The organism is Helicobacter cinaedi CCUG 18818 = ATCC BAA-847, assembly GCF_000155475.1.
Taxonomy (GTDB): domain Bacteria; phylum Campylobacterota; class Campylobacteria; order Campylobacterales; family Helicobacteraceae; genus Helicobacter_C; species Helicobacter_C cinaedi.
Window position 1 is genome coordinate 736381 of the sequence record NZ_DS990391.1, and the last position, 57671, is coordinate 794051.

Here is a 57671-nt window from a genome sequence, read left to right on the forward strand (position 1 = left end):
AAAAGATAGAAGTAAAAGTCTATAAATACGGCTTTTTGCTACCATAAGGTTGTGTCATTGATATACCTTGTCATATGTCTTACTCAAAAAGACAGATAAGGCATATTGGAATCTAAGTATCAAACCCTAAATGCTTCCATACACCGCTAAGACTGTGAGAATAAAGCCTCCACCCAAAACACTAAAAGCAATTTTGCGTTTGCCCTTACAAAATGAAGTAATAATAAGCCCTGATAGATAAAATAGAAGCATTGAAAGTCCAAAGCCAATGGCGATGAAGTCAAAATATGAGAGTTTGAATCCAGCTATTTCGTGTTTGCTTCCACTGCTTTTGTGCATAAGCATTAAGATTCCATATAATCCCCTATCTATCGTGCGGAGCATAGGTTTGCCCTCTTTATCTTTGCTTAAGCTTACGCTGTATTTGATATTCCCCATTGAGAGATTACCTTTCATCATACGCACCTGCGTGTCTTTGGGGATTTGGAGATTGTTCTTTGTAAGAATGGTTATGATAAACTCCTCTTCCTGCCCCTTTTGTGGCATAGAATCTAGTGGAATATCAATGATAGTCGCACCGGAATTTTGACGAATTTCAAAGATATAAAGCACACCCGTTATCGCATATATCAACGCTGCTGGGAGAAAAAACAAGCTCAAGTAAAGGTGCATTTGCATCCAAAATTTACGATGAAGTTTCATAATGTGAAAGTCCTTAAGTAATGATATAAATTCTCACAATCCTATCTAAAGATTGTGAGTTAAATGTGAAGTGTATTGTGCTTAGATTCTATCCTCCAAAGCCTAGAAGTCCGCTCTAAAGCTTATCCAATAGTTTCGGCTTGGCAAGATTCTTTGGTATTTGTTTTGTGCGTTTGTGGTGCTGCCCTGCCCACCACTGCCACCATTTGTAGTATAACTTGCATAATCCATAAAATACACATCAAAGAGATTATTAACCGCTAGAGTTAGGGCATAGTGTTTGCCGATTTTGTAGCTTGCTGCAACATCTACAAGCTGATAGTCTTTGTAATACTGCCCTACAATCTCTCGCACATTTGTTCGTGCATTAGATCCTGCATAAGGTGTGGGCGTTTTGTATTTCCCACTCCATCGCACATACATATCAAAATTACCATATTGATATTTTGGGGTAATAGTAAAGCTGTGTCGCGGGATAGAATTTATCGGCTCTCCTTTGCCCGAGCCACTTAGAGCTTTTGTGTAGGTGTAGCCATATCCTGCATCAAGGGAAAATCCACCAATAGGCTTAATCTTTGCACTTAGTTCTGCTCCGCTTACAAGACTTTTTTCTACATTGCGATAAGTGGAGCAGGTGCTAGAATCGGGGCAGATTTGGTTTGTCCCGGGGATTTGTGCGTTACCTGTTATGCCTTGTAATGTTTCAATTTGATTATTAAAATCTGTGTAATAGCCTGTAAGAATAAACATCGCTGGATCTGTATCTACAATCGCACTAAGCTCGTAGTTCCAGCTTTGCTCGGGCTTTAGGTTTGGATTCCCATAAGATTCTGTTGTAGATGTAGAGCTACCGCTGCTAGTGCTTGTGGTAATAACACCATCAGTGGTTTGCAAAAGTGTAGGGATAAGCATACCATTTGCCACACCTGCTTTAAATGTCAGCCAATCTGTGGGATTATAATTTACATAGAATCTAGGATTTGGCACGGTGGCGAAGCGATCGCTATAATTATAGCGTAAGCCAAGTGTGGTGCTTATGCTCTCACTTATGAGATATTCCCCTTCAGCAAAGATAGCAGCTTGATTTTGGTGCATATTTCTGTGTTTGCTAGAGATTGTGCCTATAAGATTCTCAAATTGATAATACACCCCACCATTAAAAATAATCGCCCCATAATTGTTTAAATCAAAGTCATTTGTATAAGTGCTTTGGAAGATAGCATTTTGGGAGGTGCGTTTGTTTGCATATTTGATATAATCCCCTTTATCCGCTCCAATGCCAACATTTGCGTGTGGGGCAATGAGATTGTAAGAGTGCTGCACATAGCTAGAGAGTTTCCCCCACTCATAGTTTCCATCGTGGCTAAGCACGGAATTAACCTTAAAAAGCTCTTGTATGGAAGTAATGCTACTGCTAGAGGTATTGAGCGTTCCAAGCCGTCCATTATAGACTTCAGAATCTAGATAGATATAATCGCTACTTGTTGGCGTGTAGTTGAGCCTAAAGCCACCGCTAAAATTGCGAGAGCCTGTGGAGGAGTGTGCCGCATAAGGATTGCCATTGTTACTTGGGCTTACCCACGAGGGCTTTAAAAATTCATTTGCATCATTGTATCTTGCAGAGCCACGGAGATTCAGCGAGAGCTTATCTTTGAGAAGAGGGATATTCATATAGGCATTTGTGCCATAGACATTCCCCCATTCACTATTTGGCTCAAAAAGCTTTGTTTCCATTTGGATTCCGCTTGTGAATGTATTTGTATGTTTTTTAGTGATAATATTGATAACCCCCCCCATAGCATCAGAACCATAAATTGTGGAGGCAGGACCACGAATAACTTCAATCCTTTCTATCATTGAAGGTGGCGGCATAAAGGAAGTTTGATTCCCAAGCCCATTTTGCACAAAGCCACGCGTGGTATTTTGGCGTTTGCCATCAATAAGGATAAGCGTGTATGTCGAGCTAAGCCCACGCATAGAGATTGAGTTTTGCCCTGTTTTGTCCTGCTCCACATACACGCCCGGGACATCTTGCACCGCATCACCTATATCGCGAATGGGGCGGGTTAAGATCTCTTCTTTGGGGATTATGGAGATGGACGCTGGAGCGGTTTTCATATCCTGCTCATAGCCCGAAGCGGTAACGACAGATCGTCCAAGATTCACTTTTCTTGTCTCATTGTCAGGGCGAGTTGCGTTAGATTCTAAGGTATTAAGAGAATCAGCAAAGCTCCCACTAAACAAGAAACTAAGGATAAGTGCGATATTAAAGCAGTTTTTTTGAGTAATGCAGTGAGAAGTTGAAGGCTTCATTATAAATCCTTTTATTAAAATTACAAACAATTCTTATTATCTAAAAAAGTTTGTGTGCGGATTTATAGCAATAAAAACTTTAAATAAATCTTAACAAAAACTCTCATTTTTAATATCTTGTAATCTACACAATGTAATAAAAAATATGGTGAAAATGTGAAGCTTTTTATACAAATCACACCGAGTTTAGCCAACTTTAACTTCGCTAAAACTCAAACAAGCTATAATCAGGGATTTTATTTGATAGGCGGATATTATGGCAAAGAAACTTCACACCTTTATGGGCGACACTCCAGCCCAAGCTCTTAAAAAAGCACAAGAAACCTTTGGGAGCGATATTTTGCTTGTTGAAAACAAGGAGATTCGCAAAAAGTCTCTTACGCAACCGGGCTTATATGAGATTGTTATCGCCGTTGATGAGATTGAGGGCAAGGAAACGCACAGCACAATAGAGCCAAAAGCAGAATCTAGCACAGACTTAGCCCAGCAGATTCCACAAAATAGTGTGCAAAAAAAGCTTGATGAAATAGCAGAAAAGAAAATGGCAAAAAAACGCCAAGAAGCAAACAAGCCTAGAATCTACGATGAAGTAACCTTGCAGCTTTCAAACGCCGTCAAAGAAATCTCACAGATTGCTAATGTGCCAAGTAATATGCCAGAATCTCCAAGCATTATTCCCCAAACCCCGCCACCTTCAACACCATCTTTGTCATCATCTTCACCTGCTCTAAGCCCCAACGCCGCACGACCATACCCCACAAGCACAACTACAACTAATAAGCCCAGCAAAGCCCAGATTATGCAAAAGCTTGATGAAAGGGCAAATGAAAGGATTCAGGATTTACAACAAACGCGTTTAGAGCAGCATATCAATGAAAGGCTAGAGCTTAAAGAGATAAAAAGTGAGCTTGATGATTTAAATGATAGGCTAAAAATCATTCAAAATATGCTATGGGAGGAGAAAAGCCCAAAAAATGAAGGTATAAATATCCCGCAGGAATTTGCTGAAATTTATAGAATTGCTAAAAGTAGCGGAATGAGTAGAGAGCATTTAGACACGATTATGCAGCTATCCTTAGAGCTTATGCCTTTAAAAATGCGTTCAAGCTCAACGACTATCAAGCGGTATTTTCGTGAAGTTTTGCGAAAGATGATTTATTGTAGGAGTGAGAATCTCAATAATAATGATAAAAAAATTATGATGCTTGTTGGTCCAACAGGCGTGGGGAAAACAACCACTCTAGCCAAACTTGCTGCGAGATATTCACTTATGCTCAATAAACGCTATCGCGTGGGGGTGATTACCCTTGATACTTATCGTTTAGCAGCGGTAGATCAGCTTATGGCGTATGCGCGTATGATGAAGCTAAGTATTGATACTGTTGTAGAGCCAGAGGAGCTGCCAAAAGCCATAGATTCACTCAAACATTGCGATTATATTTTGATTGACACGGCGGGGCATTCACAGCACGATAGGGGTAAATTGCAAAATATCAAGTCTTATTTGAATACGGATTATAAAATTGACATTAGCCTAGTGCTTGCACTCAATGCCAAGTATGAGGACTTGAAAGATACTTATAATGCCTTTAGTGAGCTTAATATTGACACTTTGATTTTTAGCAAACTTGATGAAAGTCGCAATTTTGGGAATATGTTTTCACTCGTATATGACACAAAAAAGCCCATTTCATATCTCTCAATCGGGCAAGGTGTGCCTAATGACTTGATTTTGGCAAGTAATGATTATTTGGTAGATTGTTTGCTTGATGGATTTAAGCGTCCAGAATCTAAGTAGAATCTCAATAGGAAAGCGTATGATACAAAATCAAGCCCACGAGCTACAATCCCTCATACAAAGCAAGGATAAACGCAACTTTAGCAACACAAAGTTTATTGCTATCACTTCAGGCAAAGGTGGAGTGGGGAAATCAAGCATAAGTGCCAACCTTGCTTATTGCTTATGGAAGCTTAAAAAACGCGTAGCCATCTTTGATGCGGATATTGGACTAGCCAACCTTGATTTAATCTTTGGCGTTAAGACACAAAAAAATATTCTTCACGCATTGCGTGGAGAAGTGAGTTTTCAGGAGATTATTTATCCCATTGAAGAAGGTTTGTATCTAATCCCGGGTGATAATGGAGAGGAGATTCTAAAATATGCTCATAGCGGTATTTTTGAGCGATTTTTACAAGAGAGCGATATTTTAGATTCTATTGATTATATGATTATTGATACTGGAGCTGGGATTGGCGGGATAACGCAGGGTTTTTTGAATGCTAGTGATATGCTCATTGTCGTTACTATGCCCGATCCTTCAGCGCTCACTGATGCGTATGCGACTATCAAGCTTAATGCCAAAATGCGTAATGAGATTTTTATGATTCTTAATATGGTAAAAAGCCAGAGAGAATCTCAAATGGTGTTTGATAGAATTGTAACTTTGGCTAAGAAAAATATCCCCGCACTTACATTACAGAATCTTGGATTCATCGAGCAAAGTCAAGTGGTGGCAAAAGCGGTGCGTTCGCGTGAGCTATTTGTCAAAGCCGAGCCATTAAGTGCGGTAAGCGGAGAGATACAACATATCGCACAAGGGGTTGTTATGAAGTTGGAACAAAATATGCTTAACTCACCACAAAAGCAACGATTTGCGGATTTTTGGCGGCGGGTGCTTGGCTATATTTGATAGCTTGAATCTTTAAAGAGTTTATCTTTTTGGGGCGGAAATGAAACCAGATAATTATATGAGCTTTAGCGTTGTTGCAGGATTCTTCGTTGGACTTGCGTTTTCTATTACGAAGTTTGATGAGCCGGAATTTATGGTGCTATGGACGATTATCACAACAATGGGCGTATATTTGATTGTGGCGGTATGTGTGGCGTTGTATTTTTGGTTTTTGGATTTTGAAAGCTCAAAATTAAAGAAAAGTAAGCTTGAAAGTAATCTTGAATACTATCGCCTTGAATTTGATAAGCGTGAAAAAGAATCTACCAAGATTCGCAATTTCATTAAGAGTATAGAATCTGATGATGAAGAAATGGCAGCCCAGCAGAATGCGAACTAAGGGTAGAGAATAAAGGGATAAGGTATGAAAAGTATGAAAAGTAATAACGGCTACAATCAAACGCTCAAATACGCGCAAGATGAACTCGCCCTGCAGTATCTTCCCGCAGTCAAAGCAATGGCATTCCGTCTAAAAGAGCGTTTGCCTAGCTCCATTGAAATGGCGGATTTAGTATCCATTGGCACAGAGGAGCTTATCAAACTTGCTAGGCGGTATGATAGCAGTCTCAATGATTCCTTTTGGGGCTATGCTAAGACGCGTGTAAATGGAGCGATGCTTGATTATTTGCGTAGCCTTGATGTGCTATCTCGTGCTAGTCGCAAACTTGTTAAAGCCATTGATTATGAGATTTCAAAGTATTTTAATGACTACCAAGAAGAGCCAAGTGATGAGTATTTGGCAAAGATTCTAAACGAAGATGTTGCCAAGATAAAAGAAGCTAGAGTGGCGTCTGATGTGTATGCGCTTGTGCCTATTGATGAGCAGTATAATGCGATATGTGGGGAAAATATCTTAGAAGATGTGCAAAAAGATGAGCTAATGGAGATTGTCCACAATGTCCTAAAAAAGCTTGGCAAAAGGGAGCAGATGATTATCCAGCTGTATTATTTTGAGGAGCTAAATCTTAAAGAGATTAGCGAGATTCTAGAAATTACCGAATCTAGAATCTCACAGATCACAAAAGAAGTCATCAAAAAAATACGACAAGCACTAGGAGATATAAATGGCTGATATACTAAGTCAAGAAGAAATTGATGCGTTATTAGAGGTTGTTGATGATGATGGCGATACCACCGAGATAGAAAAGCAGGGCATTACACATCAAAAGCAAGTTACACTCTATGACTTTAAACGCCCAAATCGTGTGAGTAAAGAGCAGCTCCGTGCGTTTAAGTCAATCCACGACAAAATGGCAAGAAGTCTCTCTTCTCAAGTGTCTGCGGTGATGAGAAGTATTGTTGAGATTCAGCTCCATAGTGTGGATCAAATGACTTATGGGGAGTTTTTGATGAGCTTACCCTCCCCCACAAGCTTTAATATTTTTTCAATGAAGCCCTTAGAGGGTGCTGCGATTTTAGAGATAAATCCAAGCATTGCCTTTCCTATGATTGATAGGCTTTTAGGCGGTAAGGGCGACCCGTATGAGAATTCACGCGAATTTAGCGATATTGAGCTAAATCTACTTGATACGCTTTTGCGACAGATTATGCAGAATCTCAAAGAGGCGTGGAGCTCTATCACAGAGATTTTCCCAAGCGTAGATGCCAAAGAATCTAGCCCAAATGTCGTGCAAATCGTGGCACAAAATGAAATTGTTATTATGGTGGTAATGGAGATTATTATCGGGCATAGTAGTGGAATGATGAGTATTTGCTATCCTGTTATATCCCTTGAAACCGTGCTATCCCGCCTAGCAAGTAGGGATTTAATGTTAAGTGATACAAGCTCAAAAAAGAGTAGAAATAAAGAGCTTCAAGCCCTTATTGCCGGAGCGAATGTCGTTGTCTCTGGCTATTTGGGTAATGCCACACTTTCACTCAAAGAAGTGCTTGACTTGCAGGTTGGCGATATTGTGCGGCTTGATAGGGCAGCTGATGATACGATTTTAGTCTCTGTTGATGGGCGAGAAAAGTATATAGCAAGTATCGGTTTGCAAAGGTATCGCAAGACATTGCAGATAAAAGAAGTGATTAAAACAGAAAAAGATCAAGTCAAAGAAGTGCTTGAAATGCTAGAATCTCAACGCAAAAACAGAATCGCAAATATTGAAGAGGAGGGAGAATGAAGCCTTTTATAGATTTAATTGTTCAAGAAGCCACTGCTACCATTGAAGGACTTATGGGTAAAACACCAAGTGTAACCCACACAAGCGATAGTAATGTAAGCCTTGAAAATCTCTCAATCCCCTATTCAATCAGCTATATTCAGGCAAGTGGTGATGGTAGTGGCGAGCTTGCTATGATTATCCCTGTGGCAATGGCAACAGCCCTAGCAGATATGATGTTAGGCGGTGAGGGTGAGAGCAAGCCAGAAATGAGCGAAGATGATTTAGATGCGATAAAAGAGATAAGTGCGAATATTTTTGGGGCAATCTCTACATCTTTGAACTCACAAAAAGAGCTGCCAAAGCTTAATTTTTCGTGTAGCAATATTGAGTTTGTTACACAGAGCATAGAGTTATCGCGTTTTGATAAAGCATATATTTTTAATTTTTCACTAGATTCTATCCAGTCAAATTTTACGATTTTAGCTAATGCAAGTTTTGTGGGACTTTTTGAGGGTGGAGCTGCTACTCCTGTAGCTCACGCAGAATCTGGATCTACTCCTGTGGCTCACGCACTTAGCCCGACAGAATTTAAAAATATCAATATGATTTTAGATGTGCGGCTCAATGTCAAGGTGCGTATCGGGCAGAAAAGAATGCTTTTAAAAGATGTCATTGCTATGGATATAGGCAGTGTCATAGAGCTTAATCAACTTGCTAATGATCCTTTGGATATACTCGTAGATGATAAGGTCATTGCTAAAGGCGAAGTGGTGATTGTAGATGGGAACTTTGGGATTCAAATCACTGATATTGGCACAAAACGCGATAGGCTAGAGCAACTGCGTGGGTAGATTCCCTAAATCCACATAGCGTTTGCCTTTGTTGTGTGTGGGTGTTTTGTAAATGTGACTAAGGCAGAAACCTATCACAAGAAAATAAAGTAGATTTACTTAGTGTAGAATCCGATTGAGATTCTAAAATCTCACGCTTTATCGCACCATTGCCATTTTGAGTATTATGAAAAGGCGAAAATCTTTTTTAGATTGTATATAATTTTTGTATGAGATATTTCGCTCCAATCACACAAACTCCCTTGAAAGTGCTAAAAAGCCGACGCAGCCCTTTTAGCGATGGTGTTGATAATATCATAACTATGCTTGATAGCCAAAGCGATTGAGCCACCGCTCTTTAGGGCAATATCCCCTGCAATAAAGAGATTTTTAACATTGCTTTCTAAATCTTGTGAGATAAGCGGCACACCTTTTTCATCAGTCTCAATCCCACATTTTTTGAGAAAATCCACCGGCGTTGCCCCACCGATAGCATAAATCACGCGATCAAACACTTCTTTACTTTCATCACTAAATTTCACACCTACCTTACTACTTTCATCGCTTAACTCCACAATATCAATGCCAAATCGCCCCAAAAGTCGCCCACTACCTAAAGCAGATTCTAACTCTTTTGCGTTTATGTCATTAATGCGTGTAAATTCTTTGCGGCGGTAATTGAGCGTTACACTTCCGCCTTGCCCACTTTGCGTATTTTGAGCTAAGTCAATGGCGTATTCCACAGCGGAGTTTCCTCCACCTACAACGAGAATCTTTTCACTACTCTTAGCCTCATTAGCATTAAAATTAACAAGCTTGCGGATTGTAGGAGGGATAGCATAGCTTGGCTTATTTGGCTGTCCCATTTTACCGATAGCGATGATGACAAATTTCGCATTAAAACTGCGATTATCACTTGTATTGACACTAAAGATTCCATTATTTTGACTTACAGATTCTACATCGCTTTGATACTCCACATTTATAGGCTCTAAAAGCGTGTCAAAATACTCTAAAGTGCTTTCTCTATTGCCATCTTGAAAGTCAAAATTGCCCTGAAGTTCCACAACCTGCCCTTTGTAGTCTCTATCTACGCGTTTGCCCTCTTTGTAGAATTTGCGGATACTCATATTATGAGATTCACCTTTTTCAAGCACAAGCACGCTAAGATTATTTGCCCTTGCTTCTATGGTGGCACTCATTCCCGCTGGTCCGCACCCAATAACCACAACATCATATATCGTATTCATTTTTGCTCCTTATCTTTATGTTTATTGTTATGTTTTTTTTCAGCCTTTGCTGCAAGATTCAAATCTTCAACAGAATCAAAAAGCACACCTTGCATCATTTTATTTGCATCATCAAATTGTCCATTTTTTAGCCCCCAAATAAAAGCAAGGAGCCCAAATAGCCCAAGCACAAGCGATACACCAAGCATAACAGCAATCATTTCCGTATTCATATTAAGCCTTTATTTGTGGGAAAAATGGTGGGGATTCTAGACATAGTTTGTAAATTGAAGTCAAATAAGGCAGTTTTCGCGTTGGTTGCGTTGGTGTTATGGATAAATATTTATTAAAAAGTTATACAATCCACGATTAAATTTATATGCAGAATCTTACATAAGGAGATAAAAATGTCAAATGATTCACAAAAAACAAAACCAGAGAAAAAGGTGAGTGTTGGCGTTATGCTGGGCTTTGGCTTTGGGGTGCTTATCTTATTTTCGTGTATTATGGTATTTATCGCACTTAATCGTGTGAGTGAGATAAACGCTTCGCTTAGTCAAATTAATGACATCAACGCCCTAGCTCAACGCTATGCGATTAATTTTCGTGGAAGTGTGCATGATAGAGCGATTGCTGTGCGTGATGTGGTGCTGATTGATAGTGAGAATACAAAAGGTTTGCAACAGCTTTTGGAACAAATAGCCACATTGGAAAAATTCTACAAAGAAGCAGAAGATGATATGAAAGAGAAATTCATCAATACAAATCTGCTTAATGAAAAGGAGCTTAGTATTTTACAAGCTATTGAGGCTACTCAAGCTAAGTCCATTCCACTTATCGTGCAGATTAGCCAAGCTAAACTTGCTGGAGATTCACAAAAAGCTTATAATCTCTTAAAAACGCTATCCCCATATTTTACGCAATGGCTTGCCGAGATTAACCAGTTTATTGACTATCAAGAAGATGCGAATTCTGCTTTGACTGCGGAGCTAAGAAGCGGTGTGAATGAGTTTAGAATCGTGCTTTTGGTGCTTTTGGCTTTGAGCGTTATTTTTGGCATAGTTGTGGCTATTGTGATTATACGCTCATTGTTGCGTTTGCTCGGTGGAGAGCCATATATCGCTTCACAAATTATCAGCAAAATCGCCAATGGCAACCTTTCTGAATCTGTAGCATACAAGGGTGAATATTCTATGCTCTCTTCCATTGCGACAATGCAGGAAAAACTCAAAGAAATTGTGGAGTTTATCACACGCTCTTCAAACCAAATCAACGAAGTTGCATTAAAAGTCTCTCAAACTTCAAATCAAGCTCAAGACGCTGCTAGGACACAAATGCAAAGCTCAACGCAAGTAGCAGGTAAAATAGAGCAGATGAACAAAGCAGTGATTGAAGTCTCAAACATCGCTCAACAAACTGAAGAAAATTCCACAAAAAGTGTGGAGATTTCAACAAAAGGTGTGGAGATTATTAATATTACCGCTGAAGAGATTGGCAAGATTACAGAGATGATTAGTTCTTCTGCGGAAAATATCCGTGGCTTACAGCAGCAGTCTGTGGAGATTAGCGGAAGTGCAAGCTTGATTGCTGAAATTGCTGATCAAACTAACCTTTTAGCTCTTAATGCCGCTATTGAAGCAGCTCGTGCTGGAGAACACGGACGGGGCTTTGCGGTTGTTGCCGATGAGGTAAGGAAACTTGCTGAACGCACCGCCTCAACGACAGCGGAAATTGCCAATATGATAAAGCTTATCCAAGATGGCATAGGCACTTCTGTTGATGCCATTGAAGCCATTGTGCCTCAAATTGACAAAGGGCAAAAGCTGATTATGGATTCAGTCCAAACACTTGAAGAGATTCAAAATCAGGCTCAAGATTCACTCCAAAAGGCTAAAGCCGTGGCAAGCTCATCAAGTCAGCAAGAAAACACAATGCAAAGCATTTCAAATGATATGCAGGGCATTTCCACACTCTCACAAGAGACAAGCCTATCACTTGAAAATGCCAACAAAACAATCAATGAGCTAAAAAACATTTCAGATTCACTGAAAAACTATATGGCGTATTTTAAAATCTAAAATCGCCACTTGCTGTGAAAGGAATGAATACAATGAGATTTTTAGCAGTATTTGCCATTGTGGGCTTTTTTGGCTTTATTAATGCAAAAGAATGGAGAGAAACGCCTTCAGTTGAAAAAAGGCTTGAGACACAAATAAACATCGCTCAAAAAATCGCAGAGATAAAGGCAGAGCCTGTGGAAGTGATACCTGCGAATTTGGGCGAGATGAAGTTTAAGATTCTAGCTGATGAAGATGGCTTTTATGCCCTGTATTTGGGCGATGACAAGACAAATGTGAGTATCAATAGCCCCGCAGATTTTTTCTCCGCCTCGTTTGCAAGTATGGAAGCTTTCAATAAAGCTTATGAGATATTCACACAGCACAATGCGTCTATGCGAGAATCTAAGATTCTAAAGATATTTAAAACATATCCGCAATATGTGCTAGACTTTAAAGCAACAAGTAAGACACAAACAACACTCTATATGTTGCTTACCCCATTTTGTGAGCCTTGTAATGAAAAGATAAGAGAGCTCGCAAGGCTCACAGAACAAGCACATATAAAAATCATCTTTGTGGCAGCAAATAATGAAGCTTATCATAAAGTGATGTCCTTATATGCGGCAATGCAAGGCTATAAACATAAAAACCAAGAGGATAAAATCGCTAAGCTTCAAACACTTATAGATGATATAGCATTTTTGCCCCCGGTCAAAGATGATGACAAAAACGCTATGGATATGTATAAAGAATTAGCCAAAGCTAGAATCTCCTATCTACCCTATATTATTGAGACTAGCAAATAAGCTTAAAGTGCCACTTTATTCCTGCGATTCTTGCTCTTGCGAATAGGATTTAAGCGTGGCTATAAGGCTTTGAAACTGCTTAAGATGATGGGCGTATTTTTCCGCATATTGCGTGAGTAGCTCACCTTGAGTTTTGCAAAGCTCGGTATATTCTCGCTCAAAATGCCAAATACTCTTTTTATGCAGAGGCTGGGTTAGGAGATTTTCCTGTAAGAAATGAAAATGAAAGCCTAGACTTAGCTCATCGCGGATATTTTCTAAGCTTGGGTTAAAAAGGGGCAGTGTATCTGGGCTTTTACTATGCTTTGCCTTTGCCTCTTCAATCTTTAAGCCTATGTGGCTAAGACACAACGCTATGCTTAAAGGATAATTAAGACTTAGAATCTTGTGAAAGAGCATAAGATGAGCTTTCAATTCGGCGGTGTGTTTTAAGGCAAGGGTGTGAAAAGATTGTGCCATTTCATCAATGGTTTTTTCCAAAGGTGGGCTTTGCAAGGGCGGGAGAAAGGCAGCATACCATTGTATGAATAAGTCCTGTATTAGCTTTGTTTGCGTATCTAGCAAGGATTCAAACTCTTTCCCACTCTCCATAATGTCAAATCCAAGCTTTGTAAAATCCCTAGCAAAAGTAGAATCTGCGTTATTTAAGCTTAAAGATAACCGCTCTTTAGGCAAAAACGCCACTTCCTTGCTTTGCTTTATCTCTTTTGTGAAACCAAAGCTTTTTTCTATGCGGGTAAATTCCTGTGAGGTTCTTTCAATAGCATTATAGATATGTTGGCTAAGGGATTCTAAATGAGAAGAAAAAGTATCAAAAAGCTTAGGAAAATCCTTGTAAAATGGACTTTGTATGGCGTTGTTATTCAAAATTTGGACTGAATCTTGAAGTAAAGATTCAAGGTGAGAAAATCGCAATTTAGCGTGCAAACTCAAACGAGCATAGCGGAGTAAAAGTGTGCGGAGCTGTGTGCATATTGTGCGTGTCTTGGCAGATTCAGCTAAAGGCGTGATATGTGTTTGTAAAAATGCCACGACAGATTGAATATTAGAATCTAAAAGCAATTCCCCTGCTTTCTCTGCATTTAGCTCATTATTGTGGCTATAAGATTGCAGGGCGTTTTTTGCCGAGATAGCAATAATATCCCCAAACAGCCCACTAAAAGCCTTTTTAGCATATTCTAGGCTTGTGTTTATCTCATCTTCATTTTTAAGCCTATCTTTTTGATTAAGCACACATAGGCTTTTACTCACATAGCGTCTAATATGTGCGTTGATGATTTCTTTCTCACTTTGTTTGCCGACATTATCAATAAGGGTTAGCCAAATGATTCCATCTACACTCTCTAGCACCGCATTTGTCGTGTCTGTATCGCTTTGATTTTGTGAGTTAAAGCCCGGCGTGTCTAAAAAGCTCATAGTTTTAAGCAGCTCTAGTGGTGCATAAAGCTTGTAAAAGGCGATTTTAGCATTCTCAGCAACGCTTACTTCATTCATATAATACAATGGCTTTGTGGCGATATTGCCATTTTTGTAATGCAATTCAAGGGCGTAATCGTTGCCATAGACGATATGGCAGATTTTAGCCGTAATGGGTGTGATGCCACTAGGGAGAATCTCCTGTCCTAAAAGGGCGTTTAAAAATGTAGATTTTCCGCTACTAAACTGCCCGATAATGGCAATTTTCATCGGCTCTTGTATGCTTTGGGTGAGATTTTTGAGTATTGTGGAGATGCGAGAGCTTAGGGGCATCATTTGCTGAATCATATAACGCGTCTTGTCAATCAACGCATACAGCGGATTGCTCCCTTGCAGTGCTTTGTTTTTTGCTTCTAAATATTCATTGATAAAAGTTTCAAGCAAAGTGTTGCTTAAATCTTGTGAATCTTGTGCTGTTTGCTTCAAGGCTTCCATTAGCTTAGCTCCTCTAAAGTATGTGTGATTTGCTTTGCAATATCTTGAATCTGGCTTTGTTTAGATTGAATCCTATCTTTTTGGACTTCAGCATTGCCATTATTTTTTGTAGCTAGGGCAGATTCTAAACTCTCTTGCTTATTCTTAATCTCTTCTTCAATCTCTTGCTTTTTGTGTTGTGCTATTTGCTCAAAATGCGTCATAAAAAGCGTTTTAATTGCTGTGTTTTTTTCTTTTATCAGCCCATCAAAGCTTTCAAAAATATCTTTAAATAAAGAATCTAAATTTGCTTTTAAACGCTCCGGCTTAGGGCTTAAGGCTTGTGGCAAAGATTCCAAAATTTGCAAAATATGTGTAATTTCACTGCTTTTAAGCTGAAAATGTACGCTTGGTAGGGTATCGCTCTGTGAAGATTCCATAGCATTTATGGAATCTTGTGGGGCAATATCACTTTTAAGCTGTGTAATCTTGCGACTAAGCTTATACTTATACTCACGCAAAATATCGGCAAAGCAGTCCTTTAGCCCCTGCTCTATCATCACGCAAAAGGCTTGAGCTTGGGGCTTTGCCCCTCGTTCAAAATCATAGAGAATATCATTTAGCACCTTGTCTTTTATAAGTGTGGCGGATTTTGATAGGGTATTGTGGCTTAGAATCCCAAGTGAGTTAAGAAAGTCCGCTAAATCCGTATTCAGCACGGATAGATGAGATTCAAAGTTTTGAAGTGTATCTAAAAGGGCTTGGTTTTGAGCGGTATATTTGCTAATAAGAGAATCTAGCTCTTCCCCACTCGCACAAAGCAAGGCAGATTCTATTTCTATCAGTTCTTTCTCATCTTGGGCGATTTTTAGCATTGCTTTAAAGGCAAGATAAAGCTTGTCTTTTGCCTTAAGGCTATCCTGCCCTAAAAGCATTGTTTGGAGATAAGATTCAATCTCTAAAATCCCGCTTTCTTCAAGGCTCATTGTGGGCTTATCTTTAGAATCTGCTTTTTGTATGCGATGAAGCAATGCCGCATACCCTGCTAGTGGGATAAAATCAATCCTTTGGATAAGGGATTGTATATCGCCTTTGTATTTGGCATTTTTAAGCTGGGATATAAGGCTTGATTTGGTGTATTCAAGGCTAGATTCTAGCTCCTTTTGTGTCAGCAAATCAATGCGTGTAAGCACCACAAGCAGACGAGAGATATTCTGCTCTAAAAGGGCTTCTAAAATAAAATCAATATCTTTTTGTGTCGCCGCACAGCTAACATTCATAATATGTATAAGCATATCACAATGCTCAATATATTCCCGCGTAATATCCTCTCTTTTTGTGATAGGATCATCAAGCCCGGGCGTATCTACAATCTCTACGCCATTTTCCAAAAATGCTAAGGGCATAAAAAGCTCCACCTTTTCTACGAGATTACAAAACTTGCTTGTGTGATTAGCCGAAGTATAGGCACTAAGATCATTTAGCTCAATGTCTTTGCTGTATTTTGGTGAAGTGATAAAATCTTGTAATGTATCCTTAAAATGCTCTTTACTCTCTTTTACAAATGCTTTAAGATTAGAATCATACGCACTTTGGGATTCTAAATCCTCCCATTGCTCCTTACTCCAAAAATGCACCCTTGCCCTTGGAGTTTCTCCATAACGCAACACACTAAGATTTGCTGTCTCTGGCACGCTTGAAGTCCCTAAAACTTCCTGCCCTAAAAGAGCGTTTAAAAATGTAGATTTCCCCGCACTTAAAACCCCCGTAATGCCTATGCAAAACCGCTGCTCTTCTAATTTAGTAAGATTCTTATCCATTGCCTGAAGCAAGGAATCTTTACTTAAAAGTGGTGTGAGAAGCTCAAAAAGGGCGTGGAATTGCGTGTGAAATGTTTTTAAATACTTTGTTTTGCTTGACTTATTTGTGCTTATGCTTATGTGTGAGGGGGTGGTGTGTTTGAGCAAACTAAAAAGCCGCAGTTGCTCATCATCAATCACCCCTGCGAGATTAAGATTAGCAAAATAAGGCATAAGCTCTTCAAAAATGTGTGGATTTTGCGTAATGATACTTGTCTGCATAGCAAGGATATAATCAAGCGGATTAGAAGTATAACCAAGAGCTAGATTTGATGGAATCTGCCTTGAATCTGGCAGGAGATTCACAAAACTTGGACATTGCATAAAAAGCTCAATATTATTGGCATTGACGCATAAAACAATGCTTAGAGCATTGTTTGAAGAATCTACGATAAAGGGGAGATTTCTCTGCATTGGCGGGGGCAAATGATGAAAGCTATTAAAAAAATGTTGCAAAACAGACATTTGAAAAACTCCATAGAGAATGAATAGAAATTTGATTTGGGAATTTTACCCCAAAATGTAAAAAGTAAAATAAAAGCATAATTATCTTAGAAAATGCAGGGAGTTTTTTGCAAAAAACGCACATTTTACCATTTTCAAAGCCGTATAAAATTTGATACAATCACTCTTGCATTTTGTGCTATGGGGTTACAAAGGCATAAAAAAATGAAGTGTGAAATCTGGAGGTTTGTGTGGGGTTTTTCAAAAAGGCTTTGCTGCTCTATGTCGATGGATTTAAAAATCTAAAAGTCGGCAAGATTCTATGGAAAGTCATTTTTATTAAACTCATTGTGATTTTTGCCGTGCTAAAGGTTTTTGTATATGATAAGAATCTTTCACAAATGGGCGATTTTGAAGAAAAAAGTGCCTTTGTTTTGGATAATCTCACGCAATCACAGAGACCTATACAGAATCTTGCACCTTCACATAACTTCACACAATCCCCCACAAAACCTTAAGGAGTTGTTATGGATATGGTAAATGAACTTGCAAGTGTGGATTGGGCGAGAGCACAGTTTGCTTTGACGGCGTTATATCATTTTTTGTTTGTGCCTTTGACTTTGGGACTTTCTTTTATTGTGGCGATAATGGAGACTATCTATGTCAAAACAGATAATCCACAATGGCGTAAAATCACGCGTTTTTGGCTTACACTTTTTGCGATAAATTTTGCCATTGGCGTGGCTACGGGTATCATTATGGAGTTTGAGTTTGGCACGAATTGGGCGAATTACAGCTGGTTTGTGGGCGATATTTTTGGCGCACCTTTAGCGGTTGAAGGCATTATGGCATTTTTCTTGGAGGCTACTTTCTTTGCCGTAATGTTTTTTGGCTGGGATAAAGTCTCTAAAAAATTCCATTTACTCTCTACTTGGTTTGTAGCTATTGGCAGCAATCTTTCAGCCTTTTGGATTCTTGTGGCAAATGGCTGGATGCAATACCCCATTGGCACGATTTTTAATCCTGATACTGCACGAAATGAAATGAGTAGCTTTGCTGAAGTAGCACTTTCACCCGTGGCTGTTTCAAAGTTTTTACACACTGTGGCAAGTGGCTATGTTATCTCTGCTCTTTTTGTAATGGGGATTTCTGCCTTGTATCTTTTAAGGGGGAGATTTATAAGTGAGGCGAAAAAGAGCTTAATTGTGGGGGCGAGTTTTGGGCTTATCACTTCAATGTTTTTATTCTTTAGTGGTGATGAGAGTGCTTATCGTGTAACACAACATCAGCCGATGAAACTTGCCGCAATGGAGGGCATTTACCAAGGAGAGCATAGAGCAGGAATCACCGCATTTGGAATCTTAAACCCCGATAAAAAACCCGGCGATGAAAAGGAAGTATTCCTATTTGATATTACTATTCCTTATGCGCTTTCAATCCTTGGCAATCGCAGTCCAAATAGCTTTGTGCCGGGTATTGAAGACTTATTGCACGGCAATGAAAAGCAAGGCATAACCGGCATAGATTCTAGAATCCAAAGTGGCAAACTAGCCCTTTCAGCTCTCAAAGACTACAAGGAAGCAAAAGCACAAAATGATACCGAAGCGATGAATTTTAATCGTGGGATTTTAGAATCTAATATGCCAAACTTTGGCTATGGGTATTTAGAAAAGCCCGAAGATGCTATTCCGCCGATTGCTTTGACATTTTATAGTTTTCACATAATGGTGGCTTTGGGAAGTGCATTTTTTGTGCTATTTATCGTTGTGCTTTACTTGGCAATGGCAAATAATGTCGTGCAGTTTCGCAAGATTCTGTGGCTTTGTGTTATTGCTATACCTTTTGGCTATATCGCCGCAGAAGCGGGGTGGATTATCGCCGAAGTTGGGCGGCAGCCTTGGGCGATACAAGACTTGCTCCCTGTGGGTATTGCCGCTACGCACCTTTCAAGTGTGCATATTCAAGTCTCATTCTTTATTTTTGCGTTTCTTTTTACGACTTTGCTTTGTGCGGAGATTGGCATTATGATTAAAAGCATTAAAAAAGGCTTTGTGGAAGAGCATAGCGTGGATTCTACGCATAAAGGGGGCAAGTGATGTTTTTTGGACTTGAATTGAGTGGGCTACAAATTTATTGGTGGATTATTGTAAGTCTGCTTGGCGGACTTTTGGTGTTTATGTTTTTTGTGCAAGGCGGGCAGAGTTTATTGCATATCATCGCAAAAGATGAGCTAGAAAAGACTATGCTTATCAATTCTTTGGGGCGAAAGTGGGAGCTAGGATTTACCACATTGGTGCTATTTGGTGGAGCGTGTTTTGCGGCATTTCCATTGTTTTATAGTGTAAGTTTTGGCGGAGCGTATTGGGTGTGGTTGGCAATTTTATTTTGCTTTATTATTCAGGCGGTAAGCTATGAATATCGCAAAAAAGAAGGGAATCTACTTGGCTCAAAGGTGTATGAAATCTTTTTGTGGATTAATGGTGTATTTGGCGTGTTTTTAATCGGTGTGGCGGTAAGCACATTTTTTAGCGGCTCACATTTTGTGCTAGATTCACGAAATTTTGTAAAATGGAGCAAGGCAAGTAGGGGGCTTGAGGCATTGCTTGAGCCGGCAAACTATCTCTTGGGCTTAAGTTTGGTGTTTTTAAGCCAGATTCTGGGAGCGAGTTATTTTCTCAATAATATCAATGATGAGATTATTGCTAAACGCGCAAGATTGGCTATGTTTGTAGCGACTTTAGCGTTTTTGCCTTGTATTTTGGGCTTTTTAGCGTGGATATGCTTTAAAAGTGGATTCTATGTGGGTGAAGATGGCAAGGTAAGCTTAGAATCTTATGTGTATTTACATAACTTTTTATCCCAGCCTTATTTGATTGTGGGGCTATTGCTTGGTATGGTGGCGGTGCTATTTGGGATTTTTCTTAATGTCTTTAAGCGTAGCACAAAGGGTATTTTTCCGCTTGGGCTAGGCAGTGTGCTTGTAGTGATGATGGTGTTTTTAAATGTTGGCTTAGGCAATAGTGCATTTTATCCTTCCATTGCTGATTTGCAAAGCTCTCTCACCATACAAAATGCCTCTTCAAGCTATTATACACTTTCAGTAATGGGCTATGTCTCCCTGCTTGTGCCTTTTGTGTTGGCTTATATTGCGTATGTGTGGCGTGCAATGGATAGAGTTAAAATCACAAAAGAAGAGATGAGTAATGACACTCACGCCTATTAGAATCTTAGGAATATTGTAAGGAGAAACACAATGGGAACTTCAATTTTTATGCTTGTCTTGTGGCCTGTGGTGATTTATGTGTGCTACAAGTTTATTATGCTAAACATCACTCACACCGAAAAGCAAGAAAAACAAGATTAAGATTCTGTATTTTTTTGACACTTTTATAAATGCAGGGTTGCTTTGCTACGCGAAGTTACCTTGTCGCAAATTTATCTGTCTCAATTTCTCACAACGCTTTTAAACTGATTTATTGCACTTAATGATTTGCTCTAGATTCTAAGGGATAGAATCTAGAGAGAAGTGTTAAGCGATAAGCTTATAAGCCACGGTGAAGATTGTCAAAAGCCCTGTGATAAACACAAAGGCATCTAGGGCTGGGTTTTTGAACTGCTTCATTTTTGACACGCTATAAATAGCGATGATTGGCATAAGGAATAAAATCGCTGCGATGATTGGGCCGCCTAAGTCTTCAATAAAGCCAAGCACACTAGGATTGATATAGGCTACAACAAGCATTACCACATACATCACACTTGTGCTTGCCACAGCTATGACTTTCAGGTTTGGAGTTTCATTCCCTACGATTTTACAGCACTTACGCACGATACCATACGCTCCTTCACGCGCTCCAAAATAATGCCCAAAAAATGAGCTAGAAATCGCCAAAAATGCTATCAAAGGACCGCCATAAGAGATGATAGGATTATCAAGCTTATTAGCAAAGTAGGATAGCACAGGGATATTTTGCACTCTCGCTTCTGTAAGCTCCGCTGGACTTAGACAAAGCACACAAGAAAAGACAAAAAACATCACAAAAATTAGCAACATAGTAGCCGTGCGGAATAGAATTTGATTTGCTTTTGCCACAGAATGATCCCCATACTCACGCTTCACACTCAAAGAAAATGTAGAAATCGCCGGAGAGTGATTAAAGCTAAAGACAAGCACAGGTAGGGTAAGCCACACGATTGTAAGAAACTCTTTAACATTTGGCACTTCGCTTAAACTGCCTAGATTCCAGTGCGGGATAAGATAGAGCGAAAAGAGAAAAAGTATCGCACACAGCGGATACACAAGCCATTCGCATACTTTGGTAATAAACTCTTCGCTAAAAAGCATAATCAACATAAACGCACTTACACCTAAAAATACCAAAATCGCCCGCCATAATGGCAGCAAATGTGCTACTTGTGTGCCTTTGTCATTGAGTTCGGTTGTGTAAATAGAGCTGATAAACATAGCTAGAGAGCCATTAGAATCTAGCAGGGGCAAAAGCTGATTGTAAATAAAGCTTTCAAATGTGTTTGTAATCCCTACACAATACGCCAAGCAAATAGGGAAAATCGCAAAGAAATACAAAATAGAGATAAACACACTCACATTGCGTCCAAAATACTCTTCTGCGGCGTGAGTGATGTCTCTGTCATTACCATTTGCTTGACAGACAAAGCGACTTAACGCTCTGTGGCTCAAATACACCATAGGAAAGATGACAAAACACATCACTACAACAGGCCAAAAGCCACCGCCTCCAGCCTTAATAGGCAGATATAAGATCCCAGCTCCTACTGCCGTGCCAAAGAGAGAGAGCATCCAGCGGGTATCAAAAGCATTCCATTTTTGCATAACGCTCCTTTGTAAATTGTGAATGTGGATTTATTCTATACTAGAAATCTTGCTATTTCTTTAACTTTTTTCAAAAGATTCTAAAAAATTTAGCGTGGCGTGGATTTTTTTAACATTCTGCGTAAAGAGACATAAAATTTCATCCACTCATCAAGCTCCATAAGCGGATGTCCGCCCCATTTTGTGTTGGCAGGGAGATTTTTGCCTACCGCTCCCCTTCCAGCTACTTGCACAAAATCGCCGATATGGATATGCCCTCCTGTCCCGGCTTGTCCGCCAAAGATGACATTGCGTCCGGTTGTGGTAGATCCAGCCAAGCCCACTTGCGAGACAAGAATGCTATGTTCGCCAATGACGCAGTTATGCCCAATTTGCACGAGATTATCAATCTTTGCTCCTTTTTTGATAATCGTCTCTCCAAACACCGCCCTATCAATGGTATTATTCGCTCCAATCTCTACATCATCTTCAATCACCACTCTGCCATTATGTGTGATTTTGATATGCTCTCCCTTATCGGTATGTGCGTAGCCAAAGCCATCGCAGCCGATGATACTTCCAGCGTGGATAATGACATTATCGCCGATATGTGTATTGCCATAAATTACAACATTTGGGTAGATTTTGCAGTTTTTGCCAATGCGGACATTATCGCCTATTACCACGCCGGGCATAAGGCTAGAATCTTGCCCTATGCTAGAGTTTTCTCCTATGCTGACATTGGGGGCTAGTTTCACGCTTGGGTGGATACTGCCCTGTGTCTGCTGACTAAAATCGCTTGAGGCAAAGAGATGTGAAAGCAGAGCAAAGGCAAGATGTGGATTTGTTACGATAAGGGGCTGAATGTGGCTAGGCACTTGTGATTCTAACTCTTTGCGGATAAGCACCGCTCCAGCTTGTGAATCTGCAAGAGAAGAGATATATTTATCCTGATCTATGTAGCTTATTTGCGTGTGGGTGGCAGATTCTAATGGGGCGATACCGCTAAGTTCAAAGTCATTTTGTATGGTATTTTGCAAGGTAAGATAGCCTTTGAAAGCTGTGCTTGTGGCTTGAGATAGGAGCATTGCTAATCCTTATCAAATGTGGAATAAAGACGCAATCATAGCATAAACATTACAAAAATCTTACAAACCGATAAGTGGGTGTAAAAACCTAATGCTAAGGGTTTTGTAGTCATAATTGAATGAAATTGTGTATAATTCAGCCACTCGTATAAAATCGTATGAAATGGCGTATTAGAAAATATCTACATAAGGAGCAATTATGGCTTGTGTTTTACAGATTGGTGCAGGTGGAGTTGGCGGTGTGGTAGCGCATAAAATGGCGATGAATAGGGAGAGTTTTACTCGCATTATCTTAGCTTCTCGCACCCTTAGCAAATGCCAAGCGATAGCAGATTCTATCCGCCAAAAAGGCTTAGGTGGGATTGAGATAGATTCTGTCGATGCTGATAGCGTAGAATCTGTGATGGCTTTGATTGAAAAATATCGCCCAAAGCTTGTGGTAAATGTCGCATTGCCTTACCAAGACTTGAGCGTTATGGAAGCGTGTCTTCGCACAAAAACGCATTATTTAGACACGGCAAATTACGAGCATCCAGATTCAGCGCATTTTGAGTATAAGGAGCAGTGGGCGTATGATACACGCTATAAACAAGCAGGGATTTTTGCACTGCTTGGCAGTGGCTTTGACCCGGGCGTTACTAATGTGTTTTGTGCTTACGCACAAAAGCATTATTTTGATGAGATACATAGCATTGATATTTTGGACTGCAATGCGGGGGATCACGGCTATGCGTTTGCGACAAACTTTAACCCTGAAATCAATCTAAGGGAAGTGAGTTCAAAGGCGAGATATTGGGTAAAAGATATTAAGGATTCTAATGTGGAATCAAATAGACTTGTTTCACAAGCTGACTTAGCCTTAAATCCAGACTTAAAACAAGATACTATCTACCGCAAGTTTGAGCGAGAAGAAAAGCATTGGCGAGCAGAAGTGGAGACAAAAGAAGCACAAAGAGAGCAACAAAAAGAAGGAAATTCTAAGATTTTTGATGAGAAAGGTGTGTTTTGGAGCGAACAAGCAAGGAGTTACCTAAGCGGTAATGACGCCGCTTGTGAGCGAACAATTGCACCTTTATCGCAAAAAGCTGAATTTCCATACGCAGGGGGGCAGTGGCGAGATATTGCGCCCCTAGCTTTGATGAAAGAGTGGGACTACCCAGAAGTTGGCGTGAAAAATAGCTATTTGCTTTACCACGAAGAGTTAGAATCGCTTATCCGCAATATCAAAGGTTTGCGAAAAATCCGCTTTTTTATGACTTTTGGCGAGAGCTATCTCACGCATATGAAATGCTTAGAGAACATCGGCTTTTTACGCATTGATGAGGTGGCACACAAGGGTGGCAAAATCGTGCCTATTGAAGTGCTAAAAACACTTTTGCCAGATCCTGCAAGTCTAGCCTCTCGCACAAAGGGGCAAACGCACATTGGCTGCTATATGAAGGGCGTGAAAGACGGCAAAGAACGCACGATTTATATCTATAATATTTGCGATCACGAGGCGTGTTATAAAGAAGTCAATGCGCAAGGTGTGAGCTATACCACAGGTGTGCCAGCGATGATTGGAGCAAAGCTCATCTGTGAAGATAAATGGGGGCTAAATGCGCCTAAGGGGCATTTAGCTTGTACTGCTATTTCGGCGGAGTCTGCGAAAATCGCTCAATCACTTACCTCTAGTAAGCTCAATCGCGATTTTCTTGACAACCGCCAAACTAGCAGCACAATCTTAGAATGCCAAGATTCCAAAAAAGACTCTAAAGTAGAATCTCAAAAAGTGGATTCTGCCCCTTGCCATACTGAACGCAGTGGAGCTTCTAGCATAGAATCCTACAATGTAGAGCGACTAAAACTCAACGCCGATATGCCAAAAGGTGGAGAGCATCAGGGGATAGATTCTAGTAGTGGTAGTGGCGTGTGGAATATGGAGCAAAACGACCCCGACCCCTTTATGCAAGAATTAAACGCTCAAGGACTCCCATACATCGTCTGCGAGATAGAATCTAATGGCAATTTAAAAGTGCTAGAAGATGGGAGAAAGTAGAGAATCGCAATACAAAATAAATCGCTTAAGCAAGATATGGGGAAGTTTTACTAAGCTTTATACCTAACAAAAAGCACATAAAAACACAAAGGCAAATAATGGACTACAAAAAAGCATTTTATAGCAAATTAGAGGAATGTTATCTGGGTGCAAAGATAAAAGCCTATGAAAAGGCTCATACAGCACAAAATACACAAAGCAATACAAGCAACGCACAAAGCGGTTTTAGCAATCTTTTAAGCATAAAAGAGCAGTATTTCTCTCACATAAAAGCCTACCTAGATTCTGCTATCCCAAATGATGATTTTAACTCACACGATATTTACAACAAGCTTTACACTTTCTTTGATAGCTATCTTAATGATACAGGCACGCCATTTTTCCACGATACACCGCTGTATAAAAATATTTATGCAAAAGTCTATACCAATTCCAAAGATACAAGCCTTTTTTATAAAACAAAAGATTTATACTATGTCAAAAGTGATACGCTTTATACTAGCCTTACTTTAAGCGATGAAAACGAGCTAGCCCAAATCCACTTTGATACAAGTGAATATACGCAAAACGCTGATAATACCAAGCGAAAGCTTATTTTCAAACTTGATAAAATCGAGCAAACAAGCACAGATAAACAAGATTCTATACCCACCATTTATATCAAGATTTTAAGTCAAAAGGATTTATTCCCAGAATTTAATGCTGTGTTTAAAGAAAATAGCAATGAGTTGAGCGAAGATTTTATAAAATCCCTAAAAGCACATAAATTCCCCCTAGATGAAGCGACCATAAAAAAGCTTTTTACAAGTTATAAAAAGCAAAATGAAGTTGATTTTTTTATCCATAAAAATGCAAGGGCATTTTTACAAGAGCAGTTTGACTTGTGGTTTTATCATTATCTCTATAAAGACAGCGAGTTTCAAGAATGGAGTGTAAAATCCATTTCACATTTACAAAGGATTCGCAATATCGCCTTAGAAATAATAGGGCTTATAGGCGATTTTGAAGATGAGCTAAAGGCTGTGTGGTTAAAGCCTAAATTTGTCAAAGCGGTAAATTATGTCTTTAGCTTTGATTTGATTTTAAGGCATTCAGTATTGAGTGATAAATCGGCGATTCTGCGTTCGCCAACTGCGGCACTTACGACTAGTAAGCTTCTTGTTGGCTCACTTGAAAACGCCGATTTCTCATCTCAATCCTTAGAATGCCAAGATTCTACTAATGCTTATTTGCATAATACAGCCCTTTTAGATTCTATATGTAAGGACAAAGGCTTTGAATCTCAAATCAAAGAATGGCAGGATTTAGGGCTTATTGATGAGAGTTTTAGCAAAGAAGCCTTTATGGATTTTTGTTATACTTATCAATTTCAATATTCTCTCCACCATACTAAATCTTTTTCTTGTCATACTGAAGCGTTAGCTGAAGTATCTAAAAATACAGAAACTAAAAAAGATATTTCGCTGCCACTCAATATGACAAACTTACAAAAAGATATTTCGGCTTCGCCTCAATATGACAAAAAAACACAAAATGTAACTAAAGAATCTACAAACGACAAATACCGCTATTTGCCCCTTGATACAAAGCATTTTAGCAAAGAGATAAAATACAAGATTCTAAGCGTGTTTGATGATATAGAATCTATTCTTAATGGTGAGCTAATAAAGGCAGATAATTTTCAAGCCTTAAATTCCCTAATGCCAAAATATCAAGGCAAGGTGGATTTAATTTATATTGATCCGCCTTACAATACAGGCAATGACGGCTTTATTTATAGTGATAAATTCAATCACTCATCGTGGCTTTCAATGATAGCTAATCGCTTAGAATTAGCAAGGGAATTTTTAAAGGATAGCGGAAGCATTTTTATAAGCATAGATGATAATGAACAAGCAAGACTTAAAATTTTATGCGATGAGATATTTGGGGAAGGGAATTTTATGGCAAATATAATATGGGAAAAAGTTTTTTCTGCTGTTAATTTAAGGAAGGATTTTTCTCCCAACCACGATTTTATTAGCGTCTATTCAAAAAATATTGATAAAACATTGTTAAACCCATTACCACGAACAGAGGAAGCAAACGCAAGATACAAAAACCCCGATAACGACCCAAGAGGTATTTGGACAAGTGGTGATATGAGTGTAGGACCTGCAGTAGAAGCGAATATTTATGAAATTACTCTGCCTAGTGGTAGAAAAATTTTACCGCCAAAAGGTTATTCTTGGAGACTTTCAAAAGAAACATTTGAGGAATATTTAAAGGATAATAGAATTTATTTTAATGGTGGAGATTCTGTGCCTAGAATTAAAAGATTTTTAAGTGAAGTGAAAGATGGCATTACACCGCTTACGATTTGGAAACATAAAGAAGTAGGACATAATCAAGACGCTGCAAAAGAGATTTTAGCCTTATTTGACGACAAGCTTTTTGATACCCCAAAACCCGAAAAACTTTTAAAAAGAATTTGTGAAATAGCTAGCAATCAAGATTCTATAATTTTAGACTTCTTTGCAGGAAGTGGGACGAGTTTAGCTACCGCACAAAAGCTAGGGCGTAAATGGCTTGGCATTGAAATGGGAGAGCATTTTTATAAAGTCATTATCCCACGCCTTAAAAAAGTTATCGCAGGATTCCAAAGCGGGATTAGCAAAGAGTGCAATTATCAAGGCGGTGGGGCATTTAGATACTATGAGTTGGAATCCTATGAAGAAGCATTAAAAGAATGTGAATATGTGCTTATAGATTCCAAATATACTAAGCCTTTTTCTTGTCATACTGAAGCGTTAGCTGAAGTATCTAAAAATATAGAATCTAAAAGAGATATTTCGGCTTCGCCTCAATATGACAAAGAAGCACAATGCACAGCAACTTATAAAGATAGTCAAAGCATTTACCCTGCTAAAGATTATCAAAAAGCACAAAAAATCATTGATTACAGAAAATCCCGCAAACTCATTAAAAAGCTTAATAAGGGCGAAACAATCACACTAGATATGAGCGGATATAGAAAAGAATTTGATTTATTCCACACTTTAGCAAACTTACAAGGGCTAAAAATCAAGCGATTATTTTTAGATTCTAAAGACATAGAATCTTGTGAGTTTGACAATGGCGATATTGTATCGCTAGACCAAATTGACTTACATACATACCCAAAGCTTAAAAATCTTTTGTGGTGGGAGAAATTGTGATGAAAATAAATATACCAGAGGTTGTAGATCAATTAAAAAATGTCAAGCTTGAGAATGTGATATTTGAATTAATAGTAAATGCAATGCAAGCAAATGCCACATATATTGAGTTTAAAATTATAGCCTCCAGCTTAGACAATAAAAACATAACTCCCTATGTAGATAAAATTGAAGTGATTGATAATGGTGATGGCTTTAATGAGGACAATTTGAAGTCTTTTGGGGAATATCGTAGTAATTATAAAAAATCATTAGGCTGTAAGGGTATAGGAAGATTTATATATCTTAAACTTTTTAAAAGCGTAAAAGTTGTAAGTAAAAATAAAGAATTTGATTTTGCCTATAATGGTATGACAGAGCCTAAGGAGCAAGATTTTTTTGATAAAACTAAAGTGATTTTATCAAATCCAAAAGATAATTTTTCGGTTGATTTTTCTAAGATTAAAAAACAAATCAAAGAGCATTTTCTGGCTTATTTTAAGATAGAAAACAGGGATATTAAAATAGATATTTATAGAAACGATGAATGTGTAGATAGTGTTAAGAGTATTGAAATACCAGATTTTGAAAAGAAAGAATTTAAAATTAAAAATTATTCTTTTAGCATATCATATATTTTTGGGGAAAGTGATTTTAGAAATGAAGGATTTTATGTTGCAAATAATAGGGTTGTTATAAAAAATTCAGATTTAAACCAAGAAAGTAAATATAATTTGCCAAAAGAAAAAGATTTAAGAATATTTTATATTTTAGAATCCGATTATTTTGATAAAAATGTTAATGATGAAAGAAATGAATTGCAAATTTATCCCAAACGAAAAAATTCGCTTGAATTTGAGGATTTGAGTTGGAATGATATACACGATGAATTAGAAAATCAGCTCAAAACAATTTATGTGGAACATAATTTTGATGTAGAAAATACAATTAAAGAAAATAGAAAACAATCAATTAAAGAATCACCTTATCTCGGAGTATATTTTGAAAATAGGAATGAATTCAATGTAAATGATATGTTAGAAAATGCAAAAAAAGAATTTAATGATGATAAGGATTTTTTAAGAGATGATAATAATAAGGTAAAAACAAATTATGAAGCTAAATTAGCTAAAGTAACACAAACGGAATTGGCTGAATATGTGTTTGATAGGGATAAATTAATCCAAAAATTAAAAAACTCTGTTGATAAAGGGAGTGTAGAAGCTGAAATCCATAATTTATTTATGCCTAAAAAAACATTTGATGATAAAAAAAACTATAGAACTAATAATGTTTGGTTATTTGATGATAGATTTATGTGCTATGATAAAATTTTTAGCGACATACAGATTAAAGATATTTTTCCAGAGCTGCATAAAAACATAGAAAGACCTGATTTATTAAGTATCATTTCAAATACTTATGAAAAAGAGAAAATTACTGATATTTTATTGATAGAATTTAAAAAGCCAGAAAATGATAGGGATTATTTTCCAAAAGCAAAGCGTCAGATATTAAGCTATGCTTCCTATATCAATGAGGCATATGCACAAAAGGGTTTAAGAATTTGGGCTTACGGTTTTTTAAAGTTTAGTGAAGAAATATTGAGAGATCTTATCAATGATGATTACAATCAGATATACACAAGCACTAACTTTCCTATTTGTTACAAATATAATCAGGCTAATAATACGATAGTTAATTTTATGGATTATAGTTCTTTAATTTACGATGCGGAAAATAGAAATCAGTTATTTTTAGATATTTTAAGAGGAAAATATTTATGACAACTAATATGCCAAACATCCTTCTCTACACTACACAAGATAAAAAAATAAAAGTAGAACTCTATGAGCTTGGAGAGAGTGTGTTTTTAGCCCAAGATTCTATGGCAAAACTTTTTGACACCTCAAAATCTAGTATAAGCGAACATATCACAAATATCCTAAAAGATGGGGAATTGCAGGCAAATTCAGTTATTCGGGAAATCCGAACAACTGCTAGTGATGGCAAATCATACAAAGTGAAATTTTATTCCTTAGAGATGATTTTAGCCGTGGGCTTTCGTGTCCGTAGTAAAAGGGGAGTGCAGTTTAGAATCTGGGCAAACGAACATTTAAAAACCTATTTGCAAAAGGGCTTTTTAATAGATAGTGATAGACTTAAAAATCCAAATGGCAGAAGTGATTATTTTGATGAGCTGTTAGAGCAGATTAGGGATATAAGGGCGAGTGAAAAAAGGTTTTATCAAAAAGTGCGAGAGCTTTTTGCTTTGAGTATAGATTATGATTCTAGTGATAAAGCAACGCAAATGTTTTTCGCACAGACACAAAACAAGCTTTTATACGCTATCACGCATAGAACTGCTGCGGAGCTGATTTGCGAGAGGGCAAATGCAAAAAAGCTGAATATGGGGCTTACAAGCTGGAAAGGTAGCGTTGTGCGTAAGGGCGATGTGATTGTGGCGAAAAATTATCTAAAAAAAGAGGAGCTAGATAGTTTAAATCGTTTAGTTAATGTGTTTTTAGAATCCGCAGAACTTAGAGTGAAAGATAAGCAAACTTTGACTATGGACTTTTGGAGACAAAATGTGGATTCTTTGCTTATCTTTCAAGGAATGCAAATTTTAAAAGATAATGGCAGTATCTCTAACGCACAAATGGAGCAAATCGCTTATAAGCAGTATGAGATATTTGCTACACAACGCAAAAAGGAAGCGTTACTAAAGGCAGAACAAGAAGATGAAGAGATATTAGAATCTACCTATAAAACACTTAACACGAGAGTGGGAAAATGACTAAAAAGCAATCACTGATTTTAAAAGATATTACAGACAAAAAGATTCAATCTTTCAGCGATCTTTTTGAAAGCCTTGATTTAGTAAGCTTTAATGGCAGTATTAGTCTGCAAGAGTATCAAGTAGCGGCATTGCAAAAGGCATTATGCAGTTTAAAGCTGTATAGAGATGATACAAAAGAGCTATGCTATGAATACAAAGAGGCTTTTAAATACAACGCTATAAAATTAGATTCTAAAAAAGGCTTGGATATAAAAGAGTTTTGCAATATGGCAAGCTTTTGGATGGCGACAGGCAGTGGCAAAAGTATTGTGATGATAAAGCTTATAAGCCTTATGCAAAAACTTATGAAAAATGGCGAGATAGAATCTAAGCCCATAATGCTACTTGTGCCAAATGATAAGATTTTACATCAGTTTAAAACGCATATACAAAGCTTTAATGCGTATCAGCCGATACAAATCACTTGCAATGAGATAAAAGCGTATGATAATCAAAGTTTGCTGGACTTTGAAAATGTCGTATTTCTTGGTAGAAGTGATTTGCTAGATATAAAAGACAATGTCGGTAAAGATTCTAAGGCAAAAAGGCTAAATTATAATAATTTAATGCGTGAAAAAGGCTGGTATATCTTGCTTGATGAAGCACATAAGGGCGATAGCAAAGATTCTATAAGAAAAAGCTATATAAGAGACTTAGCAAAAGGGCGAGAGAGGCAGGAGTATCCGCACGGATTTATCTTTAATTTCTCTGCGACTTTTGATAATGATATAGAGCTTTTTACTTGTGCTTTTAACTACAATTTAGAGAAGTTTAATAATGATGGCTATGGGAAAAATATCGTGGTGCTAGATAGCAATCTCAAAGCCTTTAAAGATTCTAAAGTGGATTCTAGCGATGAAAAGTTAGAGCGGATAATGGAAAGCTTTATCCTTTTTGTGGGGATAAAGCAGGAATTAAAAAGCTTAAAAGCAAAGTTTGAAAACCTGCATTATCATAATCCTTTAATCATCGCCGTGGCTGATAAAGTCAATACCAAAGATGCGGGGATTAAGCTATATTTTGAAGCGATTATGAAAATCTTACAAGATTCTAAAGATATAAGCGAGATTGCAAAAAACTTAGCAAAAAAACTAGAATCTAGCAATATATATTTTGCTGAAAAAGAGATGAATAAAGACTTTTTAGAGAGACTTGCAAAAGTGGATTCTAAAGACTTAAGAGAGCAAATCTTTTATGCTAAAGAGACTTCAAGTCTAGAGTGCTGTAAGATTAAGGGAAATAATAAAGAACTTGCCTTTAAAAGTAAAAATGCGACAAAACCCTTTTTGCTTTTAAATATCGGTAGCATTAAAGAGTGGGAGAAAAGCTATCTTGATGGGCTAGGCATTGAGAGTGGGGAGGATATGGCAAAGGGGTATTTTGAAGAGCTAAATCACAAAGAATCACCCATACAAATTATGATGGGAAGCAAGGTGTTTAGCGAGGGGTGGGATAGTAACCGCGTGAATTTCATTAACTTTATCAATATCGGTAGTAAAAATGCAAAAAAATATGTCCTGCAAACCATAGGACGAGGGGTAAGAATTGAGCCTTTTAAAGATGTCCGCAAACGACTAAAAGCAAGTGGTAAGCTAGAGTATAACGCAAAGGATTCTTTAGGTGATGGGAGTTTGGGGGTTGAGAGTGTGTTTATTATGGCGACAGAAAATGAAGCGATTGAGTGGATTTTAAAGGGGCTTGAGGGCTTTAGATTCCAAAGTAAGCTTGCTGGCTTTAAGAGAAATAAAACGCTAGAACCACTGCTTGTGCCAAGCTATAAAAACTCTCACAAACAAAATGAAACCTTTGTGATTTCACATTATGACTTTGAGAGATTAAGCAAATATATAGAATCTTATGATGAAGATATTTTGCTTGTATCAAGTGGGATAAATAGAGCGGATTTGGGCTTTAGCACTTTGCAAAAGATACAGCAAAAAATGCGTGATGAAGCAAGTGTAAGCTTAGAGATAAAGGGCAATATGCCAAAACTTAAACCACAAAATGCCCTGCACAGTATGGATAGATTTTTCCACGCACCTTTGCAGGAATTAGACAAGTTTGTGCCTTGTGAAGATAGCATTACGCATTTTAAAGATTTTATGCTAAGTGGTGATGGGCTTAGTGAGATGATTATAAAAGAGATGAATAAAGTGGTTAAAGAACTAGCACAGATAAAACAAGCTAAAAGCATGGATGCGCTTAAAAAAGAATTTGAAAAAGGCAAAATCTCACTAGATGAATACACCGAGCAAATCCAAGCTAAACCAGCACAAAGCATAGAAAAACATAGCTATGTTATCACAGCAGAGCTTGCAAAGCACTATTACAGCCCTATGGTTTTAGAATCATATAAAGATTCTGCAATCCATATTAACTATGCCATTAGCGAAAGAAGTGAGCTAGAATTTTTAGAGGATTTACAAAAATATTTACAAGATTCTAAGAACGCATTTAAAGATTATGAGTGGTGCTTTAGCAGGATTGTAGAAAAGCTAGATTCTATTTTTATCCCCTATTTTGACACGCAAAGCCAAGAGCAAAGGAGATTTTACCCCGATTTTATCTTTTGGTTAAAGCATAAGCAAAGCGGGAATTATAGAATCATTTTTGTAGATCCTAAGGGCTTAAGCTTTGAAGCAAACGCAAGGGATAAATTGCAAGGCTTTAAAGAATTATTTTGTAATAAAAAATTAGATTTTCAAGGCTTAGATATAGAGATGGATTTGTATTATTACAACAAAGAATCTAGCGTACCAAAGGATTTTGAAGGGTATATTGCTTCAAGGATTTGTGAGCTATTTACATAATAAGTAGAGCAACATACTTATATGATATTTATATGGAGTTATCAATTCTAAGTTTTCAACCTTTTGCAAAGATTGAATCTGGATCCAAGTGTGTTTGACTTTATCACTAGCAATTTGTAAAGATTCTGCAACGATAGGCAAGACTATGTCTTTTTGTATACTGATTTGTAAAATTTTGTGTTACTCTTTGTGAAAGCATACATTAATGCAATAAAGGAGCGGTTATGAAGTTTTATAAGAATCTCTCACTTAAATCAAAATTCCTAAGCCTTGTTATCGGCTTTTTTATAGCATTTGTCATATTTTTGGTGCTGACAATACTAGGAGAAGAAAAGTCCTCCAAAGCTACACAAGAACAAATCATCGCAATGTTACAGCAAGAGATTGAAGCAAAAATCAAGCTTAGCACAGATTCTATGGCGAGTGCGCTTGGTGAGCTTGTAAAAGGGCTAGATGAAAAGGAGCAGATACAAATCATTTCTAAAGCCATTAGCAAGATGTATTTTGAAGATGATAAATCAAGCTATTATTTTGTGTATAAAGAAGGAGTTGCTTTAGCATATCCACATCAAACAGACATTATAGGCAAGTCTCTATGGGATACAAAGGACATTAATGGCACTTATTTCATAAGGGATCTTTTTGAGAGTGCAAAAGATGAGAGCAAAAGGGGTAAATTTGTCTATTATGTTTTCCCTAAGCCTCTGCCAGATGGAAAGTTTGTTGATGTACAAAAAGTATCTTATGCACAGCTTATCCCCAACACCGCAAATATTTGGATTGGCACAGGCGTGTATATTGACACACTAGATTCCCACACACACGCTACTTCACAGGGGATTTTGAGTAATATCTCTCAAACGATATGCAGCAATATCGCCATTTCAATGGTGGCGTTTTTGCTTATTTTTTTCCCATCAATGTGGCTATTTTACAGCACCCATTTGCGTGGAATCTTAAACTTACAGCACAATGTCTTTGCCTTTTTTGCTTATCTTAACCACGAGAGCAAAACAATGGATTCTATCCCACTAGATTCTAAAGATGAGATCGGTCGTATGGTAAAGGCGATTGATGAGAATGTCAAACGCACACAAGATGGGCTAGAAAAAGATTCTAACCTTGTGCGTGATGTGCTAGGTGTCGTAGAGGAGGCAAAGCAGGGGCGATTTGGCTCTGTGATAGAAAATACAAGCCTAAATCCGCAAATCAATGAGCTAAAAGATGCGATAAATCAAATGTCGCACACGCTTTTAAATCTTGTCGGCGAGAATCTCAAAAATACCGCAAGAGTGTTTGAAGCTTATAAAAATAATGACTTTACTGACAGGATAGAAAACCCTAGAGGGCTTGAAAATGCCGTAAATAGCTTAGGGGATTCTATGGTGAGTATGCTTTCAGTCTCTAAAAACTATGCCAACGAACTTGAAGTAAAATCTAAAGAATTAGAATCTTCTGTGCTTGAGCTTACAGAGAGTGCCAACACTCAAAGTGCATCATTGGCACAAACTGCCACTCTCACAGAAGAGATTGCCCAATCTATGCAAAATGTGAGTGATCGCACAAACGAAGTCATCGCCCAAAGTGAAGATATCAAAAATGTCATCGGTATCATACGCGACATAGCCGATCAAACAAACCTTTTGGCTTTGAATGCCGCTATTGAAGCCGCAAGGGCAGGAGAGCACGGCAGAGGATTTGCGGTTGTTGCTGATGAGGTAAGAAAGCTTGCCGAACGCACACAAAGAAGTTTGGGTGAAATTGAAGCAAATACAAATCTTTTGGTGCAGAGTATCAACGATATGGCAGAATCCATTAAAGAACAAGCACAAGGTGTCAATCAAATCAATGATACCATTTCACAGCTTGAATACATCACGCAACAAAATGTAAAAATTGCCAATCATTCACGCGATATAAGCACCGCACTAGATAATGTCGCAGTAAAAATTTTAGACGATGTGAATAGTAAGAAGTTTTAAGGGGATTTTAGAATCTTGCCCAACGCTTAAAGAATAGTCTAAAATGGGGTATGCGAGATAAGAGAATCTCGCATAAAGACTTGAAAGAATGAGTTAAGATTTCGCATCTTCCACAATGTTAATAATTGTGTTTGCTACGCGTCTAGCGGTTTTATCCAAAAACTCAACAGGGGAAGTAAAGCCCACACAAGAGCAGTTAATCTCGCCTAGCACATACTTATCCTTACCATTTTCATCGGTATCAAGGATAAAGTCTGCTGTCCAAATCAAAGGCAAGTCGTAATTACCAAGCTTTGTTTTGATCTCTGGCAAGTTAGATAAGAAGTAGCTTACTAACTCATTCCATTGCTCTGGCTTATCATAGCGGTATTTTGCCCCGCTAAAGAGTGTCGCTGAAAACGCATCTGCCCCTTCAGCTGGTTTTTTATGTACGACATAAATTGGGTCTTTATACAGCATTAGGATTCTAATCTCACCCTCTTTAATGCGTGGCAAGAAAGTCATATCCACAAGCATACCATTATCGCCTGTCAAATACTTCTCGCAGAAATTCATAAAATCGCCTAGTTTATGCTCTTCTACATGGTTATCCACCGCTTCTGTGCATCGCACAATGGTATCAAGTGGGACAGAAGAAACTTTACCATATTGACTTTGATCTTTTAGCTGCACACGCCAGATTCCCTCCCCTGTGCTACCGCGATTTTGCTTTAGCACTCTCTCACCTTTTGCTAGAGTTTTTGGGAAGTTTGCCTTAAAGTCGTGCTCTTCTCCTGCTACCCAATTCACACCAATGCGTTCTGCTTCAGCGGGATCATAGTAGGCTAAAGTATCTGTTGGTACAAGCTCTGTATTGCGAAGTTTTGTGAGAGCATCTTTTGCCCCATAGCCTATCATCGCATCAGGGTGAGGCATACCAATCACGCCACTATCACAAAGCTTACGCAACACATCAAAGTAAAGCTTCTCTTCTTTCAAATTGCCCGGATTCACACGCGATACATACGCATCAGCCACACCTTTAACATATTCAAAAATCTCATTTGTTTTCGCAGAATCTTTTAAAATCTCATCTGTGAAAAACACAACTTCCGCACTCCAACCAAGCTTTTTGAGATAGTCCATCATTGGCACAGTGTCTTTTCTGTGCCCATCTCTGCCCTTATCACTACCGCCTACTGCTTCGAAAAAAACGATATGCTTTTTCATCATACGCCTCCCTATGTAAGATTAAAAACAAGCTTATGTTACGCTAAAAATTTGCAATATAAGCTAAAAAAGCATAAAAATATTACACTTTTTTACTTCTTTTTCAGTTTCTACTCATTTTTGTTTTCTTTAAAAGCTTTAAAATTTCTTAATCTTAATGAGTTTAGCACCACAATGATGGAGCTAAGGCTCATTGAGAGTGCGGCAAAAAGTGGTATAACGAGTCCAGCAAGGGCTAAAGGCACACTCAAGGCATTGTAACCTATGCTTAGAGCGATATTTTGCTTAATAGATTTGTATGTGCCTTGTGCGATTGCAAAGGCGTTATGCAAAGTGCTAAGCTTGTCATCAAGGATAACAATATCACTGCTTAAAATCGCAATATCGCTTCCCGCCCCCATAGAAATGGCTATGTCGCTTTGGTTTAGAGCTGGAGCGTCATTAATGCCATCGCCTATCATCACAAGCACAGAATCTTTATGTGTTTGCTTATAGGTGCTAATCCACTCCGCCTTTTGTAATGGGGATAAAGCGTGTTTAGCTTGGCGGATATGAAGTTGATTGCTTATAAGATTCACACTCTCTTGCCTATCGCCACTTAGCAATGCACTCTCAATCCCACTTTTATGCAGAGATTCTATGAGTGTTTTGGCATAGGGTTTTAGCTCATCATAAAGCTCAAAAACTTCGCATAATTTTTTTTCTCCATTGTCTATTATCCCATAGGCAAAAAGCATACCTTGAGAGATGTTTAAAGGTGGAATAACAAAGCCTTGTTTTTCTAAAAAGGCAAGATTCCCCCCCACGAGTTTAATACCCTCCCCACTCTGCGATAAACTATTAGCGGTAATGCCTTGTGCGTCAAACTGCTGAAAGCTTTCAAGATTCCACATATTTTTTTGTATCCCCGCTCCATCAACTGAATCTGCTAAAAACTCCGCAATGCCTGACGCCACAGGGTGTTTGCTTGAACGCACAAACTCACGCAAAAGCAACTTGTCATAATCCCCTTGTATGTGGCAGTGCTGCACTTTTGGCTTGCCGATAGTGAGTGTGCCTGTCTTATCAAAAACGACCATATCCGCTTTTGCTAGGCTTTCAAGGAATTTGGCTTGTTTAAATAGCACATTATGCTTATAAGCCTCGCCAATTCCAACGACTGACGCTATGGGGGTAGCGAGAGCTAACGCACAAGGACAAGCAATGATAATCACAGATATGGCTATCATCAGCGATTTTTCCGCTCCAACATCGGCTAGAAAATACCAAAATACAAAGCATAGGGCTGCTAGGCTTAAAATCACGCGTGAAAAATATTGTGAAAGGGCATTAGCAAGATTTTGAATCTGCGGACGATGAGAGAGAGAAGAGCTTACAAGCTCAATAATATGACTCATAAGGCTTTGTGAAAATGCCTTTGTAGCGGTGTAAAAGATTTGATGATGAAGGTTAATATAGCCAGAAAGCACCGCCTCACCCTTTTTAGATTCTAAAGGCAGGGATTCCCCGCTAATTGCCTTGGTATCAAACAGGGCATATTCACTCTCTAAGATTCCATCAATGGCGATTTTATCCCCCGCTCTCACTAGAATCTTATCTCCCACTTTTACACTCTCAAGGCTTCTTTGCTCGTATGTTTCGCCATTGCTTACTTCCACACTTGTAGGCAAAAGATTCTGCAGACTATCAAGGCTATCGCCGGCATTTTTCCTTGCGCGCACTTCTAGGAATTTCCCCACTAGCACAAAGGTAATAATCATACTCACAGATTCAAAGTAAGTCTCGCCACTGCGTGTAATAGCCGCATATATGGAGTAGAGATAAGTTAAGCTTGAGCCTACACTTACAAGCAAGTCCATTCCAATAAAGCCATTTTTCAGCCCATAGTAGCTTGAGCGGTAAAATATCCAGCCAGAATAAAAGAGTGTAGGTGTGCAAAGCACAAATGAAGCAAGATTCAAAATATCCTTCGCATCTGCTTGTATGCCTAGAAAGTATCCGCTATATTGTGCGATAGCCACCCACATAATATTCATCGTGCAAAAAAGGGCAACAATCACGCGGATATAATAGTCTTTCATCTGTGCCTTATCCGCATTCTCTTGGATTCTACTATCATAGACATACGCATCATAGCCAATGGAACGGATAAGGCAGATAATCTTGCTTAAAGGCAAAATCGCATTATCCCAAGTGATAGTGGCTTTATTATTTGTGTAGTTTATAGCCACATCATATATGCCTTGTGTTTGACTTAGAATCTTTTCATTCAGCCAAATACACGCCGCACAATGAATCCCGCTTAGAATCAAATGCACTTGGCAGAGCTGCTTATTGCCTTTAGTAATGGAATGGATATATTTATCATAAAAGCCCTGTGTATCAAAATGTGCTACATCACTTTGTTGAGTGAGATTTGGAGGTGTGATACTCATATTTAGCTTATCATAAAAGCTTGTAAGCTCACAAGATTCTAAAAGCAAATACACGCTTTCACAGCCATTACAGCAAAAATACAGCTCCTGCCCATTATCATCTATGCGTTTAAAGAGCTGAGATTCTTCATAGGGCAACTGACAATGGCTACAACATCGCTTAGATTCCTTAGCGTGTGTGGAAGTGTCAGAAGTGGAATGCGTGTGCTTAGAATCTCCCACAGCCCTTAATACTCCGCTAATTCATTATAGATAGAATCTCGCTCTATGGCGACAAACCCCGCATCTTTAATCTGCGAGATAAGCTCATCTTTGCTTAATCCGCCTTTGCTTTTTGCTCCTGCGGCGGATTGTATAGATTCTAGTTGTATTGTGCCGTCCATATCATTAGCACCAAATTCCTGTGCGACAATCGCCATATTCAGCCCCAAAGTCGCCCAATACGCCTTGATATGCGGGATATTATGTAATAAGATTCTAGCAATAGCAATAGTTTTTAGAATCTCCTGTCCGCTTGGGAAGTCCTTGATATTAAGGAAGTTATTTTCTTTTTGGTATAACAGCGGGATAAAGGCATTAAATCCGCCATTTTTACTTGCCACCTTAGAATCTTCACTTTGAATCTCCCGCAAACGCAGCATATGATCTATTCTATGCTCCCTTTTTTCTATATGTCCAAAAAGCATAGTGGCATTACTCATTTTGCCTAAGCCGTGCCAATAAGCGTGGATTTCAAGCCATCGCTTAGAGCTTACCTTGCCCTTACAAATATAGCTTCGCACACTCTCATCAAAGATTTCCGCCCCACCTCCGGGCATAGAATCAACTCCTGCTTCCACCATATCTTCTAACACTTTTTTATAGCCCTTGTTTGAGATTCTATCTATATAATCCACTTCCGCCGCCGTTAGGGCTTTTAAATGCACCTGTGGCAATGCCTTTTTAATCTCCCTAAAAAGTTCAAAATACCACTCATAAGTGTAGTTTGGATTATGAGCGGATACGATATGAAGCTCTTTTGCACCATTTTCATAGGCTTTGTGAGCTTGGGTTAGAATCTCATCAATACTCATTGCATAAGGGTTTGGATTCTTGCGACTTGCTGAAAACGCACAGAATTTACACACATCAGCACAGATATTGCTGGGATTAATATGGCGGTTGTTATTAAAAAACACCTTTTTCCCATAGCGTTTTGTCCGCAGCTTATTAGCGACTTTACCAAGGGTAAAAATATCATACTCATAGAGTTTGCTTAGCTCTTGTGGGCTAAGAGAAGATTCATTATATTCTAGGGCTTTTTGTAAAATATCCATTGTAAATCCTTATGCTTGTGATTTATAAAAATAAGCAAAACATTGAGAACACATTCTAATGTGCTTTTATTTAGAATCTTATTTTGCTTTTGCTCCTTTGTTTCTATCCGCCGGTGTAGTAAAATGCACGGGTTGAAAGCAAATTAGGATTCATATTCTGCTCCCATTGGTTTTTCTCGGGCTTATTTTTTATGGCTTTTTCTAGTAGGCTTTGCATTGCTTTTATATCTTCATTTAAAATCGCTTCTCTTAAGCTTACGCTTTCTTGGTAATACAAGCAAGGGCAAATCACACCATCGCTTGTTAGGCGGATTCTATTACAGCTTTGGCAGAAGTCATCTTCGTGTGGCGAGATAATCCCAAAGCTATATGATGTTTCATCATTAATCGCATAGAGCTTTGCCGGACCAAAGCAGTCTTTTTTGAGTAGTGTAGTTTTATACTTTGTATTGATATGGGCTAGAATTTCATTCGCCCTTAGCCCTTTGAGTTTGTCTTTTGCGTGGATATTTTCCATAAATTCAATAAATCGCACCCCAAAATGATGAGTCTTAGCAAACTCTAGCATATCTAGGATTTCATCTTCATTTAGCCCTTGCAGTGGCACCATATTGAGCTTAATGCCAAATTTGAGCTTGTGCGCTTTATGGATTCCACGCAGGATTTGGGGCAGGGCATCGCGTTTGGATATACGCTTAATCCGCTCATCTTTTAATGAATCTAGTGAAACATTTATGCGTTTTAGTCCTGAATCTTTTAGGCTTTGGGCGTATTTTTCAAGTAAAAAGGCATTGGTTGTAAGGGTGAGTTCAATATGTGGGGCGTAAGCATAAACGCTACCTATAAAATCGCATAAATCCGCCCTTAAAAGTGGCTCTCCACCGGTAATGCGGATTTTTTTAATCCCATTATCAATGGCAAGTTTAATAAAAATTAGCATTTTAGGCAGTGGCAGGGCGGTTTTATCAATAAAATCTTCAGGCGTATCTGGCATACAATATTGACAGCGGAAGTTACACTGCTTGGTAACTGATACACGCATATAATCAATTGTGCGTTGAAATGAATCTATAAGCATATATGTCCTAAGGATTATAAATTTATTGCTACTTTATTGTTACAATGGGGGATTATACAAAACAAGTTACAATACACTATAAAGGCTAAAGGTTTTTTATGCAAAAGATTACAACACCTTGTGTGATTCTCGCTGGTGGGAAAAGCTCTCGTTTGGGACAGGATAAAACACAGATTCATTTTGGTGGCTATCCGCTTAGTCAATGGCTTGTAATGCGTTTTGAAAATATGTGTGAAAATCTCTATGTGAGTGCAAAGCAAAGGGATAAGTTTAATTTTCACGCGGAGTTTTTAATAGAAAAAAGCTCCATTTATGCTCCGCTTGTAGGAATGATAAATGCCTTTGAGCTTTTAGATTCTAAAGAGATTATTTTTCTAAGTGTGGATACACCTTTTATCTCACAAGAGACACTTTTAGCCCTAGATTCAAAGGATAGCCCGATTGTGTATGCGCAAAGTGAGTTTAAAGCACATTATTTGGTTTCAAAATGGCAACGCTCCACTTTAGATTCTCTTCTATGGGCGTATAAGTCTAAAAGCTATGCCTTGCATCGCATTGTTAAATCTCATCTGCACGAGATTGTCCCTATCAGCGAAGAAGAGGGTTTAAACATTAACACAATGCAGGATTATGAAACCGCACTCCACAAGCTAGATAAATTAAATGAGCTAAAGGGCTAAAAAATGGCTGATGAAGAAAAGACACAAGCCCCCTCCACCCATAAAATCGCTAAAGCACGAGAAGAAGGTAATGTCAGTAAAAGCCCGGAATTAGCGGGATTTTTTATTCTGCTTGTGGGGCTTGGGGCGATGTTTTTACTTCTGCCTTTTTGGGTGGAGCATAGCCAAAAGATTTTTATCCATATCAATTCACTTATCACACAAGAAGTTGATGTGCGAATGCTGGGGGATTTGATGCTAAGTATCGGGCTTGAAGTATTTATTATGTTAGCCCCGCTTTTTGTAGCCCTTATGGTAACAGGTGTGATTGCTAATATCGCACAATTTGGGCTATTGCTCTCCCCCAAAGCCATTAAGCCAAAGCTCTCTAAAATTAATCCCATTACGGGTATAAAAAATGTCATTTCGCTCAAAAAACTGCTTGATGGCTTTATGATTACACTCAAAGTCTTTGTGGCGTTTATTGTGGGATTTGCTGTGTTTGTGAGCTTTTTTAATGAACTGTCTAGCGTGTCTATGAGTGGGCTATATGGGCAGATTATGTGGTTTAGACAAAAGGCGTTAATTCTCATCGGTGTGCTTTTAATCTTATTTTTCATAATGGCGGTGAGTGATTATCTCATCAAACGCTATCAATACATTAAAAGCCTTAAAATGAGTATCAAAGAAGTCAAAGATGAGTATAAGCAATATGAGCAAAGCCCCGAGATTAAAGCTAAAATTCGTCAAATGCAGCAAAAAATCGCTAGTAATCGTATGATGCAAGAGATTCCAAGTGCTTCTGTGGTGATTACAAACCCTACGCATTATGCTGTGGCGTTGCGGTATGGTGAAAAAGAGATTGAAAAAGGTATGCCGCCTGTGGTGGTGGCAAAGGGGATTGATGAGTTGGCTATCCGTATAAAGGGTGTTGCTAGGGAGTATGAGATTAGGATTATTGAAAATCCCCCTTTAGCACGAGAGCTATATCGTCAGCTAGATTTGAATCAAGCTATTCCGCACGATCTTTTTGCCGCGGTTGGTCAAGTCTTGCAAGAAGTAGCATACCTTGATAGCTTGGAAGGCAAAAACACAATGAGCGAAATTCTCCAAGCCGCAGGTGCTAAGGCTCACCAAGCACAAGCAAACACAATGTAGTGTAAAAGTTTATAGAATCTTGCTTTTATTCTATAAAAAGTCTCAATATAGCCCTATCTTTACGCATAAGCCTTGCATAAGCTTATTTGGGATTTAAAAAGATTTGTTAGAATATCGCCTTTCTTACTTAAATTTCTTAAAGACAGATAGGGAAACTTGGGGCGTGTGGTATGGATAACAAACGATTGATTGGCTTAAGCGTTGGGCTTGTAATTCTTATTTTGGTAGGCGTGGTTGCCTTTAGTTCTGTTATTTTTGAAACTCAAGAGCCTAGTTTAGAATCTAGCTCAATCCCAACGCATTGGAATTTACAAGATGAGATTCAAATAGACTTTAGTGATGAAAGCGGGATACGCGATTATCGTGTGCAAGTGGTATTTGATGATGAAATTTTGAGTGATGAAAAAGAAGTGGTTTTAAGTAAGCCAAAATCAGTAAAGATTCCATTGCCAAAGCCTTCAATGACATTGAAAAACGGCACGAGTATTCAGTATAAAATTGAAGTAACTGATTGGAGTAGCTCACATTTTTTCACCGGTAATACGGCAAAGATTGATTTGAATCTCATCGTAGATACGACACCGCCAGAAGTTACGCCCATTGCTTCATCATATCAAATCGTGCGTGGGGGCAGTGCGGTGGTGGCGGTTGAAGTCAAGGATATGGCATTAGAAGATGTGCGTTTGAGCAATGGCACAGATGAGTTTGCCCTTTTTAAATACCTTGATGACAATATTTATATTGGCATTATCGCTTGGCCTTTGAAAAATAAATTTTTTAGCACTCAGCTTGTGGCTAAAGACAAAGCAGGGAATATCACAAAGCATAATATTCCACTTGTACGGAATATCAATGCCCCTTATTATCGCTCAAATATCCGCATTAAAGAGGATTTTTTAAGTGGTAAGCTTGATGAGCTACTCTCTCAAATTGATAAAAAGCATTTGCGGGAGTTTGACAATGATATAGAAAAATTTGCGTTTTTTAATGAAAAGATTCGCAGTGAAGATGAAAAGAGAATCTTAAAGGCGTGTAGCGATTTAGTTGGGGATAAAAGCTTTATTGATGAAGGCTTTCACGCTTTTGTGCCACTTAGAGGCTCAAAGCTTGTTGGGAGTTTTGGGGATTTTCGCACTTATTTTTTAGGGAAAGAAAAGATTAGTGAAGCCATACATTTAGGCATTGATGTGGCAAGTGTGAAAAATGCACCCGTTATTGCAAGTAATAATGCGGTGGTGCTGCTTAAAAGTCATCTTGGGCTATATGGAAATACTTTGCTTTTGTATCACGGCTTTGGCGTGTCATCAATTTATTCGCATTTGCAGGAGAGCTATGTGGAAGTAAGCGATTTGGTGCATATAGGACAAGAGATAGGTAAAACCGGCACGACAGGTTGGGCTTTTGGCGATCATTTGCATTTTGGGATTCTAATACAGGGGCATTTTGTGCGTTTGAGTGAGTGGCTTGATCAAAAGTGGATTGATGAAAATGTGGTGAGTGTCTTAAACAAAGCACGAAGCTTTTATCAAACAAGAGCGGTTCCTTAAAATGCTTTTTGTCTAAAGGGTGCAAGGCTATGATAAAGACACATCAGCGGACATTAAAGCTATTTGAATTTGAAGCTGGAGCTAGCACGGAGGAATATATCGCTTTTATCACAAAGCATTTGCCCCTTTTGCGATACCACACGCTTGGCTTTAAAGGCGAGATAGATTCTGTTTTAAAAGAGTTTTTGCAATCTCATCAGCTAAGTTTTAGCACACTTGATACGATTTACACTTTTCAAAGCCCACAGCAAAAGGAGTCTAAAGATTCTAAGCTCAATGCAGAATCTCAAAAGATTTCATCTGCCCCCACATTGTTTGTCTCTAAAGTGGTGCGGAGTGGAGAGGAGATTATCCATAATGGTGATGTGGTGATAGAATCTCAAGTCAATGATGGTGCTAGGGTGGTAGCAGGTGGGAATCTTGCTGTTTTTGGTGAATGCAAGGGGAGCGTTGAAGTTGGCGGGGAATATATGATTTGCAAAAAGATTCTAGCTTCAGCGATCATTTTTCAAGATAGGTTGCTTGATGAGCCTTTTTTACATAAAATTAACCAAAGCAGTGCATTATTCAAAATAATTTTTAAAAAAGACGATGATATAGTCATAAAGGACTTGCTATGAAACAAAAAACGATAAAGAATAAGGTTGAGATTGTGGGCGTTGGGCTACATAAGGGTGTGCCTGTGAGAATGGAGCTAGAGCCATTAGATGTGAATAGTGGTATAGTGTTTTATCGTAGTGATTTGAGGGCAAGTATTGAGCTAAAGCCCGAAAATGTCATTGATACCACAATGGCAACCGTGCTTGGCAAGGGGGAAGCTAGAATCTCTACCATTGAGCATTTGCTTTCAGCCATTCACGCTTATGGGATTGATAATATTAGAATCTGCTTAAATAATGAGGAAGTGCCGATAATGGACGGAAGTTCCATTGGATATTGTATGCTTATTGAGGAAGCTGGGGTTATTTCACAAGATGCTCCAAAAAAAGCTATCGCTATTAAAAAGCCCATTGAGATTCAAGATGATAAAAAGTTCGTGCGAGTTGAGCCTAGTGAGCGGACAATTTTTGATTTTAGCATTGATTTTAGCCACCCTGCTATCCGTCAGCAACACTATAAATTTACCTTTAGCACAAAGGCGTATAAGCAAGAGATTGCCCGTGCTAGGACTTTTGGATTTTTACACGAAGTAAATTATTTACGCTCTATTGGACTTGCTAAGGGCGGGGATTTGAGTAATTGTATCGTGCTTGATGAGAGTGGGATTTTGAATAAAGATGGGTTGAGGTATAAGGAAGAGTTTGTGCGACATAAGATTCTAGATGCTATTGGCGATATGGCATTGCTTGGAATGCCCCTGCTTGGCACTTATGTCTCTTATGCGGGAAGCCACAAGCTTAATCACTTACTCACAAAACAGCTTTTAAGTGATGAAAAAGCCTATGAGATTGTAAGCCTTGAAGATAAGGCTATGGAAGAAGCCTTGGAATACGCCTATGAGATGTAATTGTTGAGATGTAAGCCTTAAAAGTTTAAGAGATAAAATTGAAAGAAATTGATATAGCACTTGTGAGTGTTGGTGGGACTATAAAATGTGGATTATATGAGAATAAAGAGCTTTTTGAAGAGATAGTAAGCAATGAGCTAACACTTACCGCCTTGCCTAAAATCTTTGAATCTTTACTCCCAAATCCCAAGCAAGATTCTAAATATGCAGATATGAAAATAAACACCATTTACTATGCCAATGGTCCCGGGAGTTTTAGTGCGTTGAAGCTTACACATATTTTTTTGCACACGCTAAGCTTACTTTATGAAGTGAAGCTATTAGCTACTTCTAGCTTTTATTTCACTCAAGCAAAGTATATTAAAGCCTTTGGCACAACTTATTTTTATGAAAATGAAAATGGCGAGATTACCCTTGCTTATGGTGTAGATAGCCCACAAGAGAGTGAGTTTTATCTCCCAAAGATTCTAGATACGCTCCGTTTTCATCATAAGATAGAGCCATTGTATATACTGCCACCGGTGCAAAGTTAGAATCTAGGGGCTTTACAAGCGGAGTTAAGAGAAAAACATTATAATGCGAGTTTTTTGATGTTTTAAAAGGGAAGGAGAGAAGTTTTGGTTGTTCGTGTTCCTGCTACAAGTGCCAATCTTGGACCGGGCTTTGATACGCTGGGTTTGGCTTTGAATCTTTATAATACTTTTAGCGTTACTCCCGCACGACTTAGCAGTATCCATATTGCAGGAGAAGGTGAAGATCGCCCAAAATTACGCGTGGATAATGTGTTTGTTAAAATTTTTAATGAAGTGCTTGAATTTTATGAATATCCGCGGAGACATTATAAGTTTAGCTTTCACAATGATATTCCTATCTCAAGGGGGCTTGGCTCTAGCTCGGCGGTGATTATCGGGGCGATTGTGAGTGCATATCATATAATGCAAAAGCCTTTGGATACAAATGAGATTCTAAACCTTGCCCTTTGCTATGAAAATCACCCTGATAATATTACTCCTGCACTCTGTGGAGGCTTTAACATCGCAATGCTAGAATCTAATAAACAGCCCACCAAAAATACCCATAAAGATTCTATTTTTGGCAGTCAAAAAACAAGGGTTGTGAGTATGAAAACGCCAATCTCTAGCGATATTAAAGCTGTTGTTGTTGTGCCAAATACGACTATTTCTACAAAATTTTCTCGTCGCACTTTGCCTAAGAAATACAGCACAAAAGATGCGGTTTTTAATCTTTCTCACGCGTGTATGTTAAGTGCTGCACTTTTAAAAGGGGATTATACACTACTAAGGGAAGCAAGTGGGGATAGATTCCACCAAGATGTGCGTATGAAGGCTTTGCCGATTTTATTTGCTATCCAAAAACTTGCTTTAGAGAATAACGCTCTCTTAAGCACGCTCTCTGGCAGTGGCTCATCATTTTTAAATATTTGCTATGCCGATGAGAGTAAGAATCTTGCAGAGCTAATGCAAAAGAGCTTTCCAAAATTCCGCGTGTTTGAGCTGGAGTTTGATAATATGGGTGCGACACTGCTAGAATCATAAAAATTAGGTATAATACAAATGAAACAAGCCAAGCAAACGCGTATGTGTGTCAAATGCCGCAAGAGATTTCATCAAAAGGAGCTTTTAAGACTGCAATGTGATGGTGATTCCCTATGTGAGTTTAGCGGGAAAGGACGAAGTTTTTATGTGTGTTGGGAGTGCGTAGGGCAGCCAAAAACACTTCAAGTGATACTCAAAATCAATAAGCTCAAACCAAATGAGAACTATGCTGTAAGACTAAAGGAGATAAGCAATCAATGGAAAAAATTAGACTAGCACAAATTGGGCAGGAATTTGGCAAAGACGCTAAATTTGCCTTTGAAAAAGCCAAGGAAATGGGGTTAAGTGTCAAAACGCCTTCGAGCTCGGTTACGCAAGAAGAGGCGGCAATGCTCTATGAGTTTATGACAACAGGTGTAAATCCTTTGCCCCCAAAGCCTGAATCTAAAAAGTCAAAGGCAACTAAAAGTAAAGATTCTGCTAAAAAGACTTCATCTCAAGCTAAAGATACAAAAGCCCAAATAGAAAAAAAACAAATGGTGGAAAAAGAGAAAAAGCCATCTAAAACCAAAAAAGAAGCTCCATTAGAGCAAGAATCTAAAAAGATAAAGCAGGATAGCCCACAAACTGAAGCAACAAGCCCTAAAGAAAGCCAAGATTCTACTCAAGATCCTGAAGCCACTCAAGTTGTGAATGCAGAGCCAAAAGCCAAGATAGGCTTAAGGATTGTCCGCAAGAATGATAAGCAAGAGCTAAAAAGTAAAGAGCAAAGCCCTATTGAATCTAAAAAAGACGAGAGTAAAAAGCATACGCTAAGCTATAAAGAGCTTCTCGCACAAAGTGCCGATGAAGAGCATAAAAAGCACAAAAAAGATAAGCATAAGCCAAAGGTAGCCCATAAGCATACAGATCAAAAGATTCGTATTTTAGATGATAGGGATATTAGCTTTGATTATGATGATGAGCAAGATGAGATTATGCTTTTTGATTTGAATGAAACGCAGGTGCGTGATGAAGATGAAGAAAATAAAATCCGCCAAGCTATCACAGATAGAGTGCAGATTCACAGAAAGAATCCGTGGATGAATGAAGGGAGCATTAAACGCGGTGGTAAAAGACGCAAACCGCCAAAAGTAGTAAAAAATGTAGATAAAGTCAAAGGGGCGATTTCTATCCCAGAAGAGATACGCGTATATGAGTTTGCTGAACTTATTAGAGTAGAACTTAAAGAAGTCATCAAGGTGCTATTTAATCTTGGACTTATGGCGACTAAAAATGATTTCCTTGATCGCGATGCTATTGAGATTCTAGCAGATGAGTTTGAGCTAGAGATTTCTATCCACGATGTGAAAGAACATAGTGAAATAGAAATGGAACTAGAAGATGCACCACAGCTTGAGCGTCCGCCTGTGGTTACGATTATGGGGCATGTGGATCACGGCAAAACTTCACTACTTGATTATATCCGTAATTCTCGCGTGGCAAGTGGTGAAGCGGGGGGCATTACCCAACATATTGGGGCATATATGGTGGAAAAAAATGGCAAAAAAATCAGCTTTATTGACACGCCCGGACATGAAGCCTTTACACAAATGCGAAGCCGTGGAGCGCAGGTTACGGATATAGCTATTATTGTTATTGCTGCTGATGATGGCGTGAAGCAACAAACCATAGAAGCACTCAATCACGCCAAGGCTGCTAATGTGCAAATCATCATTGCGATGAATAAAATGGATAAGGAAAATGCTAACCCCGATAAGCTTAAGGCTGAATGTGCGGAGCTTGGATTCACGCCTAATGAGTGGGGTGGGGAATATGAGTTTATCCCTATTTCTGCTAAGAGTGGGGAGGGGGTTGAAAATCTGCTAGAGACAATTTTAATCCAAGCTGAGGTCTTAGAGCTTAAAGCTTCTCATCAAGGTAAAGCTAGAGCTATCGTATTAGAGGCGAGTTTGGAAAAAGGCAGGGGTCCGGTGGCAACTATCATCGTGCAACAAGGGGTGCTGAATGTCGGGGATTCTGTCGTGGCGGATACGGCTTTTGGGCGTGTGAGGGCATTGCTTGATGATAGGGGGCAGAATATCACACAGCTTTATCCTTCTGGTGTAGCGGTTGTTACGGGGCTTTCACTTGTGCCAAGTGCGGGGGCAGTGCTTCAAAGTGTGGAAAATGACACGATTGCACGAGAACACGCACAAAAACGAGCCCTATATCTGCGGCAAAAAGAGCTAAGCAAAAGCACAAAGGTTACTTTTGATGAGCTAGGCGAGATGGTCGCTCAAGGGAATCTTAAAAGTCTGCCACTTATTATTAAGGCTGATACACAAGGCAGTTTAGAAGCGATAAAAGCAAGTTTGGAAAAGCTAAGTAATGATGAAGTGCGTGTCAATATTATCGGTTTTGGCGTTGGGGGGATTAGTGAAAGTGATATAGATTTGTCTGCGACAAGTGAAAATAGCTTGATTCTAGGATTCAATATTCGCCCAACAGGGAATGTCAAAGCAAAGGCAAAAGAGCTTGGCGTTGAGATTAAGACATATTCCATTATTTATTCATTGCTTGATGATATTAAGGCGTTGCTTGGTGGGCTGATGTCGCCTGTGATTGAAGAAGAAAACACCGGACAAGCTGAAGTGCGTGAGACATTTAATATTCCTAAGGTTGGCGTGATTGCTGGGTGTATGGTCGTTGATGGGAGTATTCAAAGGGGTATTAAAGTGCGGCTTATACGCGATGGTGTGGTGGTGCATACAGGATCTATTAGCTCACTCAAGCGGTTTAAAGATGATGCTAAGGAAGTGTCAAAAGGCTATGAATGTGGCATTATGCTAGAAAACTACAATGACATTAAAGTGGGCGATGTGTTTGAGACCTACAAAGAAATTGCTAAAACAAAAACCTTGTAAAGATTGTGAAAATTTACCTGCTTGGATTGGAATCTCGCCCACTTTTTACAAAAGGAGAGAGAGTGAAAAAGTTAGCTTTTGTTTTATGCGGATTTTTCTTTTTGAGTATTGCACAGGCTGATGAAATGGCTGGGCAAAATAAGTTTATGATAGGTGCGTCTGGGAGCTTTGGCTTTATGGATCGGTCATCAGAGTATTTTAACAATCAAGGCTTTGAGATAGATCAATTTGATGGCGATAAGAGCTTAAGTGGCTTTGGTGGAAGTGCTAGGCTAGGCTATGATGTGTATTTTAAGCCAACACAAGCTATTAGAATCTATGCTGATTATATTGGGGCGAGTTTTAATAAAGATGAGATTCTAGGCAGAATGAATCTTAATCATATCGGTGTAAATGTGGATTATTATCACTATGATTTTGCAAGTGGCTTTGGCGTGTTTACTGGAGCTGGTGCGGTGTATAATATGGGTAAAACAAACCTAGGCAATATAGATGGCATTGGTGTTGGATTTAATGTGGGCGGTGCGTATGTGATTAACGACTATGTTGAGCTAGAATTGCGTATGAAGTTTATTTTAGCTGAATATTTTAATAACAAAGCGGTGAATCCTGTAAAACTCCCTAATGGTGCAGGTGCTGGGACTATCACGGCTCAAAATCTTGACCTAGATGCTCCAATGTATCTTATGCTAGGGCTAAATGTAAGATTCTAAGCTTACTTTTGAGCGAGATAGAATCTGAATCTAAAGGTAAATTTTATTCTTATAGCCCTAATAGTTTTATGTGCTATGGGGTTTGTTTCCCCCAAGCTCACGCATTATTCCAAACTCTCTAGCACCTTTTGAGCGTGGTCTTTAGCCTTGACATTATAAAAGCTTTGTTTAATCACACCATCTTTACCAATGATAAATGTGCTACGGATAATCCCTTGCACTTCCTTGCCATACATCATTTTTGTGCCATACGCCCCATACGCACTTGCCACACTTTTATCCGTATCGCTAAGAAGCAAAATCTTAAGATTCTGCTTGGCAATAAAATTTTGATGACATTTTGGGCTATCTGGACTAATGCCTACAATCACATAATCTTTGGCGGCAAAAGATTCCAAAAGCGCACTAAAGTCTTTTGCTTCAATCGTGCAGCCGGGCGTATTGTCCTTGGGGTAAAAATACACAATGACATTTTTGCTTAATAAATCCTGCAAGGCAAATTCTGTCTCATCGCTACTTTTTAGCCTAAAAAGCGGGGCTTTATCTCCTGCTTGAAGTTTCATTGTTAAATCTCCTTTATACAAATTTCAGCTCACCAAGTCTTTTAACTCACAAGGCAAGATTCTAACATTTTTACAATAATGCTAATTTACTTGTGTTTGCGTTTCGAAACTTTTCACATAGCCCTGAATCTGCCCTAAAACTTTAGAATCTATTTTCAAACGCAACCGCATAACGCTTAAATCTAGTCCGCTTTTCATTAGCTTCACCTCATCTTTGCTTGTTACAAGTAGTGAAGTGGCGTTATGCTTTTTTTGTAGCTCTTGCAAGGCTTGTATATCAAATCGTGCGTGGTCATTGAGCGTGATTTTCCCCACCACAGAATCTGGCAAAAACGCATCAAGCCTTGAAGGATTAGCAATAGCAGTAAGCAAAAGCATTCGCTCACTTGGAGATTCTATACTCACCTCCCTTTCATACTCTATCCCCTCACGCACGAGTATATCGGCTTCCTTTACCGCACTTTTTACTTCGCGGTAAATCCCACTTGGCAAACAAAATGGAAAATACGGCTTTAAAAGCGGCTCTAGCACGATATTGAGTTTTTTAAATCTAAATCTAAATCCATCATCTAAAAATATAACTTTAGCCCCTAGCTCTTTTGCTTTATGTATAGCTTCTATGCGGTTTTTAGACACAATCACACTTGCATTTTTTAGCTCTCTTGCGATGAGATAAGGCTCATCTCCGGCTTCTTCTTGTGAGATTTGAATCTCACCATTTAAGCTCACTATAACAAGCCCTTTAGATGAGCGTTTATAGCCACGAGAAATGACACAGGCATTTTGAAAATCTTTTGCTATCTCAATGATAAAAGGTGTCTTGCCACTGCCCCCGGCGATGAGATTCCCCACACTCACAATGGGGATATGAAAATCGTGGAATTTGGAAAATTTTCGCCTTACAATTGAGCCTATGGCATAAAGGAGTGAAATAGGTAAAAGAGTGATACTTAGGCATTTTTGCGGGAAGTTGGGATTATAAAAATATGAGTCAATAAAACGCATTGTTTTCCTTAGTTTTGATGTGTGATACAAGGGGGGTTGCTAAAGGCAAACACGCTTGGCATAGTGCGTTTAAAGGCATTTATCCAGATTCTTGTGCAAAGTGATTTTACCATTTGGGATTTAAAGCCTTGAGATTCTAAAGCGTTTTGAATGCAGTCTCGCTCATCTTTTTGCCCTGCCTTTAAACCGCCTAGATTTTCAAAACACATAAGAAAAGAATCAATCTCTTCATAGCTATATCCCAAATCATTCTCATCGCTTTGATTAGCAAATAAATCCGCACTTGGCTTTTTATTTATGAGATTCTGCGGAAGATTGAGATGCTTGGCTAGGGCAAAAATTTGTGTCTTATACAGGCTGCCGATGGGGTTTATCGCATAGGCTAAATCGCCAAAAATCGTCCCATAGCCAAGCACAAGCTCACTTTTATTGCTTGTGCCAAGCACAAGGGCATTTTCCGCACTTGCATAATCATAGAGTAATGCCATTCTAAGCCTAGAGCAAAAATTCCCCATACGCAACTTTTGCCTATCATCTAAATCGCTTTTGAGTAAGTCGTTTTCAAATCCCAAATGCGAGGCAAAATGGCTTTGAAAGCTTTCAAGCTTTATTACTTGCGGGGTGAGATTTAGAATCTTAGCAAGATTAAGTGCATCATTAAAGTGTATGGGACTTGAACTAAGAGAGGGCATAAGCAAAACTTTTAGATTTTCACTCCCCAAAGCCAAAACGCCAAGAGCTGCTACCACAGCAGAATCTATCCCGCCGCTTAAGCCTAAAACCCCTTTTTTAAACCCGCGTTGGCTAAACTCCTTTTGTAAAAAAAACACACAAGAATCTACAAAACCCTTCATTATATCCCTTTTGTTATACCCTTTTATGATGTCATTTATTTTCGTGTCGCACATTATAACATACTCTAAAAATAAACAAAAAGTTTAACAAAAATAAACAATATTTAAGCCTTTTTTGCATACGATACTAGCTTTTTAAACTTCAAATAAACACGAAAGGAGAAAAGATGCAAGACACAAAAAGACGCGATTTTCTGGGAATGGCTCTAGGTGGTGTTGCAGCTGTGGGAGCTGTGGCTTCTTTGTATGCGATGAAACGCTCTTGGGATCCATTGCCTAGCGTTGTTTCGGCAGGATTTACAACATTTGATTTGAGTGTATTGCAAGAGGGTGTGCTTCAAACGGTGGAATGGCGAGGTAAGCCTGTGTATATTCTTAAAAAACAAGCAGGTAGCCAAAAAACACCGGGCAGAGATTTTGAAATAGATGGTGCGGTTTATACGGTTGGGATTCAGATTTGCACGCATTTGGGCTGTATCCCAAGCTTCAATCAAGGCTCACAAGAGTTTGCTTGTGCGTGCCACGGCGGAAGATTCAACTCTTCTGGTATAAATGAAGCAGGCACTCCACCACCGCGTCCTATGGATATTCCACCTTTTAAGATTGATGGGACAAAAATAGTGCTAGGCGAAGAGGGGCAAGAGTATAAAGCCCTGCTTGAAACAAAACAAGCATAAGGAGAAAGTATGGAAGTGAAAAAAGCTGAAGGCTTGGTAGATTGGCTTGATCAACGCCTTGCCATTAGGAAATTAATGGAAGTGATGATGACGAAGTATTGGGTCCCTAAAAACATCAATTTCCTTTGGGCGATGGGCGTTGTGTTACTCACGCTCTTTTCGTTGCTCGTGGTGTCTGGATTCTTCCTTTTGATGTATTATAAGCCTGATGTGAATCTTGCTTTTGATAGTGTCAATCATACGATTATGACTGAAGTGGCATTTGGCTGGTTGTGGCGGCATATCCACGCTGTGGCAGCAAGTATGATATTTTTGATTATCTATATTCATATGTTTGTGGCTATTTATTATGGCTCTTTCAAAAAAGGGCGTGAAATGGTGTGGATTGGCGGAATGTTGCTTTTTGTGCTTTTCTCTGCTGAAGCTTTTAGTGGCTATATGCTTCCTTGGGGGCAAATGAGCTATTGGGCGGCTGCGGTTATCACAAACCTTTTTGGTGGGATTCCATTCATCGGTCCTGATGTGGTTGAGTGGGTGAGGGGGAATTTTGTCGTTGCAGATTCTACTTTGACACGCTTTTTTATGCTTCATGTATGTTTGTTGCCGATTGTGATTATTGGTGTGATTGCATTGCACTTCTATACGCTTAGAATGCCACACGTGAATAACGAAGATGGTGAGCATATTGACTTTGAAGCGGAGGCAAAAAAATACGAAGAGGGCAGAAAAAAAGAATCTAAAGTTATTCCTTTTTGGCCTGTATTCTTGTCAAAAGACATTTTTGTTGTGTGCTTGTTTATGATAGGCTTTTTCTATCTTGTGTGCTTCCACTTTGACTTTGCTATGGATCCTATTAACTTTGATCCTGCAAATAATATGAAAACTCCAGCTCACATTTACCCAGAGTGGTATTTCTTGTGGAGCTATGAGGTGTTAAGAGGATTCTTCTTTAGTGCGGATTTGGGGCTTATTGCTTTTGGTATCGCACAAGTGGCATTTTTATTCCTGCCTTGGCTTGATAGAAGCTCTGTTATAGCGCCTGCACATAAGCGTCCGGGCTATTTTGTGTGGTTCTGTCTGCTTATTGTAGATATGATTGTTCTTACAATCTTTGGAAAGCTCCCACCTGAAGGGGCAAATAACTTCATCGGTTTTGTAGCATCTATTGGATTTTTGTTTCTTATCTTTGTGGCATTGCCGATTGTAACCATACTTGAAAACAAGAAAGGAGCACACTAATGAGAGAGATTAAGATTCTAGGCATTATTGTAGTTATCGTAGGTGTGCTGTATTGGGGTGTTGAGCCTTTGGCACACGCCACTTTTCACCCCGAAGTAGCAAAGGCGGACTTTGAGTTTAAAGATTTATCTCATAATGTTGATGTAAGCAAGGGCAATGCAGAGCGTGGAAAAGCTCTTGTAGAAGCAAATTGCGTGGCTTGTCATACGCTCAATGATGTTGGCATTGCTGGTGGGGATATGGCTGTGTATTTCCGCGATGATAAGGAAGCGACTATTTTCACACCCGATCTTTCAACGGCTGGGGCGATTTATGATGAGAAATTTTTGGCAAATCTCATCATTGATCCTGCAAATACGCTGCATTTAGCTCATAAGTTCCCTAATGGCGATTTTCCTATGACACCTTATGTAACAGATGGAGATTTGAATCAAGAGGTAGCCGACATTGTAGCCTATCTTAAGTCTATTGGCTCTGTGTCTTTGAAAAAGCAAGTTTTAGAATCTCAAGAGTTTGTTGCTAAAAAGGGCAATATTGAAAACTCAACGCTAAGTGAAGGGCAAAAGCAAAATGAGATTGCCAAGCTTGAAGAGAGTCTTACAAATAAAGCCACTTTCCTTAATGCTTGTTCTCGCTGCCACACGATGAAGTATGATGGTGTTAGCTCTCGCACGACGCCAGAATCTCTAGGCGTGTATCTTGGCTCTGCCGCACCTGATTTATCAACGATGATTCGCAGTAAGGGATGGCATTATTTGGAATACTTCATTAATGATCCACAAAAAGTGTCTTATAAAGCGATTCAAGAAGCCATCATCAAAAAAGAAGGCTCACTCCCAGCCAATGATAAAAAGAGTGAATGGCAAGATGACAAAGATTATAGCAATCTAGCAAAAGAGCTTGGTGTAATGCCTGTGGGACTTTCTATGCCACGCGTAGGCTTGACACACGAAGCTCAAGAGCGAGTTGTAGCGTATTTAGAATCTATAGGTGATGCTAAAAAGGCGGAGAGAGAATCTCTAGGTATATATTTGATGATTTTCTTTGGTGTGCTTAGTGTCCTTGCGTATCTTTGGAAAAGACGCATTTGGAGTGAGATTCACTAATCTTTACTTATCTAGCAGATTCTACAATCTGCTAGAATCTTTTAAAATCTGCTAATTCTTTCAAATCTCTAAACAAAGTGTGCTTATAAGTCTAATGCTTTAAAAATAAGATTTAAAATAATGTAAGACAAAGAAGTAAGATATTTTCAAAAGGACTTATAGAATCTCGTCTCCCTAAGCTGCTTAAAGACTAGGAAGACAAAGTAAGAACACTATTTTTGCATAGCTTCAAGCTCAATATGCACATCAACATTATCGCTTACCATTGCATTGCCTGTGTCTGTGCCTACACCGAAATCTTTGCGATTAAGTTTGCCCTGCAATGTGATTGCTACCAAGTCTTTTCCTGTTTTTGGGTGCTTTACAGGACCATTAAGCTCTACATCAAACACCACCTTTTTTGTAACAC

At 38.7% G+C, this 57671-nt stretch carries 48 protein-coding genes (2 of these 48 only partly in view); 32 read left to right on the top strand and 16 right to left on the bottom strand.

The window, feature by feature from the left end; genetic code table 11:
• Positions 1-47, top strand: the 3' end of a protein-coding gene (locus tag HCCG_RS03825) for a hypothetical protein (RefSeq protein WP_015453187.1). It extends 1003 nt beyond the left edge of the window; the window shows 47 of its 1050 coding nt (coding positions 1004-1050); its start codon lies beyond the left edge, outside the window; its stop codon occupies positions 45-47.
• 79 nt (positions 48-126) lie between these two features.
• On the opposite strand, the gene HCCG_RS03830 is transcribed toward HCCG_RS03825, so the two are convergent.
• Positions 127-702: a hypothetical protein gene (locus tag HCCG_RS03830; RefSeq protein ID WP_015453188.1), complete on the bottom strand. Its 576-nt coding sequence runs from the start codon at positions 700-702 to the stop codon at positions 127-129.
• A 102-nt stretch (positions 703-804) separates the two neighbouring features.
• Positions 805-3015 carry a TonB-dependent receptor domain-containing protein gene (locus HCCG_RS03835; RefSeq protein ID WP_034547997.1) on the bottom strand — a complete coding sequence of 737 codons (2211 nt, stop codon included), beginning with the start codon at positions 3013-3015 and terminating at the stop codon, positions 805-807.
• Between the two features lie 156 nt (positions 3016-3171).
• On the opposite strand from HCCG_RS03835, the gene HCCG_RS11925 reads away from it, so the two are divergent.
• From HCCG_RS11925 to fliY, 7 genes are read left to right on the top strand one after another with little or no spacing between them, the layout of a single operon-like run.
• Entirely contained in the window at positions 3172-3324 is a 153-nt protein-coding gene (locus HCCG_RS11925) for a hypothetical protein (protein WP_002956111.1), read from the top strand.
• Positions 3272-4813, top strand: coding sequence for a flagellar biosynthesis protein FlhF (flhF, locus tag HCCG_RS03840; protein ID WP_002956112.1), 1542 nt, complete (start codon positions 3272-3274; stop codon positions 4811-4813). Before HCCG_RS11925 ends, flhF begins: the two co-directional genes overlap by 53 nt.
• Positions 4814-4832: 19 nt before the next feature.
• Complete coding sequence (locus HCCG_RS03845) at positions 4833-5705, top strand: MinD/ParA family protein (protein WP_002956113.1); 873 nt, start codon at positions 4833-4835, stop codon at positions 5703-5705.
• A gap of 40 nt (positions 5706-5745) precedes the next feature.
• A complete protein-coding gene (locus tag HCCG_RS03850) occupies positions 5746-6084 on the top strand; it encodes a hypothetical protein (RefSeq protein ID WP_002956114.1) in 339 nt (112 codons plus the stop codon).
• 24 nt (positions 6085-6108) lie between these two features.
• Positions 6109-6816 (top strand): RNA polymerase sigma factor FliA, encoded by a 708-nt coding sequence (locus HCCG_RS03855; protein WP_002956116.1) that lies wholly within the window; start codon positions 6109-6111, stop codon positions 6814-6816.
• On the top strand, positions 6809-7870 hold the full coding sequence (gene fliM, locus HCCG_RS03860) for a flagellar motor switch protein FliM (protein WP_002956117.1): 1062 nt from the start codon (positions 6809-6811) through the stop codon (positions 7868-7870). The genes HCCG_RS03855 and fliM overlap by 8 nt, the downstream gene beginning before the upstream one ends.
• 53 nt (positions 7871-7923) lie before the next feature.
• On the top strand, positions 7924-8703 hold the full coding sequence (fliY, locus tag HCCG_RS03865; protein ID WP_372449643.1) for a flagellar motor switch protein FliY: 780 nt from the start codon (positions 7924-7926) through the stop codon (positions 8701-8703).
• A gap of 251 nt (positions 8704-8954) precedes the next feature.
• Here fliY and HCCG_RS03870 read toward each other — a convergent pair whose 3' ends face one another.
• On the bottom strand, positions 8955-9932 hold the full coding sequence (locus tag HCCG_RS03870; RefSeq protein WP_002956120.1) for an NAD(P)-binding domain-containing protein: 978 nt from the start codon (positions 9930-9932) through the stop codon (positions 8955-8957).
• Positions 9929-10144 carry a cbb3-type cytochrome oxidase assembly protein CcoS gene (ccoS, locus tag HCCG_RS03875; RefSeq protein ID WP_002956121.1) on the bottom strand — a complete coding sequence of 72 codons (216 nt, stop codon included), beginning with the start codon at positions 10142-10144 and terminating at the stop codon, positions 9929-9931. The genes HCCG_RS03870 and ccoS overlap by 4 nt, the downstream gene beginning before the upstream one ends.
• Positions 10145-10318: 174 nt before the next feature.
• Between ccoS and HCCG_RS03880 the strand changes: the two genes are divergently transcribed.
• Both HCCG_RS03880 and HCCG_RS03885 read left to right on the top strand, forming a co-directional pair.
• A complete protein-coding gene (locus HCCG_RS03880) occupies positions 10319-11989 on the top strand; it encodes a methyl-accepting chemotaxis protein (RefSeq protein ID WP_002956122.1) in 1671 nt (556 codons plus the stop codon).
• A gap of 32 nt (positions 11990-12021) precedes the next feature.
• Entirely contained in the window at positions 12022-12777 is a 756-nt protein-coding gene (locus tag HCCG_RS03885; RefSeq protein WP_015453190.1) for a hypothetical protein, read from the top strand.
• Positions 12778-12792: 15 nt separating this feature from the next.
• Here HCCG_RS03885 and HCCG_RS03890 read toward each other — a convergent pair whose 3' ends face one another.
• Both HCCG_RS03890 and HCCG_RS03895 read right to left on the bottom strand, forming a co-directional pair.
• Complete coding sequence (locus tag HCCG_RS03890; protein ID WP_002956124.1) at positions 12793-14688, bottom strand: dynamin family protein; 1896 nt, start codon at positions 14686-14688, stop codon at positions 12793-12795.
• Positions 14688-16991: a dynamin family protein gene (locus HCCG_RS03895; RefSeq protein WP_002956125.1), complete on the bottom strand. Its 2304-nt coding sequence runs from the start codon at positions 16989-16991 to the stop codon at positions 14688-14690. Before HCCG_RS03895 ends, HCCG_RS03890 begins: the two co-directional genes overlap by 1 nt.
• Before the next feature lie 230 nt (positions 16992-17221).
• Between HCCG_RS03895 and HCCG_RS03900 the strand changes: the two genes are divergently transcribed.
• From HCCG_RS03900 to cydB, 3 genes are read left to right on the top strand one after another with little or no spacing between them, the layout of a single operon-like run.
• Positions 17222-17488, top strand: coding sequence for a DUF4492 domain-containing protein (locus HCCG_RS03900; protein WP_002956128.1), 267 nt, complete (start codon positions 17222-17224; stop codon positions 17486-17488).
• 15 nt (positions 17489-17503) lie between these two features.
• Positions 17504-19066: a cytochrome ubiquinol oxidase subunit I gene (locus HCCG_RS03905; protein ID WP_002956129.1), complete on the top strand. Its 1563-nt coding sequence runs from the start codon at positions 17504-17506 to the stop codon at positions 19064-19066.
• A complete protein-coding gene (cydB, locus tag HCCG_RS03910) occupies positions 19066-20193 on the top strand; it encodes a cytochrome d ubiquinol oxidase subunit II (protein WP_002956130.1) in 1128 nt (375 codons plus the stop codon). Before HCCG_RS03905 ends, cydB begins: the two co-directional genes overlap by 1 nt.
• A gap of 306 nt (positions 20194-20499) precedes the next feature.
• Here cydB and HCCG_RS03915 read toward each other — a convergent pair whose 3' ends face one another.
• A complete protein-coding gene (locus HCCG_RS03915) occupies positions 20500-21822 on the bottom strand; it encodes an aromatic amino acid transport family protein (protein ID WP_002956131.1) in 1323 nt (440 codons plus the stop codon).
• Between the two features lie 89 nt (positions 21823-21911).
• On the bottom strand, positions 21912-22889 hold the full coding sequence (gene lpxD / locus HCCG_RS03920) for a UDP-3-O-(3-hydroxymyristoyl)glucosamine N-acyltransferase (RefSeq protein WP_002956132.1): 978 nt from the start codon (positions 22887-22889) through the stop codon (positions 21912-21914).
• 199 nt (positions 22890-23088) lie between these two features.
• Between lpxD and HCCG_RS03925 the strand changes: the two genes are divergently transcribed.
• The 6 genes from HCCG_RS03925 (at position 23089) to HCCG_RS13100 (ending at position 35734) form a co-directional block, all read left to right on the top strand.
• On the top strand, positions 23089-24927 hold the full coding sequence (locus tag HCCG_RS03925; RefSeq protein WP_002956133.1) for a saccharopine dehydrogenase family protein: 1839 nt from the start codon (positions 23089-23091) through the stop codon (positions 24925-24927).
• Positions 24928-25025: 98 nt separating this feature from the next.
• Positions 25026-28124, top strand: a complete 3099-nt coding sequence (locus HCCG_RS03930; RefSeq protein WP_015453192.1) for a site-specific DNA-methyltransferase — start codon at positions 25026-25028, stop codon at positions 28122-28124.
• Positions 28124-29890 (top strand): ATP-binding protein, encoded by a 1767-nt coding sequence (locus tag HCCG_RS03935; RefSeq protein WP_015453193.1) that lies wholly within the window; start codon positions 28124-28126, stop codon positions 29888-29890. Before HCCG_RS03930 ends, HCCG_RS03935 begins: the two co-directional genes overlap by 1 nt.
• Positions 29891-29898: 8 nt before the next feature.
• Positions 29899-30900, top strand: coding sequence for a virulence RhuM family protein (locus HCCG_RS03940; RefSeq protein WP_002956136.1), 1002 nt, complete (start codon positions 29899-29901; stop codon positions 30898-30900).
• Positions 30897-33752 (top strand): DEAD/DEAH box helicase family protein, encoded by a 2856-nt coding sequence (locus tag HCCG_RS03945; protein ID WP_002956138.1) that lies wholly within the window; start codon positions 30897-30899, stop codon positions 33750-33752. Before HCCG_RS03940 ends, HCCG_RS03945 begins: the two co-directional genes overlap by 4 nt.
• A 224-nt stretch (positions 33753-33976) precedes the next feature.
• Positions 33977-35734 (top strand): methyl-accepting chemotaxis protein, encoded by a 1758-nt coding sequence (locus tag HCCG_RS13100; RefSeq protein WP_015453195.1) that lies wholly within the window; start codon positions 33977-33979, stop codon positions 35732-35734.
• Positions 35735-35827: 93 nt separating this feature from the next.
• Here HCCG_RS13100 and HCCG_RS03955 read toward each other — a convergent pair whose 3' ends face one another.
• From HCCG_RS03955 to moaA, 4 genes are all read right to left on the bottom strand, one after another.
• Positions 35828-36943: a Cj0069 family protein gene (locus HCCG_RS03955; protein ID WP_002956140.1), complete on the bottom strand. Its 1116-nt coding sequence runs from the start codon at positions 36941-36943 to the stop codon at positions 35828-35830.
• 110 nt (positions 36944-37053) lie between these two features.
• Positions 37054-39600 (bottom strand): heavy metal translocating P-type ATPase, encoded by a 2547-nt coding sequence (locus HCCG_RS03960; protein WP_230197853.1) that lies wholly within the window; start codon positions 39598-39600, stop codon positions 37054-37056.
• A gap of 5 nt (positions 39601-39605) precedes the next feature.
• On the bottom strand, positions 39606-40694 hold the full coding sequence (mqnE, locus tag HCCG_RS03965) for an aminofutalosine synthase MqnE (RefSeq protein WP_002956142.1): 1089 nt from the start codon (positions 40692-40694) through the stop codon (positions 39606-39608).
• A 103-nt stretch (positions 40695-40797) separates the two neighbouring features.
• On the bottom strand, positions 40798-41772 hold the full coding sequence (gene moaA, locus HCCG_RS03970; protein WP_002956143.1) for a GTP 3',8-cyclase MoaA: 975 nt from the start codon (positions 41770-41772) through the stop codon (positions 40798-40800).
• Between the two features lie 98 nt (positions 41773-41870).
• Between moaA and mobA the strand changes: the two genes are divergently transcribed.
• The 10 genes from mobA to HCCG_RS04020 all read left to right on the top strand — a co-directional run bounded on the left by mobA (position 41871) and on the right by HCCG_RS04020 (position 51818).
• Entirely contained in the window at positions 41871-42452 is a 582-nt protein-coding gene (mobA, locus tag HCCG_RS03975) for a molybdenum cofactor guanylyltransferase MobA (protein ID WP_002956144.1), read from the top strand.
• 3 nt (positions 42453-42455) lie between these two features.
• Positions 42456-43589: a flagellar biosynthesis protein FlhB gene (flhB, locus tag HCCG_RS03980; RefSeq protein ID WP_002956145.1), complete on the top strand. Its 1134-nt coding sequence runs from the start codon at positions 42456-42458 to the stop codon at positions 43587-43589.
• Between the two features lie 170 nt (positions 43590-43759).
• Positions 43760-45136, top strand: coding sequence for a M23 family metallopeptidase (locus tag HCCG_RS03985; protein ID WP_002956147.1), 1377 nt, complete (start codon positions 43760-43762; stop codon positions 45134-45136).
• 29 nt (positions 45137-45165) lie between these two features.
• On the top strand, positions 45166-45756 hold the full coding sequence (gene minC, locus HCCG_RS03990) for a septum site-determining protein MinC (protein WP_002956148.1): 591 nt from the start codon (positions 45166-45168) through the stop codon (positions 45754-45756).
• Positions 45753-46643: a UDP-3-O-acyl-N-acetylglucosamine deacetylase gene (lpxC, locus tag HCCG_RS03995; protein ID WP_002956149.1), complete on the top strand. Its 891-nt coding sequence runs from the start codon at positions 45753-45755 to the stop codon at positions 46641-46643. The genes minC and lpxC overlap by 4 nt, the downstream gene beginning before the upstream one ends.
• A 38-nt stretch (positions 46644-46681) precedes the next feature.
• Positions 46682-47176, top strand: a complete 495-nt coding sequence (locus HCCG_RS04000; protein WP_002956150.1) for a hypothetical protein — start codon at positions 46682-46684, stop codon at positions 47174-47176.
• 84 nt (positions 47177-47260) lie between these two features.
• Entirely contained in the window at positions 47261-48199 is a 939-nt protein-coding gene (gene thrB, locus HCCG_RS04005; protein ID WP_002956151.1) for a homoserine kinase, read from the top strand.
• 18 nt (positions 48200-48217) lie between these two features.
• Positions 48218-48475, top strand: coding sequence for a DUF448 domain-containing protein (locus HCCG_RS04010; protein WP_002956152.1), 258 nt, complete (start codon positions 48218-48220; stop codon positions 48473-48475).
• Complete coding sequence (gene infB, locus HCCG_RS04015; protein WP_002956153.1) at positions 48457-51105, top strand: translation initiation factor IF-2; 2649 nt, start codon at positions 48457-48459, stop codon at positions 51103-51105. Before HCCG_RS04010 ends, infB begins: the two co-directional genes overlap by 19 nt.
• A 62-nt stretch (positions 51106-51167) precedes the next feature.
• Positions 51168-51818 (top strand): hypothetical protein, encoded by a 651-nt coding sequence (locus HCCG_RS04020; RefSeq protein WP_014666207.1) that lies wholly within the window; start codon positions 51168-51170, stop codon positions 51816-51818.
• A gap of 104 nt (positions 51819-51922) precedes the next feature.
• Here HCCG_RS04020 and bcp read toward each other — a convergent pair whose 3' ends face one another.
• The 3 genes from bcp to HCCG_RS04035 all read right to left on the bottom strand — a co-directional run bounded on the left by bcp (position 51923) and on the right by HCCG_RS04035 (position 54240).
• The gene (gene bcp, locus HCCG_RS04025; RefSeq protein WP_002956155.1) at positions 51923-52381 is read right to left on the bottom strand and encodes a thioredoxin-dependent thiol peroxidase; all 459 of its coding nucleotides are present in this window, start codon (positions 52379-52381) and stop codon (positions 51923-51925) included.
• Positions 52382-52462: 81 nt separating this feature from the next.
• Positions 52463-53386 (bottom strand): tetraacyldisaccharide 4'-kinase, encoded by a 924-nt coding sequence (locus tag HCCG_RS04030; RefSeq protein ID WP_002956156.1) that lies wholly within the window; start codon positions 53384-53386, stop codon positions 52463-52465.
• 8 nt (positions 53387-53394) lie between these two features.
• Positions 53395-54240, bottom strand: a complete 846-nt coding sequence (locus HCCG_RS04035; RefSeq protein WP_002956157.1) for an NAD+ synthase — start codon at positions 54238-54240, stop codon at positions 53395-53397.
• Positions 54241-54407: 167 nt separating this feature from the next.
• On the opposite strand from HCCG_RS04035, the gene petA reads away from it, so the two are divergent.
• Genes petA through HCCG_RS04050 form a run of 3 tightly spaced genes read left to right on the top strand, consistent with a single transcriptional unit; the run spans position 54408 to position 57262 of the window.
• Positions 54408-54917 carry a ubiquinol-cytochrome c reductase iron-sulfur subunit gene (gene petA, locus HCCG_RS04040; RefSeq protein ID WP_002956158.1) on the top strand — a complete coding sequence of 170 codons (510 nt, stop codon included), beginning with the start codon at positions 54408-54410 and terminating at the stop codon, positions 54915-54917.
• Between the two features lie 9 nt (positions 54918-54926).
• On the top strand, positions 54927-56156 hold the full coding sequence (locus tag HCCG_RS04045) for a cytochrome b (protein WP_002956159.1): 1230 nt from the start codon (positions 54927-54929) through the stop codon (positions 56154-56156).
• Complete coding sequence (locus HCCG_RS04050; protein WP_014667499.1) at positions 56156-57262, top strand: c-type cytochrome; 1107 nt, start codon at positions 56156-56158, stop codon at positions 57260-57262. Before HCCG_RS04045 ends, HCCG_RS04050 begins: the two co-directional genes overlap by 1 nt.
• A gap of 212 nt (positions 57263-57474) precedes the next feature.
• On the opposite strand, the gene HCCG_RS04055 is transcribed toward HCCG_RS04050, so the two are convergent.
• On the bottom strand, positions 57475-57671 hold the end of the coding sequence (locus HCCG_RS04055; RefSeq protein WP_002956161.1) for a YceI family protein. The gene runs 355 nt beyond the window's last position; the window shows 197 of its 552 coding nt (coding positions 356-552); its start codon lies off the right edge, out of view; the stop codon is at positions 57475-57477.

Excerpts from the sequence above, each read along its gene's own strand:
- HCCG_RS03830 (WP_015453188.1), bottom strand. The coding sequence starts at position 702 with ATGAAACTTCATCGTAAATTTTGGATGCAAATGCACCTTTACTTGAGC.
- HCCG_RS03835 (WP_034547997.1), bottom strand. The coding sequence starts at position 3,015 with ATGAAGCCTTCAACTTCTCACTGCATTACTCAAAAAAACTGCTTTAAT.
- flhF (WP_002956112.1), top strand. The coding sequence starts at position 3,272 with ATGGCAAAGAAACTTCACACCTTTATGGGCGACACTCCAGCCCAAGCT.
- HCCG_RS03845 (WP_002956113.1), top strand. The coding sequence starts at position 4,833 with ATGATACAAAATCAAGCCCACGAGCTACAATCCCTCATACAAAGCAAG.
- HCCG_RS03850 (WP_002956114.1), top strand. The coding sequence starts at position 5,746 with ATGAAACCAGATAATTATATGAGCTTTAGCGTTGTTGCAGGATTCTTC.
- HCCG_RS03855 (WP_002956116.1), top strand. The coding sequence starts at position 6,109 with ATGAAAAGTATGAAAAGTAATAACGGCTACAATCAAACGCTCAAATAC.
- fliM (WP_002956117.1), top strand. The coding sequence starts at position 6,809 with ATGGCTGATATACTAAGTCAAGAAGAAATTGATGCGTTATTAGAGGTT.
- fliY (WP_372449643.1), top strand. The coding sequence starts at position 7,924 with ATGGGTAAAACACCAAGTGTAACCCACACAAGCGATAGTAATGTAAGC.
- HCCG_RS03870 (WP_002956120.1), bottom strand. The coding sequence starts at position 9,932 with ATGAATACGATATATGATGTTGTGGTTATTGGGTGCGGACCAGCGGGA.
- ccoS (WP_002956121.1), bottom strand. The coding sequence starts at position 10,144 with ATGAATACGGAAATGATTGCTGTTATGCTTGGTGTATCGCTTGTGCTT.
- HCCG_RS03880 (WP_002956122.1), top strand. The coding sequence starts at position 10,319 with ATGTCAAATGATTCACAAAAAACAAAACCAGAGAAAAAGGTGAGTGTT.
- HCCG_RS03885 (WP_015453190.1), top strand. The coding sequence starts at position 12,022 with ATGAGATTTTTAGCAGTATTTGCCATTGTGGGCTTTTTTGGCTTTATT.
- HCCG_RS03890 (WP_002956124.1), bottom strand. The coding sequence starts at position 14,688 with ATGGAAGCCTTGAAGCAAACAGCACAAGATTCACAAGATTTAAGCAAC.
- HCCG_RS03895 (WP_002956125.1), bottom strand. The coding sequence starts at position 16,991 with ATGTCTGTTTTGCAACATTTTTTTAATAGCTTTCATCATTTGCCCCCG.
- HCCG_RS03905 (WP_002956129.1), top strand. The coding sequence starts at position 17,504 with ATGGTAAATGAACTTGCAAGTGTGGATTGGGCGAGAGCACAGTTTGCT.
- cydB (WP_002956130.1), top strand. The coding sequence starts at position 19,066 with ATGTTTTTTGGACTTGAATTGAGTGGGCTACAAATTTATTGGTGGATT.
- HCCG_RS03915 (WP_002956131.1), bottom strand. The coding sequence starts at position 21,822 with ATGCAAAAATGGAATGCTTTTGATACCCGCTGGATGCTCTCTCTCTTT.
- lpxD (WP_002956132.1), bottom strand. The coding sequence starts at position 22,889 with ATGCTCCTATCTCAAGCCACAAGCACAGCTTTCAAAGGCTATCTTACC.
- HCCG_RS03925 (WP_002956133.1), top strand. The coding sequence starts at position 23,089 with ATGGCTTGTGTTTTACAGATTGGTGCAGGTGGAGTTGGCGGTGTGGTA.
- HCCG_RS03930 (WP_015453192.1), top strand. The coding sequence starts at position 25,026 with ATGGACTACAAAAAAGCATTTTATAGCAAATTAGAGGAATGTTATCTG.
- HCCG_RS03935 (WP_015453193.1), top strand. The coding sequence starts at position 28,124 with ATGAAAATAAATATACCAGAGGTTGTAGATCAATTAAAAAATGTCAAG.
- HCCG_RS03940 (WP_002956136.1), top strand. The coding sequence starts at position 29,899 with ATGCCAAACATCCTTCTCTACACTACACAAGATAAAAAAATAAAAGTA.
- HCCG_RS03945 (WP_002956138.1), top strand. The coding sequence starts at position 30,897 with ATGACTAAAAAGCAATCACTGATTTTAAAAGATATTACAGACAAAAAG.
- HCCG_RS13100 (WP_015453195.1), top strand. The coding sequence starts at position 33,977 with ATGAAGTTTTATAAGAATCTCTCACTTAAATCAAAATTCCTAAGCCTT.
- HCCG_RS03955 (WP_002956140.1), bottom strand. The coding sequence starts at position 36,943 with ATGAAAAAGCATATCGTTTTTTTCGAAGCAGTAGGCGGTAGTGATAAG.
- mqnE (WP_002956142.1), bottom strand. The coding sequence starts at position 40,694 with ATGGATATTTTACAAAAAGCCCTAGAATATAATGAATCTTCTCTTAGC.
- moaA (WP_002956143.1), bottom strand. The coding sequence starts at position 41,772 with ATGCTTATAGATTCATTTCAACGCACAATTGATTATATGCGTGTATCA.
- mobA (WP_002956144.1), top strand. The coding sequence starts at position 41,871 with ATGCAAAAGATTACAACACCTTGTGTGATTCTCGCTGGTGGGAAAAGC.
- flhB (WP_002956145.1), top strand. The coding sequence starts at position 42,456 with ATGGCTGATGAAGAAAAGACACAAGCCCCCTCCACCCATAAAATCGCT.
- HCCG_RS03985 (WP_002956147.1), top strand. The coding sequence starts at position 43,760 with ATGGATAACAAACGATTGATTGGCTTAAGCGTTGGGCTTGTAATTCTT.
- minC (WP_002956148.1), top strand. The coding sequence starts at position 45,166 with ATGATAAAGACACATCAGCGGACATTAAAGCTATTTGAATTTGAAGCT.
- lpxC (WP_002956149.1), top strand. The coding sequence starts at position 45,753 with ATGAAACAAAAAACGATAAAGAATAAGGTTGAGATTGTGGGCGTTGGG.
- HCCG_RS04010 (WP_002956152.1), top strand. The coding sequence starts at position 48,218 with ATGAAACAAGCCAAGCAAACGCGTATGTGTGTCAAATGCCGCAAGAGA.
- infB (WP_002956153.1), top strand. The coding sequence starts at position 48,457 with ATGGAAAAAATTAGACTAGCACAAATTGGGCAGGAATTTGGCAAAGAC.
- bcp (WP_002956155.1), bottom strand. The coding sequence starts at position 52,381 with ATGAAACTTCAAGCAGGAGATAAAGCCCCGCTTTTTAGGCTAAAAAGT.
- HCCG_RS04030 (WP_002956156.1), bottom strand. The coding sequence starts at position 53,386 with ATGCGTTTTATTGACTCATATTTTTATAATCCCAACTTCCCGCAAAAA.
- HCCG_RS04035 (WP_002956157.1), bottom strand. The coding sequence starts at position 54,240 with ATGAAGGGTTTTGTAGATTCTTGTGTGTTTTTTTTACAAAAGGAGTTT.
- petA (WP_002956158.1), top strand. The coding sequence starts at position 54,408 with ATGCAAGACACAAAAAGACGCGATTTTCTGGGAATGGCTCTAGGTGGT.
- HCCG_RS04045 (WP_002956159.1), top strand. The coding sequence starts at position 54,927 with ATGGAAGTGAAAAAAGCTGAAGGCTTGGTAGATTGGCTTGATCAACGC.
- HCCG_RS04050 (WP_014667499.1), top strand. The coding sequence starts at position 56,156 with ATGAGAGAGATTAAGATTCTAGGCATTATTGTAGTTATCGTAGGTGTG.